Here is a 57,671-nt window from a genome sequence, read left to right as displayed (position 1 = left end):
TAGGAAGCTCAAAATTCACCACATAAGGAAGCTGTTCAATATCGAGACCACGGGCTGCGATATCCGTTGCCACTAACACACGAATATCTCCAGATTTAAAGTCAGCTAGTGCACGAGTACGAGCCCCTTGGCTTTTGTTGCCATGGATAGCAGCAGCTTTGACACCATCTTTATTTAAATGCTCAGCCAGACGGTTTGCACCATGCTTTGTACGTGTAAAAACAAGGACTTGTTGCCAGTTTTCACGGCCAATCATAAACGAAAGTAATTCCGCTTTTCGTTTTTTATCAACCAAATGCACATATTGAGTCACTTGCTCAGAAGCTGAGTTTCGCGGAGCAACCTCAATAGTCACAGGGTTATTGAGTAATTTATTTGCCAGTTGTTTGATTTCATCTGAAAACGTTGCTGAGAATAATAAGTTTTGGCGCTTTTTGGGTAACTTATTAATCACCCTACGAATATCATGAATGAACCCCATATCTAACATACGGTCAGCTTCATCCAGTACAAAAACTTCGACTTGAGAAAGGTCTACCGCATTCTGGTGTTCTAAATCTAATAAACGCCCCGGAGTCGCAATTAAGATATCAACCCCACCACGCAACTTCATCATTTGTGGGTTAATACTCACCCCACCAAAGACCACAAAAGAACGAATACGTAAATGACGGCTATATTCTTTTACATTTTCAGCAACTTGCGCTGCAAGCTCCCTTGTTGGCGTCAAAATTAACGCACGAATAGGCTTGCGATCCTTTCCTGCACGAGGAGTTGTAATAAGCTTTTGTAAAATTGGTAATGTAAAACCTGCTGTTTTACCCGTACCAGTTTGAGCGCTAGCTAAAAGGTCGTTTCCTGCAAGCACAGCTGGGATAGCCTGTTGTTGAATAGGCGTAGGGCTTTCATAACCTAATTCATTAATGGCAAGCAAAATTTCCTCGTTTAACGCGAGGTCTGAAAAAGTAGTCAAATTAAATTACTCCGGGCTTCACCGCTTCAAATTGAATGTGGCAGTTATGGGGGAAGTGAGTCAGAAGAAAAAGCGCAAACTGCCGTGCGACACTGTGTAAAATTCTAACATTATTTGCAGATGATAAATATATTAATTTAGTTTGCTTAATAAATTAATATAAAATCTCATTCGTATAGTATATATACTTATATGGTACTATGAGATGTCGTTTTTTACTTTTTATTAACATGAAAAGCCATTAAGAGCTAGTTAGGTGTTATTTAATTCTGAATTTTTAAAGGAATGGTTATGAATACAAGTTCATCGTCAACGTTGCGAGGAGAAAATGCGAAAATGCAATTGCTTCTCACTGCTGCTGATGTATATGGAGAACAAGGGCTTGATGGCGCTACTACACGCAAAATCGCACAGGCATCAGGGCAAAATATTGCCGCAATTTCTTATTATTTTGGATCAAAAGAAGGGCTTTACTTAGCTGTTGCTCAGCTTATTGCAAAAACAATCAGGGATGATTTCCATGATGTTTTTCAAGCAATTGACAACTTTCTAAATCAACCTTTGTCAGTACAGGTAACTGATGATGCGCTTGATTTACTACAAAAAACAGTCATTGCTTATAATCATTTTCAGTTGGAAAAGAAAAATTTAAGCTTTTCTCGCATATTAGCACGTGAACAACTCAACCCCACCGAAGCCTATACGATAATTCATGAACAGGCTTTAGGCCCAATACATTCGCGCCTAAACCGTTTGATAGCGATTTATATTGGTGCTGACCCCAATCATTTAACAACGTTAATTCATACACACGCAATCCTTGGCGAAACCCTTTCATTTCGTATTGCTCGAGAAACGTTATTACGCCAAACTGGTTGGAAACATATTAATGAAAATGAATTTAAAATTATTAATCAAGTTCTTATTGAACATACAAATATATTATTAGCAGGCTTACGCCATCGCAAACAATATGAAAAGTGATATGATAAAAATATTAAAGTGATTCATTCACATTGATAATAACTAGAGGCTGATGATTTTATTGCAACTTGAGCCACATTTTCCCATTAAAAACAGCGGCCTCTAACAACATAATTTGTTTTCATATCATGGATTCTTTAAGTAAGGTTAGCTATGAGCAATAAAAACCGTTCTGTTGTTGTTTTCATTATTCTCATATTAATCAGTGCTGCAATTGGCGGTTATTACTACTATCAATCACAGCAAGACAAAATATTAACACTCTACGGCAATGTAGATGTTCGGACAGTGAATCTTGGTTTCCGAGTATCAGGTAAGCTCAAATCCCTAAACGTTGATGAAGGCGCAAAAATTATTGCAGGCGAGCAACTTGGTCAACTGGATGATCGCCCCTACATTAACGCCTTAAATAAAGCCAAAGGGGTACGTGATAGCGCCAAAGCTCAACTTGCTTTGAAAGAAAGTGGTTACCGAACTCAAGAGATTGCACAGGTTGAAGCTGAAGTAGCGCAAAAACAAGCCGCTTGGCAGTATGCCGATAACTTTTATAAACGTCAGCAAGGGCTTGCTGCGTCTCGCGTTATTTCAGCTAATGACTTAGACAACGCGAAGAACAATCGAAACCAAGCATTTGCCGCCCTTCAAGCAGCACAAGATAAGCTGAACCAATACCAAAGTGGCTTTCGCCAAGAGGAGATAGCGGCTGCGCGAGGCGAATGGCTACAAGCCGAGGCAGCTGTCGCTCAAGCTGAACTTGACTTACAAGATACCGTTTTAACGGCGCCTTCCCCTGGAACTGTTTTAACCCGAGCAATAGAGCCAGGCACGATCATCGGTGCAGGTAATACCGTTTTTAGCGTCACTTTAACAAATCCAGTTTGGGTTCGAGCCTATGTAAGTGAACCGCACCTCGGTGATGCCATCCCCGGTAAAGAAGTCTTACTGTATACGGATAGCCGCCCAAACCAGCCTTACCATGGCACCATCGGTTTTGTTTCCCCTACTGCCGAATTTACCCCTAAAAGCGTACAAACACCGGATTTAAGAACCGACTTAGTCTATCGACTACGTATCGTCGTCAATGATGCTGATGATGCTTTACGTCAAGGAATGCCAGTGACTATTCAATTTGCTGATAATAAACAGTAAGAGTTTGCTATGAGTGATGATTACAGTATCCGCCTATCCAAAGTCGAGAAAACATTTGTTGGCTTGGATACTCCAGCCGTTGAAAGTTTAACAATCGAAATTCATGGGGGTTCTGTAACAGGCCTTGTCGGCCCTGATGGTGCAGGAAAGACAACCTTAATGCGTATGATTGCAGGACTATTAAAGCCAGATGCAGGGAAAATTAGCGTGATGGGGCTCGACCCTATCGACGACAGCATTGCTATGCGAGCCAGCCTAGGCTATATGCCCCAAAAATTTGGTTTATATGAAGACCTGACCGTACAAGAAAATTTAAATTTGTATGCAGATTTGCGTGGGGTACTCGGCGAAGAGCGGCAAAAAACCTACCAACAACTGCTTTCTTTCACCAGCCTAGCTCCTTTTACCGATAGGCTAGCCGGTAAGTTATCGGGAGGAATGAAGCAAAAACTCGGATTAGCCTGTACATTATTAGGAAAACCCAAAGTTCTTTTACTCGACGAACCCGGTGTTGGTGTTGATCCCATCGCTCGACGCGAATTATGGCAAATGGTTCATACACTTGCCGATGATGGAATGCTAATTCTTTGGAGTACCTCCTATTTAGATGAAGCTCAGCAATGTAAAAATGTGCTGCTGTTAAATAAAGGCAAACAGCTTTATGCAGGAAAACCCGAATTATTGACTCAAAAAATGGCGGGACGTTCGTTTTTACTTGATGTACCTGCCTCACAAAAACGCACGGTATTGCAAAATGCACTCGTATTACCTGAAACCACCGATGGCGTGATCCAAGGCCGCTATATTCGCTTAATTTTGAAACCTAATGCGTCACAAGCGAATTTATTAACTGCATTAAATATGGCAGATGGAAAACTCATTGAGGCGCAGCCGCGTTTTGAAGATGCGTTTATTGACTTATTAGGTGGGGGTCCATCTCATCGTTCAGAATTAGCCGCTATCGTACCGCAAATTCCGCCTAATCCTGAAGAAACCGTCATAGAAGCGCGTAACTTAACCAAAAAATTTGGCCAATTTGCGGCAACTGATACCGTAAATTTCCAAGTTAAACGTGGAGAAATTTTTGGTTTATTGGGGCCAAATGGCGCAGGGAAATCGACGACTTTTAAAATGATGTGTGCGTTAATGAAGCCAACAGATGGGCAAGCACTCGTTCTTGGAATGGATTTAAAAACAAGTTCAAACAAAGTCAGACAGCACCTTGGTTATATGGCACAAAAGTTCTCGCTGTACGGCAACCTAAAAGTAGGGCAAAACCTGAAATTTTTTTCAGGTGTTTATGGTTTGCATCATCAACAGCAAGCAAAAAAAATCCAAGAAATGGTTGAGGCTTTTAACTTCAAACCAATTATCAATCAGGTTACTGAATCCCTCCCTTTGGGTTATAAACAACGTTTAGCCCTCGCCTGCTCATTGATGCATGAGCCTGATATCTTATTTTTAGATGAGCCGACCTCAGGAGTTGACCCACTAACTCGTAGGGAATTTTGGTTACATATCAATGGGATGGTTGATAAAGGCGTTACCGTTATGGTTACGACCCACTTTATGGATGAGGCAGAGTATTGTGACCGTATCGGGTTGGTTTACCATGGAAAAATTATTGCAGCAGGAACCCCTGATGAACTGAAACAGCAAATCGCCAGTACTGAAAACCCTGATCCTTCCATGGAAGATGCATTTATTGAGCTTATCATGAATTATGATAAGCAACAGGAGGCTCAATGACTCACACCGCTTCCCATTTTTCATGGCGTAGGCTTAAAGCGCTATGCTGGAAAGAAAGTAAACAAATTGTGCGGGATCCTAGCAGCGCTCTTATAGCTGTACTTATCCCATTGATGTTATTATTTATTTTTGGTTACGGTATCAATTTAGACTCAAGTAAATTACGTGTCGGTATTTTACTTGAGCAACAAAGTTCGCAAGCACGTGAATTGGTTGATACCTTCACGGGCTCACCATTTATTGATGCCACCATTAGTAATAACCGCCATTTATTAATCGATAAAATGCAAGCAGGAGAAATTCGCGGCATTATCGTCATCCCAGTGAATTTCGCAGCCGAATTGTTGAAAAAACAAGGCAATGCTGCAATTCAAGTCATTACTGATGGTAGCGAACCAAATACCGCTAACTTTGTACAAGCTTATACTCAAGGCGTGTGGCAAACGTGGCTAATTCAACAAGGGGAAAATAAAGGCTACCCAACAGAACCCTTAATTGAGCTCAATATGCGCTATTGGTTTAATGAAGCTGCAATTAGTCAGCATTTTATTATTCCAGGGGCAATTAGTATCATTATTACCGTAGTTGGTGCCATTTTGACCTCTTTAGTTATTGCAAGAGAATGGGAACGTGGCACGATGGAAGCATTACTTTCAACTCAGATTACTAAAACTGAATTATTGCTTTCAAAATTATTGCCTTACCAAGTTCTCGGTACTTTTGTGATGGTGTTATGCATGTTTGTCACCACATTTATCTTAGGGGTACCCTATCGCGGTTCTCTATTGGTCTTATTTGTCATTACCAGTCTTTATTTGGCAACCGCACTGGGGATGGGGTTATTGATTTCAACAATTACTCGTAACCAATTTAATGCAGCAATGGTCGCTCTGAATGCCGCCTTCTTACCTGCCATCATGTTATCTGGGTTTATTTTTGAAATTGATAGTATGCCAGCCATTATTCAGGCTGTAACTTATTTTATCCCTGCCCGGTATTTTGTCAGTAGCTTACAAACACTCTTTCTTGCCGGTGATATCTATATCGTTTTATTGATAGATTTCCTGCTATTAATCGCTTCTGCAATACTATTTATTGGACTAACGGCGCTAAAAACTCGCCGTCGTTTGGATTGAGGTGAAGTTATGTTTTATCGTCTATACACCTTAATTATGAAAGAACTTCAATCATTACTTCAAGAACCGCAAACACGGGTTATCCTCATTTTACCCGTAATATTTCAGATGATTTTATTTCCTCTGGCCGCCACACTTGAGGTAACTAACACAACTATTGCTATCTTTGACCAAGACAATGGTGAGCATTCTATCGAGCTGACGCAACGTCTCGCTAAAGCCAGTGCGTTTTCTCAAGTTTTATTATTGAAGAATGAACACGATATTCGTGAAACACTTGATAACCGCAAGGCGCTGCTGGTTGTCCGTTTTGGGCAAAATTTTAGTGCTGATATTGCAAGTCACCATAATGCTAATATGCTGTTACTCCTTGATGGACGTAATTCAAATAGTGCGCAAATTGCAGCAAACTATGTTGCACAAATTGTCACTCAATACCAACATGAGCTAACTCAATCACAACCCGTACCAAACAACAGTAAATTAATCGTTCGTAATTGGTACAACCCAAATTTAGATTATAAATGGTTTATTGTACCTTCATTGGTAGCTTTAATAACGACGATTGGGGTATTGATTGTGACATCTCTTTCTATCGCGAGGGAAAGAGAACAAGGCACCCTTGACCAATTACTCGTTTCTCCCCTGACCACTTGGCAAATATTTATTGGTAAGGCGGTGCCTGCATTGATCGTTGCGACTGCACAGGCGAGCTTAGTCCTAGTTATTGGGATCTTTTGCTATCAAATTCCTTTTGCTGGCTCCCTGCTCCTGTTTTATGCCACCATGTTATTTTACGGATTGTCATTGGTGGGATTTGGTTTACTTATTTCAGCACTGTGTTCAACTCAGCAACAAGCGTTCATTGGGGTATTTGTATTTATGATGCCAGCGGTGTTGTTATCAGGTTATATTTCCCCAGTCGAGAACATGCCAGTTTGGCTGCAACAAATTACTTGGATTAACCCAATTCGCCACTTTACTGAAATCACTAAGCAGATATACCTAAAAAATGCTGATTTTTCAGTTATCTTCCATAGTTTATGGCCATTATTTATCATTGCGATAATCACCAGTTCAGTGGCTTATTATTTATTTAGGAAGAAAATAGCGTGATCATAAAGAAACAACATTACGCTTTGAAAGTACAACTAAAAGTGCTGGAACTACCATTAACATCTTGAATTACAAATGAGCTAATAATATTCAAATCATATTTTACGATAGTATTTAGATCAAAAAACCCTTGTTACCAAAGTAACAAGGGTTTTCAATTTTAACGACTGCTATCCCCTCATTTCACTGAGTAATGAGGAATGCCAACCAAATTAGCGACGGTCGCCAAAGATACGCAGTAACATTAAGAACAGGTTAATGAAGTCTAAATACAGAGATAATGCACCCATGATAGAGTATTTACGCATTGTTTCTCTGTCGTTTTCATCAATTTGTGAACCCATTTCTTTCAGTTTTTGTGTGTCATACGCGGTTAAAGCAGCAAACAGTAAAACACCACCGTATGTGATCACCCAATACATCATGGTGCTTTGCAGCCAGATGTTAACCAAAGAAGCAACAACAATACCAATCAGCGCCATAAACAGGAAGTTACCCATACCTGTTAAGCTACGTTTAGTGGTATAGCCGTAGAAGCTTAATGCACCAAACATTACCGCGGTAATGACAAATGTACCCGCAACAGACTCACCTGTATACGCAGCAAGAATAACTGAAATCGTTAAGCCTGTGAGCAATGAATAGAGCATAAACATGCCCGTTGCTGCCATGCCACTAATTTTTTGCAGTAGGAATGAAATTCCCATCACTAAACCGAGCTCAGCAATAATCATTCCAAAAAAGAGAATTTTATTGGTTGCAATGGTGTAGTACAAACCGCTGCTAACTGAATACCATGCAACAAAAGCTGTCAGCAGTAGACCGACTGTCATCCAGCCGTATACTTGCGACATAAATGCCTGAACGCCAGTATTGGCACCCTGGACAAGAGAATCATTACGTTGATCAAACTGACCCATGATGGTTACCCTTTCGCTAAAAGAAAAATCGACCCAGTAAAAATACTGTAATCGGAGAAATTAACCAAAGTCTAACACATTCTTTTGACAATACCATTCAGCAAATTCGTATTTTTCAGAGGAAAAAGTGCGATTACCAGCGGTTTGCAGACGCCTCGTCGGTTTCTTTCGCTTCCACCCATCGCTCATTTTCAGGTAATGTTTCTTTTTTCCAAAATGGTGCTTTAGTTTTTAAGTAATCCATAATAAATTCAGCAGCTTGAAATGCTGCATTTCGATGGGCACTCGTCACCCCAACAAAAACAATTTCTTCGCCAGGTTGTAAGGTACCAATACGGTGGATCACACTGACTCGCTGCAATGGCCAACGTTCTTTTGCTTCTACAACTATATTTGTTAACGCTTTTTCTGTCATTCCCGGGTAGTGTTCGAGTGTTAATGCCGCAACACTGTCACCTAAATTATGGTTACGCACTTTCCCCGTAAAAGTCACGACTGCACCATCACTATCGCATTGAGCAAGCCATTGATATTGCTCGCCAACACTAAAATTTTCTGTTTGTACTGCAATATGGGTGTTTTCCATATCACCCCCCAGTGACTGGTGGGAAAAAGGCCACTTCGTCCCCTTCTGAGAGTGGGTGGTCTAGTGAAACAAATGATTGATTAACAGCGGCAAGTAATTTGCCATCTTCAAGTGCCAACGCCCAGCGATCGCCTTTTTGTGAAAGCGCTTGACGTAAATCTTCAACTTTTTGGTAAGTGTCAGTGAGTTCTAAGCGTTCTGTTCCGACTAGCTCACGTACTTGAGCAAAAAATAATACTGTGATCATTATTCCACCTTAAAATGTCCAGACTTACCGCCTGTTTTTTCTAATAAACGAACAGGGCCAATCACCATATCTTTTTGCACTGCTTTACACATGTCATAAATCGTCAAAGCAGCAACGGATGCAGCAGTTAATGCTTCCATTTCAACCCCTGTTTTCCCTGTTAATCGGCAACAAGTTTCAATACGAACTCGGTTATGCTCAGGTTCCGCTTTGAGTATCACTTCAACTTTGGTTAACAGCAGTGGGTGGCATAATGGGATAAGCTGCCAGGTATTTTTTGCCGCTTGAATACCCGCAATACGCGCCGTGGCAAACACATCGCCTTTATGATGGCTACCGTCAACAATCATCGTTAGAGTTGCTGGATTCATAGTGACATAAGCTTCTGCGCGAGCTTCACGAACAGTTTCAGCTTTGGCTGAAACATCAACCATATGCGCCTCGCCCGACGCATTGAGGTGAGTCAGTTGGGACATATCTTCTCCTGAAATAAAAAAGAGTTAACCGCCGATTACAGATAAATTAGGTGTAATTCCGCTATCACCCATATGCAGAAAATGGGTTTCTCGTTTATGGTGTAAGCCTCGCTGAATGCGGGCTTTTAACGCTTCGTTTTGGTCATCTGCACCCAATAAATCACGCAGCGGAATGCCATTTTCACCAAATAAACATAAATGTAGGTTTCCTAGTGAGGAAACACGTAAGCGGTTACAGCTTTGGCAAAAATCTTTTTCGTACGGCATGATAAGCCCGATTTCGCCTTGGTAATCTGGGTGACTAAAGACTTGAGCAGGGCCGTCGCTTCGGGAACGTGGAAGCATATACCAGCCTTCTTCAATTAAACGCTCGCGAATAGTTTCACCCGAAATATGAAAACGTTGGAAAATATCGCTGCCGTCGCCGGTTTCCATTAACTCAATAAAGCGTAATTGAATAGGACGATGTTTGATCCAGTTTAGGAATGACTTCAAAGCGATATCGTTGACATTTTTCATTAATACCGCGTTCACTTTGACTTTTTCAAAGCCAGCTTCAAAAGCAGCATCAATACCTTTCATCACCTGAAAGAATTTGTCTTGTCCCGTGATCGCCGCAAATTGACGTGGATCGAGGCTATCAACACTCACGTTGATCGCGTTCAGTCCAGCATCTTTCCACTCTTTCACGTCTCTGGCCATACGATAGCCATTCGTGGTCACGGCGATTTTTTTGATCGATTCATTTTCATTGATGGCAGCAATAATATCACTGAAATCTTTGCGCATGGTCGGTTCACCGCCCGTAATACGCACTTTTTCTGTGCCTAATTCTGCGAATGCCGTACTGATACGACGAATTTCATCTAATGTTAAGAATTCATGACGACCGCTTGGCTTGTAGCCATCGGGTAGGCAGTATGTGCAACGAAAGTTGCAAACATCTGTTATAGAAAGCCGGAGATAGTAAAATTTCCGGTCAAATTGATCGACAAGTTGCTGCATAATCACACCTTTCCAAGTACGGGAGATGCAGACATTTCTATCTTGCACCCTGGTGGCTCTAGGCCACGGCCAGTGCATCATATTCAGTCATTCAAACTTAGACGCAAAGGCTAGGAGTTTTATTTGGAACCGAGTCACTGATTTTAAACTGTAAAATGCGTCACTCTGTTCACTTAATTTATGTAAGGATTCTAGCCGATAGAAATTGAAAAAGCGAATTGCAATTCGATATATACTATTATATACAACGACTTACAAAAGATATTATAGAATCACCGAAGCTATTATTATCACTGATAATTTTCCATTTTAGATGGTTTTAAAAAGCATAATTTCATACTAATTGATTAACATCTCTAACTATTTAATTAAACATTTATTGATATAGATCTAAAATGGGGAGCAAGCTCCCCATCTAATTGTTTACGTTATAAATATCAACACTCAACGCTTATCAAAACCGATATTTCAAATTGAATAATTGGCATATCAATTAAAAATAAATAGTAAGGTGCAAAATTTATTAACCAATAACACGACAGCGTAAAGTATGACGTATATTTAGAAACGGTATTCTATCCCGCCCGACACCGTTCGCCCTCTACCTAATGTATTGGCCAAGCTTTCCCCATAACTAACCACGTACGCCCGATTGGTCAAGTTTTCGACATTTCCTCGAATAGTTAAATTATCGGTTAAAGCATAACTTGCATATAAATCAATCAATGTATATTTAGGCCAGTCAGCTAAGTAAGGGGAATTTGATTGTACTGAGTAGTCTTGAAAACCTGGCGTGAAGCGAACGACTACACCACCATCGAGTTTTCTATCAAACGCTCGCCCACCTAATGTAAAGGAACCACGGTCACCGGGTAAGTTCGCTGCACTGCTGAAAATGGCGCTGCTGTCACAATCCACATGGTTATTTGATGCCTCATTTGGCTCAACATACCAGTTACCTGGGCCAACGTCTTCGCCATACTTCAATACACCACCTAGCCATGCAGGATGTGAACAAAATTTATTTTTGCCAATCATATGGGTAAAGGTCAGGTCTGCATACACAAAACCTGCGTCGTAATTTAGTTGATATTCAACCCCTCTAAAACGGGTCGCAACCAAGTTGTTGCTATAAGCAGCATTTCCAATATTAGGGCTAACCATCCCTGGTTTCTTACGGTCAATCGCTAAGTTAATGTAGTTATCTACACGTGTATCAAAATAGGCAACTTTTGCCACAAATCGGTCTTCTTCGATAAACAATTGCGGATAATTGATGTTCATCCCCACTTCCCAAGCTTTTGAACGCTCAGGTTTTAAATACGGATTGGGAAATTGAGTCGAACTACTGTGAGCACTTCCTGTGGTTAACGTTTCTGTAATCGCTGGCGGGCGCCATGACCGCCCATAACTGGTAAACAATTCCATCCATTCAAGATTAGGACGTACCGCTAAACGAATATGGGGTGAAAATGCCCCTTCTGAGTTATCAACATCCCAATTTTCCGTCGTCATAACAACCTTGCAATCACGTAACCTTCTTCCTGTACATGGATTGTCTTTGGTATAAGGAAGTACTGCATAACTCATACTCGTTTGGCCTTTGAGAGAATAATAGTCATAACGCATTCCCCCTTCTAATGTTAACCAATCATCGTATTCATAAGTCAAATTAGTGAAAAGTGAGCTCAATGAACGTTTTCCGTCCGGTGTCACTCCACTCGCCGCTTCACGTGTCGAACTACTACTCGCTTTGTCTTGGAAAGTTTCCAAACCATAATGCGCTTTTAATACATTGTTATGGTTAAATTCAATTTCTGAATGATTTTCAAGCTGTATCCCTACCGTTTTGACTCGAGTGTCCATCTGGTAGCCATTATTATAAATTTGGCTAGTGGAATAGGTGTCTGTATTGTCTTTGGTATCAACAAAATACACTTTTCCTTTTAGCTCGGTGCTCCATGGTTTATCGCTAAATTGAGTGTAATCAAGGGAATAATTCTTGGCTGTTACATCACTGAAACCGCTACTTTTCCACCCTAGCTTATAAGGCCACGAGCTACCTAAATTCGTTAGCGTTCCTGCATTTGGCGTTGCCACTTTGGTTTCTAAGTAATTAAATTGTAAACGCTGTTCGTCACTTATATTCCAACCGGCTTTTGCCAAATAAGAGGTCATTCGGTAATTACTGTCATTAATACGAGTGTGTTTTAATTGGTGCGCAAGTTCATCATAATGCCCTGTCCCATTATTGACTCGAATATTACCGATATTACCGTGAGTTCCTGGTTTATAATCCCCAAGACGTCGTTCACTGGCCGCAAATAACAAATCCGCGTTTTCATTCCCTAATGCCAGCACACTACTGCCAATAAAATGAGTATTATTTGACCCCATACTCGCATGTAATTTTCCACCAAAAGTTTTATCTTTTGATAAAAAATCAGACGCATTGACTGTATTGAAGGTCGCCACACCACCTAAGGTTCCACCGCTTCCCATTCCACTTGTATTGCCCTTTTGTATTTCCACCCCAGAAAGCAGTTCTGAGTCGATATACATAGAACCATTGCGCTGCCCATGTCCGCTTTTTTGAAAGTTTTGCCGCATACCATCGATATTCATATTCACACGACCATAATCCTGTATCCCACGGATATTCACAGATAAAGAAGGGTCTTGTTGGCTAACACTCGAATAGACACCTGTCGTTAGCTCTAACACATCAGCTATGTGCTTTGGTGGGCGGTCATCAATTTGTTTTTTACTAATTACACTGACAGATGATGGACTGTTATATACCCAATCCCCTTGTTGGATCTGGCTTGCTGTGACGGTAATGTTATCTAGCTTAATCACCGAATCACCGGTAATAGGCGCGATACGCTCTATTGTTATTCGGTTATTTTGTAATTGATATTGCACAGGGTTTGAACCAATTAATCGACGTAATCCCTCCTGTAGCGTAAAGCTTCCTTTCAAGCCTTGACTTTGTAAGTCATTAATTTCTCGGCTCTGAATGATTATTTCTACCTTTGCTTGCCTAGCGAATTGCAGCAAAGCATTTTCAAGTGAACCTGCAGCAACAGAAAATGTTATTTCCTGCTGTGCGGATGCTACCGCTGAGTTAGCCTGTGCTAGATTGAAAAATGAAAATGCAGGTAACGTAAATAATGCAAGGTGAACACAGAGTGTTGCTTTTTTATAGTGGTGCTTTTTTTGAGTCATTTCCCATCCCTAAAATGATAATGGTAATAAAAATCATAATCACTTAGATTAAGACGCGGGAATTAGGAAAACCCGTAAATAAATTTTAAAAAAATAATTTATTATTATTCGATATCTATATTAATTATTAATAATCAATATATTAAAGTGAAAAATGGGATTTCATAAACGGATAAGCCATATGATGACACCAAATGCGTTAGCCCACTATCAAGTGTGTTAATTTGTAATACACCACTAATGTGCCCTACTCGCTCCTCAGTCAATAAAATAATTTGCTTGTCACGGTATCGATTTATTTCAGCAATAACCTCCGGAAAGGTTTGCTGCTGAAAAATAATTTGTCCTTCTCGCCATACCGTAGAATGTGAGTTGACCATTGAAGTCATAGGCGTTATATCTGATTGATATTGAGTGAAATTTCCTGCTGGAATGACCATTTCTTGCCCTGAGAATAGTGACACCTTTACACTGTGTTGATAAACACTGACTGCCACTTTGCTATTTTCATTATCAACTGAAAATTCAGTGCCAAGTGCCTGAGTTATCCCATTTTTCGCCATAACCTGAAAAGGCCTTGGTTCCGTATCCGTTTTTGGTGCAACAGTAAAATAAGCACGCCCTCGTAATAAATTAACTTGCCGATACTGCGGGCTAAACGCTAATTGCAATTGCGCACCACTGTCGAGGTCAACACGGCTACCATCAGGTAAGGTAATATGCTGTATTTCACCGGTTTTCGCATAGTAATCCACTGGCTGTGTATATTGAAAATACCAAATTGACATGGATAACACACTCACTAGCACAACCGCCGCTATTGATAAACCAATATAGCGAGGCCGCCTCTTTTTATTCATTCCCTGTTGGTTATCTACTGTTTGTTGTCGCGGTTTATTGGCTGTTAATGCCCATAATTGCCGTGCACGATAGTATGTAGACTTATGTAACTCTGACGCATTGAGCCAAGACTGGAAATCTTCATTTTCTTGCGACGTCAGCTCTCGTTGCGTGGTTTTAACAACCCACATTGCGGCTTTGTTTTCAATTTCAGATGGACTATCAGATGGCTTCATGACTAGTCTCTCCATTTATGAATTAGCATTGCCAATGCATTGGCTAAATGTTTTTCGACTGTGCTTAATGAAATATTTAAGCGCTGCGCTACTTCCGTTTGAGCTAATCCTTCTTCTCGATGCAAGCGAAATATCTCCTGAGTCCTGGGCGGCAAAGATTGAATAATTTTCTGAATTTGTGCAAGTTGTTGATCATGAATAACCGTGGCTTCAATACCTTTTACCCGCGATGGGATCTCTTGCCATTGTTGGTCACTGATCGCCATTAATTGTTGTTTTTTCTGTAGCCGGAAGTGGTCAACCATCAGGTTTTTCGCAATTCGATACAAATACGCATCAAAATCTTGAATAGTTGATGTTTTCATTAACTCTGCCATTCGAGCAAAGCTTTCCTGTGTGATATCCATACTTAAATTATGGTCTTTAAGGTACATATTCAGATAACGGCATAACGACGATGAATGGCGAGCAAACAGGCGCTGTAATTCTGAATCAGACATATTGATCCATAAAATAAATAATGAAAATGAGAATTATTTACATGATATAGATAATAATTTAAAATGAAAACTCCCTAGCGCATTTTTCCTTCTAAGACTCACATCAATACAGAATCGTCTCTTTTATTGTTTTTTGTCACAGTACTTAAGCTAAGAATGATGTTTTATGATAGATTAACGCCCAATTTATTTTAGTCGCCATAAAACGGGCTTAGCGTAAAAAACGCATTTCGTAACTCGCTGGTTTACTTGCTTTTATAAGTACTGAAAATTAACTGATATAGGAACACTATGCCGAATTGCAGTCTGGCGGATCTCAGGCATGTTGTCGCTCTAGGTGGCGGGCATGGACTTGGTCGCGTGATGTCTTCACTTTCTTCTTTAGGTTCTCGTTTAACGGGTATTGTTACCACAACCGATAATGGGGGCTCAACAGGCCGTATTCGTCGCTCTGAAGGCGGGATCGCTTGGGGAGATATGCGTAACTGTTTAAATCAGCTAATTACTGAACCATCCATTGCTTCTGCGATGTTTGAATACCGTTTCAGCGGTAATGGTGAACTTTCAGGCCATAATTTAGGTAATTTAATGTTAAAATCATTAGACCACCTAAGTGTTCGTCCGTTAGAAGCCATAAATCTTATCCGTAATATGCTAAAAGTTGATGCGCAGTTGATCCCGATGTCGGAATCCCCTGTTGATTTAATGGCTATCGATGAAATGGGCAATGAAGTATACGGTGAGGTGAATGTTGATGCCTTACATGAAATCCCGCAAGAATTACGCTTATACCCGACAGTAAAGGCAACGAAAGAAGCCTTACAGGCTATCCACCAAGCAGACTTAATTATTATCGGCCCCGGCAGCTTTTTTACCAGTTTAATGCCATTATTGCTTTTGGATGAAATTGCAGCTGCACTGCGCGAATGTAAAGCCCCGATGATTTATATTGGTAACTTAGCGAAAGAAATTAGCTCCCCAGCAGCAAACCTGTCTTTGCCTGACAAGCTAAAAATGATGGAGCATTATATTGGTTGCCAAAAAATTGATGCGTTAATCCTTGGCCCTCGCACACAAACAAGCAATATCAGCCCTGAACGCAAAATAATTCAACGGGTACTCGAAGCTGACGATATTCCCTATCGCCATGATAGAAAGCTGTTACTGCAAGCCATCGAAGAAACCATCAACTTGTTATAACCCCCTAACCGCCATTCCGCTGCTAAATACCCGCAGCGGAAAACCTTCCCTAAAATTAGCCCTTTGTTTCCTGTATTTCCACAAAATCTATTTTCAAAATACTTTGCGTTGTGGGTAGGCGGCAAGTGAAGGCAGCTCGGGGAGCATACATAAATATGTGACCCGAGTGACTAAACGTAGCCAACACCCCCCACAGCGTGAGGTATGAGGAAAATTACGAATTAGCGATAAACTGAGAGCGTATCTCCTGCAATTCGTCTCGGACTCGCGCAGCCGCTTCAAATTCAAGATCTTGAGCATGCTTATACATTTGCGCTTCAAGTTGCGAAATCCGTTGCTCCAACTCTTTTGTCGACATCGATTGGATATCAACCGAATTATTATTTTTACCATTGTCTTTCGTACGGTTTTTTCCTTTACCACCCACTTTGTGGCCAATTTGCAGGATATCACCGATTTTCTTATTCAAACCTTGTGGTACGATTCCATGTTCTTCGTTGAACGCCATTTGTTTAGCACGGCGACGCTCTGTTTCTGCAATCGCTTTTTGCATGGAGTTGGTGATCCTGTCTCCGTAAAGGATTGCCTTACCATTTAAGTTACGAGCCGCACGCCCTATGGTTTGAATAAGTGAACGCTCTGAGCGCAAGAAACCTTCTTTGTCCGCGTCCAAAATAGCCACCAGAGAGACCTCTGGCATATCCAAGCCTTCTCTTAATAAGTTGATCCCAACCAGTACATCAAACTCACCAAGTCGCAGGTCGCGAATAATTTCCACACGCTCGACTGTATCGATATCTGAGTGAAGATAACGCACTCGCTCACCGTGCTCTTCGAGATATTCCGTTAAATCCTCTGCCATACGTTTTGTTAAAGTAGTGACTAATACACGTTCATTTTTCTGTACACGGATACGGATTTCAGACAGTAAATCATCCACTTGGGTAGTAACTGGGCGGACTTCTATAATCGGGTCAAGTAGGCCAGTAGGCCTAACAACTTGCTCAATCACTTCATTGCCTGATTTATCAAGCTCGTAGTTACCCGGCGTTGCCGACACATAAATAGTTTGAGGAGCTAAGGCTTCAAATTCTTCAAAGCGCATTGGGCGGTTATCTAATGCAGAAGGAAGACGAAACCCATATTCAACTAAGGTTTCTTTTCTTGAGCGATCCCCTTTATACATCGCGCCTATTTGCGGGATAGTAACGTGAGATTCATCCACCACCAGCAAGCCATCTGCGGGTAAGTAATCAAATAGTGTCGGCGGTGGCTCACCAGGAGCACGACCCGATAAGTAGCGTGAATAGTTTTCAATACCTGAACAATAACCGAGCTCATTCATCATCTCTAAGTCGAATTGCGTTCGTTGAGTAATACGTTGCTCTTCCAGTAATTTATTGTTTTCTAGTAATACTTTTCGTCTATCCGCCAATTCAACCTTAATTTGTTCCATTGCCTCAAGAATGCGTTCTCTCGGTGTGACATAGTGCGTTTTTGGATAAACGGTGAAACGAGGAACACGATGTTGTATTTGCCCTGTCAATGGGTCAAATAATGACAACCGTTCAACTTCATCATCAAATAGCTCAACACGTAAGGCATACTCGTCTGATTCCGCAGGAAAAATATCGATAACCTCACCACGGACACGGAAAGTCCCCCGCGTAAAAGCTTGGTCATTCCGCGTATATTGCAAGTCCGCTAAACGCCTTAAAATTGAGCGTTGGTCGATGATCATGCCATCCGTTAGGTGCAACATCATTTTTAAGTAGCTGTCAGGGTCACCCAAACCGTAAATAGCCGACACAGAAGCCACCACAATCACATCGCGACGTTCGAGTAAGGCCTTGGTCGCAGATAACCGCATTTGCTCAATGTGTTCGTTTACAGACGCATCTTTTTCAATGAAAGTATCGGAGCTTGGGACGTAAGCTTCAGGCTGATAATAGTCATAGTAAGAAACGAAATATTCCACAGCGTTGTCTGGGAAGAAGGCTTTCATTTCGCTATAAAGCTGTGCCGCTAAGGTTTTATTATGCGCCATTAACATGGTAGGCCGGTTCTCTTGCGCAATAACGTTGGCAATAGTGAACGTCTTACCAGACCCCGTTACCCCTAATAGGGTTTGATGAGCAAGTCCATCTTGTAGCCCTTCCCTTAACTTATGGATGGCTTCGGGTTGGTCCCCTCCCGGCTGAAAATCAGAATACAGCTTAAAATCCTTACTCATATTAACGCCCCTTAACTAGTTTCTCCCATTATGATACTGGATAAAAAACCAGCTTCAAGTATTGAAGCTAAATTTTCTGTTATTCTCCGTTCTAATATGTTTATAAAAATGTTATCCCCAAAAAAGTGCTTGACCTTTTTGAAACTTTATATTTTATGCTATTGCATTTTTATGCCGTATCTCAAATGCAAATTGAAGGCTTGATTTTATTTAACCATTTGTATTTATTAAAAATTAATTTAAAGTCCAGAATCACATCAAATAAAGTCAAAGCCGCTTGTCGCCTAGCGTAGAACTTGTTTTATAACGTTAATACACAAGGTTATCCACAGAAATGGTGGATAACTCTTGAAGCCCTTTAGGCTCATGGATTCACAAGATCCCTAAGATTTGTTCAATGGAGGCTAAATGACAAAAAGATGGCAGTTTAATGAAAAAATTTTTACGTAGTAACTGCGATGAAAAACAGATTTTATCTTTTTTATTAAGATCTGAGTGGTATTTTTACTGAAATACTTGACAGTATTTCAGTTGAGAACGTTAAAAAAGATCGGATCTCTATTTAACAATTGATCAGCCCCAAGCACTTGACTTACTTGGGGTAAAATATTTATAAATTTTATATAATCAAAGAGTTAATAAAGAAAGATCTAAATAGCTGCCTAATTCACCGTTAAGAGTGTCTTGATGTGGGATCACACCTAAACAAGGTGCCTTAATCATTCGATTAAGTGTCAGCAAATATTGTGCTTGGAAACGACCAGCAGGTTCAACTTCATTGGCGACCCAGCCAGCCACAGGCAAACCTGAAGCCTCGATAGATTCCATGGTTAACAATGCATGGTTTATACAACCTAACTTAACACCAACCACTAAAATAACGGGTAACTGCTGTTCAATCACCCAATCTGCATACGTTTTTTCTACGGATAACGGGGTATACCAGCCACCAGCACCTTCCACTAATAACCAATCAGCTTGAGATTTCAAATAAGCCAACCCTTGATTGATTATTGAAAATTCAATAGGTTGATTTAATTCTTCACTGATAATATGTGGCGAAGTGGGTGCTTCAAACACAATCGGGTTAATCACCTGATAGGGTAATTTTACTCGGCTATTGGCTTGTAATAATAACGCATCGCTATTACGCAACCCGTCTACCGTGAGTTCACTTCCAGATGCAACGGGCTTAAAGCCCACCGTGTTCAAACCTTGATAACCTGCGGCTTGCAGTAAAGCACAACTTACAACGGTTTTCCCTACTTCTGTATCCGTTCCTGTTACAAAATACACTTTAGTCACGGTAAATCACTCCAAACACCGTATGGTAAGTTAAAGGTAGGCCTTGCTCTGTCATTGGATAGAGCAAAGCAAGTTGCTGCAAATGCTGACGAGTCACTAGCCCAGCTTTACGCCCAGTGGTCAAATGTGTCGCGCCAATCCCTTTCAATGAATGGAGCAACGCTATTAACTCAGGAAAATAGAGTGTATCCTTCTGAAAAATAAGTTTATGTCTCCATGACTGACAACTATTTCGTATCTGTTGAACACTGAGAAAGGAATTCACATGCGAATAGCCATCAAGTGAATGCCAAGCTGAAGATAATTCTGTGAGAGAATGCTCTGCAAGCGTAGTGAACACCACAACTCCACCCGGTTTTGTCACCCGATACAATTCGCTTAATGCTTTACTCAGATCTTGGCACCATTGAACCGATAAATTTGAAAAAACCACATCAAAGGTTTGTGAATCTAATGGAATGGATTCTATATCAGCACATAAATAGTGATCGGCCACGGCTTTCGTTTGTGCCATTTCAAGCATTCCCACAGAAAGGTCTAATGCAGTGACGCGATGCCCTTGGTTTTTCAATTTATAGCTAAAATAGCCCGTACCGCACCCTGCATCTAAAATATGCAATGGCGCCGTTGATTGTGAGTGATTTAAGGCTGAAGTCAGATGATCAAGGAGTTGTGTTCCTGTTGATCGTTGATAACTTGCCACTGCATCATAACTTTTAGCTGCACGGCCAAATGCCGCTGCAATTTTATGCTTTTCACGACTGAGCGATAAAGTCATGTAAAGCCTCCAATAATTGATCGATATCTTGACGTTGGTGTGCAGCACTTAACGTGATCCGTAGCCTAGCACTCCCGGGCGGAACCGTTGGCGGCCTAATCGCTTGCACCCAAATATTTTTGTTGCGTAAAAAATTGGCTAACTGTTGGCTAGCTTGGTTTTCGCCAACAATTAATGGCTGAATAGCCGTCGTTGAATCAGTCAGTTGCATGCCATGAAAATCAGCATTATGTCTAAAATATTCAATATGTTGCTTAAGATTTTCTCGTGCCTGATCCGCAAGCTGAATTTGCTCAACGGCCGCTAGAAGAGCAACGGCCTGAGCCGGAGGCATCGAAGTGCTATAAATTAAATGGCGTGCAGATTGGATGAAAAATTCAGCCGTTGGCTCATCACACAGCACCGCTGCGCCACTTAAACCAAATGCTTTACCAAATGTCACGACTAAAATTTCAGGTTTAACCCCACTCGCAAAGCAGCTACCACGACCTTGTTCTCCGATAACGCCGATACCATGTGCATCATCAACCATCAACCAAGCATGCTGATTTCTTGCGATTTCCTGTAATTGTTGAAGGGGAGCATTATCACCATCCATACTAAAAACGCCTTCCGTCACAACAAGCGTTTTTCCCGAAATAGGCTTGTGGATTAAGTTTTCGAGTGATAATGGATTATTATGCTGAAAGCGCCTTAATTGAGCCCCCGAATGAATCGAGGCTTCCATGATCGATGCATGGCTGAGCTTATCCGCTAAGATACGATCTTTTTCCGTCATTAATGCGGTGATCACCGCATGGTTCGCAGCAAATCCAGAAATAAACAATAAGGCTTTTGGGTAGCCTAGCCAACCAGCGAGCGCTTGCTCTAATTTATCATGCGCTTTGGTGAACCCTGTGATATGTCCCGATCCCCCACTCCCCACGCCATATTCATCGGCACCACGTTGCCAAGCGGCAACCACTTGGGGATGGTGAGATAACCCCAAATAGTCATTGGATGAAAAGTTGAGATATTCTTTTCCGGAAAAATAAAGAGACCTACCATTCGCATGATCAATGCACTGACGTTGACGCCAGATAGACGCCTGCTTACGCTGCGCTATCTGGTTTTGTATAAATGATTGCCAAGTCATTATACTGCAGCGTTATAAAATTGAGCGTTATCAGCAGTTAACAACGTTTCGGCTAACTTAGCAGCTTGATGGTTATCCCCTTCGTCGGTTTCAATACGCTCAGGGTTAATATTCAGTTTTCTAAATAGCGCCAAGTCTTTGTTTTCGTCAGGGTTTGGCGTCGTTAATAATTTACACCCATAGAATACGGAGTTTGCACCGGCCATAAAACATAATGCTTGGGTTTGCTCATTCATGTATTCACGGCCTGCAGACAGCCTAACGTATGACGTTGGCATCATGATGCGTGCAACGGCAATAGTACGAATAAAATCAAATGCATCGACATCTTCGTTATCTGCCATTGGGGTGCCTTCAACTTTCATCAACATGTTGATCGGCACACTTTCTGGCGGTTTCGGTAAATTGGCTAATTGGACTAATAAGGCCGCTCGGTCACTAACTTTTTCACCTAAGCCTAAAATCCCACCCGAGCAGACTTTGATCCCTGCATCTCGTACATTTTCGAGTGTATTTAAGCGATCTTGATAACTGCGAGTCGTAATAATATTGCCGTAGTATTCTGGAGAGGTATCAAGGTTATGGTTATAATAATCTAATCCTGCTTCTGCTAAGCGTTGAGCTTGGGCGTTATCAATCATCCCTAAAGTCATACAGGTTTCCATGCCGAGTGACTTCACTTCTTTTACCATCATTTCAAGGTATGGCATATCGCGTTCTTTCGGGTTACGCCATGCCGCGCCCATACAAAAACGGGTTGAACCTGCTTGTTTTGCTTTTTTCGCCGATTCCAGAACTTGCTGAACTTCCATTAATTTTTCAGTTTCTAGCCCTGTTTTATAGCGGGCGCTTTGCGCGCAATACTTACAATCTTCAGGGCAAGCTCCAGTTTTAATTGATAACAAAGTGCTGACTTGCACTTGCTGGGGGTCGAAATGTTGGCGATGAATTTGCTGTGCCTGAAATAATAGTTCAAAAAAAGGCATTGAAAACAGTTCATTAGCTTGTTTTATTGTCCACTGTTTTAATTGGCTCACGGAAACGCTCCAGTTGAAAAAGTTGTTGCCAGTTTAAATATTGTGATTATCATGTCAACTAAAATGAGATAAAAAAGTTGACGATGATAGCAAATGGATAACGTAGATATTCAATTTGATGCCAAACATATTTGGCACCCTTATACCTCGATGAGCCAGCCAATTCCGGCTTATCCGATTGTTGAAGCCCATGGAGCTGAGCTAATCATGGCCGATGGGAAAAAATTAATTGATGGGATGTCTTCATGGTGGGCAGCCATTCATGGTTATAATCATCCTGTATTAAACCAAGCGGTCACAACGCAATTAGCGAAAATGTCCCATGTGATGTTTGGCGGAATTACACACCCACCCGCAGTGAACCTATGCAAACAGTTGGTAGCAATCACGCCAGAGCCGCTAGAATGCGTCTTTCTTGCCGATTCCGGGTCAGTGGCGGTTGAAGTTGCTCTGAAAATGGCATTGCAATATTGGCAAGCCAAAGGGGAAAAGCGTCAACGGATCCTCACATTACGTCATGGATATCATGGTGATACCTTCGGTGCGATGGCCGTTTGTGACCCTGATAATTCAATGCATGGCCTGTATAAGGGGTATTTACCTCCGCATATTTTTGTGGAAGCCCCACAATGCGGTTTTTACGATGAATGGGATAGTGCAGATTTGCACCCTCTTGAGGTACAACTTGCCGAAAATAGCCATGAAATTGCAGCGATCATCCTTGAACCGATTGTTCAAGGCGCTGGTGGAATGCGCATCTATCACCCTGAATATTTAAAGGGAGTTCGCCATTTATGCGATCAATATGGTCTATTATTAATTGCCGATGAAATCGCTACGGGGTTTGGTCGTACGGGCAAATTGTTTGCTTGCCATCATGCAAATATATCACCGGATATTATGTGTTTAGGAAAGGCATTAACCGGTGGTTATATGACCCTTTCGGCAACGATCACAACCCGCCACGTTGCAGAAACTATTAGCAATGGGGAAGCGGGTTGTTTTATGCATGGCCCAACCTTTATGGGCAACCCACTTGCCTGTGCCGTTGCAGATGCTAGCCTGACTTTGCTGCTCAATAGCCCTTGGCAAACAACAATTACCACTATTGAACAACAACTTAAGACTGAGCTAACACCATTAGCATCCCATCCTAGCGTAGCAGATGTGAGAGTTCTAGGTGCAATTGGCGTGATTGAAATGAAGAAACCTGTAAACACAGCGGCTTTGCAAAAAGTATTTGTGGAAAATGGTGTTTGGGTTCGCCCATTCGGCAAACTGATTTATGTAATGCCACCGTACATCATCACCCCAGAGCAACTGAGCAACGTGACGAATACGATGGCAAAAGTGTTGGGATAACTCAATAAATTCAATCTTAATCTAAGTCGATTTTTTAACTAGATTTTTAACTCGATTTTTAACTCGATTTTTAACTCGATTTTTAACTCGATTTTTAACTCGATTTTTAACTCGATTTTTAACTCGATTTTTAACTCGATTTTTAACTAGATTTTTAACTAGAGAATCTTCTAAATAATTCGAGTTATAGCAAGGCGGCAATCGAGGATATCTTGGGGAGCATACACCAGTATGTGACCCAAGTAGCCGAGTGAAGCCAACACCGCTATAGCTCGAAGTATGACGAAGATTAAAGGATAGTGACCCACATAGGTCCTTTCCCTACCCCATAGCGTGCTAATAAACGCAATTTTCCCGTAATCGGGTCAATTTCAGAAACTGAAACGTGGTCTGATTTTTGCCCGCTGGAAATTAAAAAACGACCTGTCGCATCAATATTAAAGCCCCTTGGGTGCGTCTCTGTTGGGTAACGTGCTTCTAATGTTAGCTCGCAACCGTCATCAGAAACCAGATAGTGGCTGAGGTAGCTTTCAGAACGTTCACTAACATATAAATGGCGGCCATCTGGCGTAATATGGATATCGGCAGCCCAGCGCTGGCTTTCGTTACCTAATGGGTAATTTGCCAAAGTTTGCATGTTACGATAGCGAGTGAATTTACGATATACGCCTACCGTTGAATCTAACTCATTCACACAATAAATGACCTTTTCAGTCGGATGGAAGGCCAGATGACGAGGGCCAGATTTTTCAGCCGTAGTAATTTGGTCTGCAGTTGCTTCGGTTAAATAACCATTTTCATGTAAATCGAATAAACGGATATGGTCTTCACCTAAGCAAGGCACCCAAAGCTGTTGATTATCAACATCAACATGAGACGAATGTGGATTTTGCAATCCTTCAATCACTTGAACGACTTGATTTGGTACACCTTCATCATTGATAGTCAGAACTGATAGATTATGTTGATGATATGAAGGAACAAATAAATATTTGCCCGTGTTATCCAATGATAAGTGAACTGGCGTTCCCGGAACGGATGTTTCTGCTTTTAAACGCAGTGTCCCTTTGCCTTCAATTTCATAGGTTACGACACGAAAATTCGGGCGCACACCAATATAAAGGTATTTTTTATCATGGCTTAATACCATAGGTTGCACTTGGCCTGGTGTTTTTACTGTTTGTAAAAGAGTAAGTTCCCCAACCTCATTCATCGACCACACGTGAATTTGCTGACTCTCGGGGCTCGCAATATAAACAACCTGATTCATCCTGACTCCTTAATTCATGATAAAAATACAAAACCGCATCTATAGTCCACTACATTGGCTTCACTATACCCTATATTATGCAAATCACAGTGAGTAAATAGCGCCAAAGTTCAGCGTCATGAATTTAAAGCTACAATTAATTCATCCAATAACTCAGAGGAGGATGCTGACACCAAACTTCCCCCATTGATCACGTTTGTTTTATTACCATTAATGTTTGCATAATAAACTCCAGCTTCAGTAAGGCAAGGTAAAATAGCCGCGATATCCCATGGTTTCATTAACGTATCAATAGCACAATCGATCCTTCCTGCTGCTACCATTAAATGCTGATAACAATCATTTATAAAAACCATATCTTGAGCAGAATTAACGACATTTGATAGATTGTAAGCTTTGTTACCTTCTCTGTTATCAAAATTGGTACTGTGTATACCTGATATCGAAACAACAGCTTCGCCTAATTTTTTCGTTTTTTTTATCTGAGTGCATATCCGTTTTGGTGCAAGATCACCTTTTTTAGACCAACACCCGTTCCCTAACGATGCATAATATATAGAATCAATAGCGGAAAATGATATAACTCCGACAAGGGGAATGCCACTTTCAACATAAGCAATTAACGTACTAAATAATGGAACGCCATACAAAAATGCTCGTGTTCCATCAATAGGATCTATTATCCATCCGGTAGAAAATTCACCTTCAATATTTGTTCCGAACTCCTCCCCTAAAATAGGAATATGTGGAGTTCTCGCCTGAAGTACTTCTCTTATCACATTTTCTACTTTAAGATCTGTAGCGGTAACAATGGTGTTATCTATTTTTCTGGTAAATGTACCAGCTTCGTAAAAACCTTTTAGTAAATATTTACTAGCAGTATTCGCGGCTTCTAAAGCAATATTTAACACTGTAGAACTCCTTAACTAGCTTTTTGGTAACTCATTGCAACCCTAACGTTCTCAACATAAAACGATCAAGATTTCCCTTGAATGATTCAACAGTAGACCATGCAAAATCTGAGTGCTCAGAGCTTAAACAAACATGACCAGAGCATGAAACATTAAAGTTTAATTGGATACAACGTTGGCCCATTGCTTGGTACTCAACCGCACCGGAAAACCCAGAAATTTCAATAATTATCATTCCGGTTTCTTCTGCGATTTCACGACTAAGCGCTGTCTGCATATCTTCATCACACTCCATGCCACCAGAAGGAATTTCCCATACATTTGGCATGAACTCGCCTTCTGAACGCTTCAAAAAAAGAATTTTTGAATCATGTCCAGCTTTGATTAAACCGCCTACAACAACACGATCATAGTTTTTAAGTTTGGACATGACTGAATGAGGGATATATTTTTCTATCATCTTCGATACTTCTCTGCAACAGATGAAATGATTGATAAATAATTATCAATAAAATTGAAACGCTCTTCTCCGTACCAAATATCCAACTTAAACATACTATTGTGAAATTTTATAGCATTTCCGAAATAAGCTTTATTAATTCGAATTTTCTCACCATAGTCACGAGAGATTTTATTTGGTGAGTGAAAGAGAGAATATTCATTGATAGGGCACGTTGAGCCAGGTATATCAGCCTCAAGTGCACCAGCTTGGTTTAATATATCTACGAATTCATGCAGACCAATTGAAAATTTAGACTGATCAAACATAACTGGCATGGCATACCAAGCTGGGTTCGCTTTTTTAGGAATGCGAACTATCTTTAAACCATCGATCTGCTCAATTCCAGTTTTCAATAAATGAGCAGTTTCCCTTTTTTCTTGCATCATCTGCTCAAAGTTTAGCATCTGAGGCATAACAACCGAAGCACCAAGTGGGTGCATTCGTAAATTAAGGCCAGTCCCTGTAATAGCAAAATCTCTTAAACTATCAGTGTTCACTTCCTTTTTTGCACGCTTATTAAAATGCCCGACTAACACAGCTCGTTCGTAGAATTCACGATGCTTAGTGGCAAAGAAGCCACCTTCGCCTGAAGTTAGTATTTTCTTACCCTGAAAACTCCAAGCAGAACCATCAGAAAAACTCCCAATCATTTTGCCATCCCAAGTTGCTCCATGTGCATGAGAACTATCTTCTAATAAAAGAATTTCGTGTCGTTCGCATATATCTATCAGTTCATCCATATCACACGGTATCCCCCACATATGTGTAATAATCACCGCTTTTGTTTTATCGCTAATCAGGGCTTCTACGGATTTTGGATCTACATTGCCATTATCCCCACAGTCTGCAAATTTTAGCTCAGCGCCTAGCTGGTGGAGTGGAGAGCATGTAGCAAAGAATGTATAGCTAGGGACTATTACTTCATCCCCTCGGCCTATACCAGCACCATAAAACATGGAAAATAATGCTGTAGTACCAGAATTAACAGCAATTGCATTTTCTACATCAAAAATTTCTTTAAATGTACTTTCTAGGTGCTCGTAAATTCCACCATTATCATAAATTGAGATATCTTCAAAAAGTTGCCTATTAACACTATCTTTAATTTCATCTGTAATAATTGGATGACTAAACTTACAGTATTTTGATTTCATCATACTTCCATTCCTTTTTATTTTATCGCTTTATAACCACTTTCTTTGAAAGCAATTTCTAAAATATCGGTCACGGCAAGTGAACTGACTAAGTTACTATTGAAACTGTCTTGAGAATCACTGAAAAAAAGCTCTCGATACATACGAACAAATGGTGACTCAAGTGCATTAATAAAATTAAATTCATTTATTATTTTTTGTTTCTTTGACTTAACCTGAACTATATTTTCATTTCCATAAATAATACAATTATTACTTATTAACGTTACATCTTCATGTTTCTTATATCCTACGCATGATATATATATAAAAATAATTGTATCTCTGCATTGTAACTCTACAAAAGCAACATCATCAACATCATATTCACCAGAAGAAGTATTTATTAACCTAGAGTAATTAACATTAATTTCATCTCCATCAAATAAATAGTTTACTAAATTTACAATGTGATAGCCCATATCCAACCAAACACCACCACCAGAACTCGCATGACTGCTTCTCCAGTCACTATTTGGATTTTTACTAGGAAAGTGTATCTTATTTCTATTTGGGAGACTTTTTCTTCTGTTGAGATTAAATATTCTTTCAGTTTTTCATAAGCTAACGTATATCTCTTTTGACAAACAGTAAAAAATCTCATATCATTTTTAATTATTAAATTCTTTAATTTTTTCGCCTGCATGACATTTAAAGCAAATGGCTTCTCTTTTATTATTGTTATATTATTTTTACAGCAATAAAAAATTACATTTTCATATAACTCATGAGGAAGAGCAATAATAATTGTATCTGGCTCAATTTCATCGAACATTTTACGATAACATAAATAAATAGGAGGACTGTAATTTAATAATAATTTTGTTTTATAAATATTACTTATCGATATATCACACAGCGCACTAATACTCACCCCCAAACTACATAATGCAGGTATGTGTTCCTTTCTTACAATATTCCCACATCCAATTATCGCCAACCTCATATAATTAAATCCCCATATTAATGGCCCAACTATTTCGCATGAAATTTATTTTCAATTTAAAACGACATGCATATTAGTTAATATTTTACAAAGAAAACAATCTAAGAAAATTACTTTTTATATTATGCTTGTTTATTTTTAATAAATAACGAAGTATATTATTTCAACTTGATTTTTTAATGTAACATCAAAGTTTTATTGGCTACCACAATAAACCCTTTATTCTTACTAGCAAGATGCTAAATACTATCTAAATAACCTTCGCCACAAATCACTTCAATGTAGTATGAGTCCATGCTAACAACTTTTTGAGCGTTCGAAATTTCAATTCTGCAATTTACTAAAAAAACGCCTCATTATCTTAAAATTTTAAAATCATAGTCGATATTGAGCTTTTCACATCAAAAGTATCTACCTAAACAATATGGAATATCTGTCTCTGACAGACAACCTCAACAACAGCTAGATTTAACAATGCCAATTAATATTATCTACAATTTATCGCAGCTATTAGTTTAATTTCGCTTTAACTGTAAAAAATGACACCAACACCACTATATATATCGTGCCAAGAACAAATAATAGTGATACTAAAACGGTTCAGTTCGTTACTATTATCCGCTATGATGATAAAACAACCTTAGCTTACTAACATGAATATGATAGTTTATAGCTGTGCTCAATATATCCTCATCTCCTATACTGATGCTGCCAATCATCGTATAGATAACTCTAAAATCACGTGGAGCCGTTTATGTCATACCGCGTTATTGCGCTCGATCTTGATGGAACACTACTTGATCACCAAAAGAAAATTCTACCGGAATCTCTAGCTGTCTTACAGGAAGCCCGTCGCCAAGGCGTTAAGGTCATCATTGTGACAGGTCGTCATCATGTCGCTATTCATCCGTTTTACCAAACCTTAGACCTTGATACACCAGCGATCTGCTGTAACGGAACTTATCTATACGATTATTTAGGCAAAAAAGTCCTAAAATCTAATCCGATGACCCTCGATTCAGTCACGCAAATGATCGATAAACTGCGTGGTACTGATATTCAACATTTAATGTATGTTGATAATGCGATGCTCTATAACGCGCAAACAGAAGGCATTAAACGTACATTAAATTGGGCTGAATCCTTACCTGTTGCACAGCGTCCAACCATTGAATTTGTTGAAGATTACGCTGATGTGATGCATAACTATGATTCTATTTGGAAATTTGCTGTTAGCTCACCAAATACAGATCAACTTCATCAAGTCGTTAGTGAAATTGAAAATGACTTTGGTTTAGATTGTGAATGGTCTTGGATGGATCAGGTGGATGTCGGCCGTAAAGGTAATAGTAAAGGCCAACGCTTAAAGGAATGGGTTGAATCCCAAGGGATGACAATGAATGATGTTGTCGCTTTTGGTGATAATTTCAATGATTTAAGTATGCTGACAACCGCAGGTTTAGGTGTCGCGATGGGTAATGCGGTTGATGAAATCAAGCAACAAGCTAAGCTCGTGACTCGAGTTAATACTGAACCGGGTATTGCTGAAGTTATCCGTAAGTACGTTCTGTAACGTCCAATTATTTTATTAATTCAAGGAAAGCTCAGCTTTCCTTTTCTTATTTTCTATTGTCACAACGCCAAGAACGACGAGTGATTATAGATGACGAGATAGCGATACAGCCTTCACTTGCGCATACACTTTTCTACCTTTACGAATAGACAGCTCATCCCTTGCCCAGCGGGTAATACGTGCCCATAAATAATGTTCTTCGCCTAAATCTAGCTTCACATCCACTTGTTCGCCATCTTCAATCCATTCAACCACTTCTGCGGCCAAAATATTTCGAATACTGCTCACTTGTGGTTTTTCAAGCACCAAAGATACATCCGATGCATCAATACGTATCCGAACGTTAGTGCCTTGTGGTGCGTTAACACGTGGGATCCACAGTTTTTGACTCCCCACAATCACCGCTGTCATTTCATAATCAGGGTGTTGACTATGTACAGTTGCACTGACCACACTGCTTAACGTTTCTTGCTGTAGCCAAGGACGCAAAGCACTGCTTGCCCAAACATCTTCCAAGGCGCCAAAGGCTTTAACTTTACCTTGTGCCATCACGATGACTTTATCTGCTAAACGCAAAATTTCATCCAAACTATGGCTGACATATAAAATCGGAATTTTAACGTCTTGAGAAAGCTTTTCTAAATACGGCAGCAATTCCCGTTTTCGGGGCAAATCCAAAGAAGCTAACGGCTCATCCATCAGGAGAATTTCAGGGGCTGTAAGCAATGCACGACCTATGGCAACTCGTTGTTTTTCACCACCAGAAAGGGTTATCGGGTAGCGATTGAGTAATTTTTCAATACCAAGCAGCCCGACAATATCGTCGAAGCGGGCTTTCATTTCAGGCGCCATGCCATAACGCAAATTGCTTTTCACCCGATAATGAGGAAACAACCGTGCATCTTGAAATACATAACCGATATGGCGTTGTTCGGGCGGTAAGCAAATCCCTTTTTCTACATCCACCAATGTACGACGATTGAGTACAACACGCCCTTTACTGGGTTTAGTTAGCCCACCTATCACATTGATAAGCGAGGTTTTTCCTGCGCCAGAAAGCCCAAAAACCGCGGTAATACTTTCCGTTGGCAATTGCGTTTTAACTTCTAACTGTAAGTCGCCTAATTTTTGTGAAAAATCGAGTTCTAACATATTAGGCCACTCCCAAACGCTTTTTACCCCAGCGGGTTAGCCACTCTGAGATCAATAATGAAATCAAGGCTAAAATAATCGCAATGACACATAAGCGCGCAGCGTCTACTTCTGCCCCCGGCGTTTCAATTAAGGTGTACATCGCTAATGGGATGGTTTGTGTTTCACCTGGTATATTCGAAACAAAAGTAATTGTGGCGCCAAATTCACCAAGCGAACGTGCAAAGGCTAACACTGTTCCGACAATAATGCCGGGAAGAGATAGCGGAATGGTTATCGTGAAAAATACACGTAATGGTGTCGCACCTAATGTCCTCGCTGCTAGCTCCAATTTTTGGTCAACCGCTTCAAGCGCTAAACGAATTGCACGCACCATTAGTGGAAATGCAACCACGGCAGACGCAAGCGCAGCGCCCCGCCAACTAAAGGTAAAACTAAAGCCAAACCAGTTATATAACCATTCACCGATAAAACCGCGTTTACCCATACTGATCAACAGTAAGTACCCCACTACCACTGGCGGCAATACCAGTGGTAGGTGGATAATACTATCAAGCAGTGTTTTTCCAGGAAAATTACAGCGAACCAATACCCACGCAATTAAAATACCTAATGGTAAACTGAAAATTACAGCTACACTGGATACTTTTAGGCTTAGGTAAATCGCTTCCCATTCATAAGGACTTAACATCTGCAAAAAAATGCTCTCTTAACGTTTATTTAGTTCGAGGTTCAAAACCGTAACGTTTGAATACTTCTGAAGCCGCAGGGGTTTTCAAGTATTCATAGTAATCACGCGTTGCTTGGTTATCTTGATCTTTAACAATTGCCATTGGGTATTCAACAGGTTTATGTGTATCTGCTGGGAACACACCGACCACTTTGACTTTTTGGCTAGCGACAGCATCAGAACCATAAACAATCCCTAAAGGGGCTTCTTGGCGTTCAACTAATGCCATACCACTACGCACATTATTCGTACGCGCTAATAGTGGATTAACCGTTTCCCATGCGCCTAAATTGCTTAACGCTTCTTTGGCATAAATACCAACAGGGACATGGTCAGGATCACCAACGGCTAAACGGCCACCATCTAGCAATTTTTTCCAATCCGTTTGTTTATTGATTTCGACTTTATCAATTTTTGCATCTTTCGGTGCGATTAACACCAATTCATTACCTAATAATGTATAGCGTGTATCTTCGACCATCAACTTTTTATCAATAGCGTAATCCATCCACTGTTGGTCAGCAGAAATGAATAAATTAGCGGGAGCACCTTGCTCAATTTGACGAGCTAGAGTCGAAGAAGATGCATAAGAAGCAACAACTTCAACTTGGGTGTCTTTCTTATATTGTTCTGAGATTTCATTTAATGCATTAGTCAGTGATGCAGCGGCAAAAACCGTAATTTTATCAGCTGCAAAACTGTGGCTAGCCATCGTTAATGTCAATGTTGCGCCCGCGAGAAGTGATACCAAACCTTTTTTCATTTTTATCTACCCTAGTATTAATCGACACGTTATATATAACAGGACACAGCGATAACTTAAAGTCAAACTCGCGATAAAAGTGTGCTGGCGCAAGAAATGATGCAATTTTGTTGCATGTTTTCCCTAAAGGATAAATTAGCTGATGAAAAAACACACAAGTACCCAAATCGTTTTTCTATAGAAAACTTTCTATTGCCCTTATAACTTTATCGGCACAAGTTGTGCACATTTCAGTATTCCATTCCACTTTTACAAATGACATAGCAAAGGTAATTATATGGTGGCCTTTCCGACAAAGCTTAGTACGCACTTTATGGCAGAATTAACAGTCGAACAGTTTAATGGACTGTTTGATAAAGAAATAGCATCTGAAACCTTAGCTTCTTTAGCAAAATCGGCTAGTAATGGGAACTTAGAGAGTATCGATTTATTACACAATATCGCTCTACGGCAAGACAGTGAGGGAAGAAAAGCAGAAAATATTCTGTTTGATTTATTTAGCGGAAAGCTGCCTGCAAAGAAAGGTATAGATAAAGAAATACAAGAAACTAGCAAAAAATTATATCAATTACACCTTAATACAAAAACCAAAAAACACCTAAAAGACTCGAAACTAACGACCCCTTCTAAGCTGCTTTATATTGTCGGATCTGCAATAGAAAAAGTTATTGATAGACTTGGTTTAACAAAACTATTGATGAAAAATGAACCTACGGAATCCACTCTTTGGGATAATAACAGGATGACAACAAGTGATGAGATTGATGCAAGCAATAAAAATAACCCAACTTTGCCATCAAATATGACGGTCAATGACTCAATAGGCCTCACCCAAAGCGGATACAATTTATTAGCAGAAATAATTGAACAAAAAGTCTTGAATAGCAACACATTAAACCAATTCGAATTATTCCCTATCAATGTTAATGATAACCATTGGATCTTATTTGTGCTCTATCAGGCAGATCCAATACATCAATCAGCGAATAATAAAAGAAAATGCATTCTATTTAATTCATACGATAACGTGAGTACCGATATTCGAAAAGAAATAACAGTGGCAGCCAAAAAGGGCGGTGTTACTGAAGAAGATATCACTTACATAGAAGGAAACATCCAACAGAACGTACCTAATGGCTGTGGATTATTTGTTATTGCAGCAATAAAGCAATTAACTGAAAATATTCAGCAAGATCCTGATAAAACGCTCAAACAATTCCACCAAGATTTCTTAAATAAAACAATTTATGAACAAGAGCAATTTAATCTTCATGAACGTCGGCAATTATTTTCTACTTACTACGATAACGAATACCGACCATCATGAAATTCCTCTCCAATATGAAAAACCCCCTGACTGCATTTACAGTCAGGGGGTCTATAATCAGCCACATAAGAAATTTTGTTAAAAATTACTTGTTTTCAGTGTTGTGATGATGAGGTACATGTGCTTTAGACAGTAAGTTAAAGAATGCACCCAAGCCATAGATCAAACCCATGATCAAAAACATAACGACTGGAACCATCATCAGGGCAAAACCCAAACTTTTAATTAGTTCAAACATAGGAAAAAACCTCTTCAGTGATACTGTGCCCACCAGCCTACAAGATACGCCGACGAGGGAAAACTTGACTCTCAGTACATTGAGTATAAATCAAATCAGAATAATAACGCACAATTACGTTATAATGGAGACTATTTTAGACAAAATATTATACTAACGACATACTAAACGTGCTTTTTACGTCTGTCATCACCAGCCACGCCGGAAGGGAGAAATTTATGCAGGCCGAAATTTTACTCACACTGAAACTACAGGGCAGTTTATTTGCTGATCCTCGCCGTATCGCGCTACTAAAACAAATTAAAGCGACAGGGTCAATCAGCCAAGGCGCTAAACTCGCAGGGATCAGCTATAAAAGTGCTTGGGATGCCATCAATGAAATGAATCAACTCACTGATGATATCCTTGTTGATAGAGCAACAGGTGGCAAAGGCGGTGGCGGCACAACACTCACCCACTATGGTGAAAGATTACTTCAACTTTATGATTTACTGGCGCAAATTCAACAAAAAGCCTTTGATGTACTCAAAGAAGATAATCTCCCTTTAGACAGCTTATTAGCGGCTATTTCACGGTTTTCATTGCAAACCAGTGCCCGTAACCAATTTTTTGGTACTTTAATTTCCCGTGACCATATGCAAGTTCAACAACATGTACAAATTCGCTTAGCCGATAACAGCACTGTGATTAATGCCGCACTAACAGAGCAAAGTGCTAACCGTTTAGGGTTAACCGAAGGTAAAGAAGTTCTCGCATTGATTAAAGCACCTTGGGTAAAAATAACTAAACAACCTAACCCAACAGGCTTTGATAACTACCTTGCAGGGAAAATTACCACTTTAGAGAGAGGTGATGAGAACAGCGAAGTGATAGTGACACTCACAGGCGGTGAAACTTTATGTTCAACCATGCCAAACAGTGAAATTGATAGCCAATCTTTGAAAATTAATAATAGCGTTACTGCACTATTCAATGCTGACCAAGTGATTATTGCCACCCTGTGTTAATTTGTCCTGCTTACTTACTATAAAAGTAAGTAAGCATTCACCTTTTTTTTCCTGCCATGCCGTTCAGTTGTTGACTTTATCTTCAATCCTGATTATTTGTGATAGATGACAAGGTAAATAATCATGATAAGGAAGCTTGATGAGCACAATAACAATACAACATGGCAACTTTAAGCTCAGCGAAATCCAGACTTTAGACATTCAACAACTTAACATCGAAAAAGGGGAAAGTTGGGCTTTTATTGGTGCTAATGGCAGCGGTAAATCTTCACTCGCTCGAGTGCTTTCCAATGAGCTCCCTCCACTTTCGGGTGTCGTAAAAAATACATTCACCTCTCCAGTTCGTTTATCATTTGAACAATTACAAAAAATCATCAATGAAGAATGGCAGCGCAACAATACGGATATGCTCAGTGATGATGAAGATGACACAGGGTATACCGCTGCTGAAATCATTCAATTTAACCATAAAGACAATGAATTTTGTCTCGAACTGGCCGCTCGCTTTGGTATCAGTGACTTACTTTCGCGTCGCTTTAAATACCTTTCCACCGGTGAAACTCGTAAGGTTTTATTATGCCAAACATTAATGGGCAACCCTGACTTGCTAATCCTTGATGAGCCATTTGATGGCTTAGATGTTTACTCAAGAAATCATCTTAGTGAACTACTCTCTAGTTTGTCTGAAAAAGGCCTCACCTTGGTGTTAGTGCTAAATCGCTTTGATGAACTCCCTGAATTTATTGAAAATATGGGTGTTGTCGCAGACTGTAAGCTAACGATGGCGGGAAATAGAGAGTCAGTACTCGCTAACACGCTAATCACACAATTACAGCACAGCGAGAAAATTAAACATCTTTTCATCCCTGAAACCGAAGACCCAACCGCAGACGAAAAACTGGATGATACAACGCCTCGTATTATTTTGAGAAATGGGACCGTTAGCTACAATGACAAACCGATACTGCACGGTTTAAATTGGCAGGTAAATCCAAACGAACACTGGCAAATTATCGGCGAAAATGGAGCAGGAAAATCAACGTTACTGAGCTTGATTACAGGAGATCACCCTCAAGGGTACAGTAATGACTTAACCTTATTTGGCCTCCGTCGTGGGTCAGGAGAAACCATATGGGATATTAAGCGCCATATTGGGTATGTCAGCAATAGCATTCACCAAGAATACCGAGTCGCAACCAGTGTACTCAATGTCATTATTTCCGGTTTTCATGATTCTATTGGCTTGTACCAAGCACCTTCTGACCGTCAAATACAATTAGCGCATGAATGGTTAGCTTTGTTAGGTTTTTCAACACAAACAGCTCAGCAACCTTTCCATAGTCTTTCGTGGGGGCAGCAGCGCTTAGTTTTGATTGCCCGAGCGCTAGTTAAACACCCTGCCATGCTGATTTTAGATGAGCCATTACAAGGCTTAGATGGTCTTAACCGATTATTAGTACTGCGGTTTATTGATGTAATGCTAAGCCAAGGTAACACACAACTCCTGTTCGTTACCCATCATCATGAAGATGCCCCTGCTTGTATTACGCATCGGCTCACTTTTGTCCCTGATAATGGAAAATACCGTTACGATATTGAAGCGCTCTAATTTTTGACTTATTTGCCAATAGATACGATGAAACTATTGGCAAATTTAATCTAATGTTTAATAGATGATAACTAAATTATCTAATTACAACCATTTGATTTTGTTTAATTTATTATTATTCAGTTATTTTCAATTAGAAAAATCACACAAAATCATTACACTTCGCCTCTTCTAATAATTTAGACATTATAATGGATATTCTTTATGGCTTGGTTAATGTTAGCCTCTTCACTTGCTACACTTGCAACACATCGTTTAATTGCTCTTTTTTTACTCATCTGCACAATCATTACTGCTGCATACACACACATTATTGATTGGCAAGCGATTCTACTCTTAGCTTGTATTACGTTAATTGCCATTATTCGTTTGCGTTTCCAACACTACCTACCCATAAAAATTATCAGTGAAATCACCTTACTAATCTGTGCGATCGGGTTATTCATTCACTTATTTCCTGGTTTTAATAACCTGAAATATCTAGATAAAGTCACAGTAGGAACACATAGCGCTCCTTTCACAATGTATTTTAATTTTGATAAGGCACTCGTCCCTTTTATTTTACTTGCCTGCTTACCAACATTATTTATTTGCCGTCCAGCCAAACATGCAACTAAAGTTCAATGGGCACTATTAGTTAGTTTTGTTCCACTTTTATTGCTAATTGCGACTGCTGCTGGTGGGTTAGCCTTTGAATGGCATTTTCCTAGTTGGTTACCTGCTTTTATGCTCTGTAATCTATTTTTTGTTTCATTAGCAGAAGAAGCGCTATTTCGTGGCTATTTACAGCAACGCCTAACCCTTTGGTTAAAATCACCTTACCTCGCATTAGTTATTACTTCACTGTTATTTGGTGCAGTGCATTTTGCTGGTGGGCCGTTGTTAATTCTCTTTGCTACGTTAGCTGGTTTGATTTATGGCTTAGCTTGGATGTGGAGTGGTAAATTATGGCTGGCGGTATCAATTCATTTCGGGTTGAATTTAGGGCATCTATTATTTTTTACTTACCCATTTAAGTTGGTTACTAGTTAATATTAGCGAATTGAAAATTCATAATCCCCCATAAACTGGATGATTTTTATCATAAAAAATCACTAACACAAGTGATGTTAGTGATTTTTCATTATTATAGCCATGTTATCTATCGTTAATCTAATTACTAGCTTGATTAACATTCATTGGTTTAATTTCACCAGACTCAATATTAAGATAAAAATCTCGACTCGGATTTCCTTGTAGATATTTATCAATTACAGTGAAAATACTGCCAAAACGTAATTTAAAAATATTTTCAAATGAACTACCCGCATTAATTTTGTCAGTCTCAGTTGGTAATGACGATAACAAGGTTCCTGTGAGGAATCGATACTGATTTAATCTTTCTACAGGTATATCTTGTAACGCAAGCTCGTCTGCATTACGTAAACGATAAAAATCCACAGCAAGATCAAAACCATTCCATTTTGCAAAGTCCTTTAACTGATACCCTGTATTTTTAGCAAGAATAGCGGCTTTATCACTGGCTTTTTTCCATGCATCAGAGTCTTTCTTCAAATAGATTTCGGTGACATTAACAGTCCCAGGGTCGTTTGCACAGATTTCATGATTTTGGCTCAATGGTGCCGTTAATACTTCATTATAAGCTTTCTTTGTATCTAATTGGCTTAAAATAAGCATCTCTTCACCATTCAAACTAAATAACATTTGACGAATTTCACATGGCCATTCCTCTGGAATAAAACGTAAACGTGTCAGTTCAGTAATATGCCAATTAGTGAAGTCATAATAATTATTTGCGCTTAAGATATCTTTATTCCAAAGATGCGACGAGTTGGTATTTTTGAGGTGATCCCATTCTTGCTGATAGTGCTCAAATAACTCATCAAACCGAGGTACATCTTCTATTATAATAGTTTGCACATCAATTTCATTGGCATTTCTAAAATTCAATATTTTATAAGCAGGGACATATGCTGCCATTGAGGGAGCTTGAATATTAAAAAGTAAGCTGCCATCCGAATACTTACGTACACCTGTATCATTAAAATGCATATGACCGCCAACATGAACACCGATGCCTGTTTTTGCCATTGCATGGCTCGTGTCTTCTTTTGGAGCCCTTTCTAACTGAAATTTACCTTTACCAAAAATGGTTTCAAGGTCATCCGCTGCGCCATTATCAAATTCAACCATCGGAAAATGGCTAAACGTGATTAATGTTTTATTTTGTTCTTTCGCGCGCTTTGCAACATCCGCCATCCACTCAACAGTCTGTTGTTTGTATGTCAACATTTTGTTGTAACCCGCATTCCCCGACCCCGCAAAGTTTTTAGCCGCCTTAGGGTAGTTAATATCTGCTTTTTCAGAAGGAACATAGACATTGGCATCAACGGCCATTAACCACAAACCAGGAGTAGGCTCAACAAGGTAACTACTGTCTGCAACATTAAAACAAGGCCCATATCCCTCCTGCTTATATTTACCGCCTGTTCCTTGAGTACAAATTTCATACTGTCTTTGGTTAAAATCACTGGATTTTAAAGCTGCTTCATAGCTGTAACCTTGAGAATCATAGTTTGAGTATGGCGTTTCCCAATAAATATCTTCTGGTAGTGGATTAATACCAAACGATTTCATTGCATCCATCACTCGACCATAACCACTATATACCATTTCTTCGGTACAAATTGTCGGTAACTCAGCGCCCGTTTCTATAACGGCCGTTTTTCCTTTATATCCCGTACACTCATTAGCCCCTAAACTAAAGATACGTTGAGTTTTACCATCAATTCCAAGAAAATCTTCCTTTCCTGCTGGCATATCAAATGGGCGGTTCGGATCATGATTTCCTGGCGTTGCAAAGAAACGCATACCATATTTTTGCTCGTACTCTTGCAAGACTTTCACTAGCCCACGTAAATGAATAGGTTGGCCGTCATCGGTAAAATCGCCAGGTAATGCAATGAGTTTAATACCTTTCTTACCTGCATCATCAAGTGCAGCACGTAGAGCAAAATAATTTTCATTAAATAAACGCGTAGAAGTTAATTGCGCATACATAGAACGAATAACGGCATTTTGACCACTTTTACTATTTTTTAATCCTTCAAATGCATTATCAGCAAACTGCCCATAAACATCATGAAAATGGATGTCGGGCATAAACGCGACGCGATAATTATAAGATTGAGCCGTAGGGTCATTTGCCATTGCGACAGTTCCAACGGACATTAATGCAAGGGCAAAACCATATTTTAATTTATTGTTCATATTTGTTCCCTTTAGATAATGAACTATTTCTATCAGAAGTTATATGCAATGCCAACACGATAACGCCACTGCCATGCATCACGGTAAGTTTGTCCATTTTTGACGTATGAACTGTCATCATAGGAAACATAGCCTAATTCAATATAAGGAACCCATGTCTTATTACCAATCCAAGACACATTCAGATTATGTGCATAATCCTTTTCTTTACCTTTATATGCGGGATAATCAGTATCAAATTTATATTCAAAGTCATAACTTAATGAGAAATCTTGCAACTTATAACCTAAATAAAAATTACTCTGCCAATAATGTTGATTATCTTTTTTAGGCTTATTAGAGTTATCATAATGCCTTACGCCATAACGTAAACGAGTTCCAATATTAAAATCATCCGTTAAATTATAAGCAGCTTTGACACTGAATTTATAAGCTGTATCTTTATCTCCTGAATCTAGCGCAAAAGAAGGAGTTAAAACAAAATCTTTTGTGGCTTTATATTTATAACCGACTTCAACCTCATTTCCTTTTGATGATAGGTTTTCACCGAAACCGCCATCTCGGCTTCTCCATTTTCCTTCAAGGCTAAAATAAGTTCCATTTTGCATGCTATGGCCAATTTTGACACGATCTTCATGACGATGCTCATCCCCTAACCATTCATGACGATAGTCAATATATGTCGCATTCGCTGCTGTGCAAAATAATAACGTAGAGATACCTAGAGTTAAGTTTTTCATAAACTGATTCCTATAATTAATATTTATTTTTTATTTAACGATTAAAACAATGAGTTATTAGTTATCTTTTATGTATATACACTCCTTATTTTTTTGAAAAAACCATCCCATCCCTTTAAGTAACTTAAAAGAAAATTAACCTTATTAAAATTTTAAAATTATTTTATATTCTTATCTCACATCCCTAATTCCAACTTTAATAAATCAACAATATATTTTGATTTTTTCGCATTTAATATTTCATTTCTAAAAGACTCATGCATTAATTTACGTGCGAGAACAGAAAAGATTCGCATATGCTGATTTTCATCTGAATCATTAATTGTTAGCATAATTACCAATTTAACATCAACATTGTCTCCCCACGCTAGCTCATTCGGTAAACGCAATACTGAAATACTACTATGTTTAACAAAAGGTGATTTACAGTGCGGTATTGCAATTGAGAAACCTAATGCCGTACTAAAAATTTCTTCCCTCTGCCATATTGCTTGTTCAACTTGTGCCCCTGAATCAGCTCGATGATTAATCTCTAAATTATCAGTTAATCGTTTAATGACTTCCTCTTTACTTTCCATTTTTTCATCAAGAAAAATTAAAGACGGATCCAATACTGAATAATTAATTTTTGGTTTATTCGTAGAAATAGCCAAATGAGATAATTTATATTTTTCAAGCTTGAACCAATTATCTGCATATACATCAGGTTCAATAATTAATAAATCGTATTGCGTGTCTACCAATAAAACATGAGCAGATTGGATTGATTCAATCATAGAGGATGAAAGGCATATTAAAGGAAGAGAGAAAGATTGCGCTAAAATAACGGTATGTGATATTTCTGCGCCTGTAGCCATCACAATACCTTGCAAATATTCACCTCTCAATGCCAATAATTCGCTTGGAGTTAGTAATCCTTGACAAATAATAATCGAATCTTCTGTTAATTTAGGAAGTTGTATTTTAGATTGAATACCAAGATGCCTCGCTATACGCAATCCCAAATCCTTAATATCTAACTCACGTTGGCGTAAATATTCATTACTACTGCTTCGAAATGGCAAGCTGAGTTCCTCAATTGCCATTGATAACGCCGCAATCGCATTACGTGCCTCTCTTGGTTCAAGCAAGCAGGCTTCAATATCCTCATCATCCAATAATTGGCTTTGTGCCTCTAGAATATCAACCGCTGCTTTATCAGCTTGCTGAATGTCTAGACTAAATTGCTGACGAGCTCTTTGTAACGCAAGTTTTAGTATTTCACATTGCTCTGATTGTGAACTCGATGGCTCTGATAATGAAATTTTTTGTAAATCAAAAGATTCCATATAAATAGACCTACCTTTTGCAATACCTTTGCTAACACCGTCACCCTGAATAATTTGGGATAGTGTCCGGCTCAGATATATCGGGATCATTCCTTGTTCTGGTTTATCTTTTTTCGGCATTAATCCATCACAATGAATAAACTCTTGCTCAATAAATATTTTTAGTTTTTCATAAGCTAGATTTTCATCATTTCCACTGATTGTAAAATAACATTCGTCACCAACAGTGACATCTGCACCAACAAGAGCCAGCACACTTTTCGCATTGGCTTGGCGTTGTTTACTTTTATTAAAAAGTAAAATATCTGATTGAAAACAAGCTATTTTTTGCTCAATTGCACTCGCTGGTCTTGCATGAATACCATTTGGTAACTCACAACGAAATGTAAGTACTTTCATTACTTTTCCTTATTAATTAATCAACCAAGACACAGGCGTACAAGGGGCTGCTTTATCTGTATTTATGCATGGAGACTCCGATAAAGTAACTTGGTGTATCTGTGTATTCGACTTAGGCTCTGAATAAGTTTTGGTTTCACTACTTGGGTTCCACCCTCGTAAAATAAGTGATTCTTGGTTCTGTGCTTTTTTCAAAGTGCTGAAATGCAGCTCGCTATCCCACGTCAGTAAACTATAAATATCAGGAAAAACAATATAATGAGGGTTAGTTTTAAATTGAGACCAACCAGAATCTAGGTAACCAAACGCAGGTAAACGCCAATGCTCAATATCACGCCAAAGTTGGGCACTTTGACCATTATCTATCGGCAGTACAGCAAAATGGAAATGATGGAGCCCCTGAATTTGTGACTCTGGTGATGGAAGAACCATACCCGATGCACGTCCTGGCCGCCAAGTGAGATTGGCTTGGCCTAACCAACCCACACTGCGCAGTAGGGTTACGCGAATAATATCGGTTTGGTTTGCTGGTATCTCATACTCTCTGAGCCCTTTAGTAACAACACACATACCTTTTTTATCATCATATTGCATTACCAAACTTTGCATTGGATAGAGTGTCGTTGGTGCTTCCGTCCAGTTTTCGTCTCGCCATATTTTCATGGCAGCTGGCTGATTTTCTCGTTGGATCAAACCAAAAGGTTGGTCTGCGAAATGAAACACCTGTTGAACTACCGTAGGGATCTCTACCTGGATTCGATGGTCTTCGACTGTATTATTGATCGTGATTTCGACATCTAACCATGCCTTATCATGAGGCAAAGAAAGTTTCATGGTGGCAGTTAAATGCGCATTAGCTTGCTTTTCTTGGCGGGCCATCGCATTTTGAGGAACGGGTATCAGCCAATTAAGCATAAGCGAATCCATTAAAAGCGCCCTGATACAATCAAATTGCTCTAAATGGCCATCACTACTGATTAACCAATCATTTTCAGGTGGCGAATAGTTATAATTATCCCCTGCGTCCCCACCATCAATTAACCGAAGAATGTTCGGATAATGCTGTTGACTGCGTTTATCGGTTAGCGTCAACTGCCCTTGATGTATTTCGAGCTTCAACCATTCATTTTCTAATATATTCTCAGCCTGAATATGGGTAGGAGTGTCAAAGCCCGCATTTTCACCTTCAAGTAAATAAAAAGTCCGATAACCACAAGAAGGCAGGTCTTTCGCTTCAAGTAATATTTCACACTTCCGATACCATGTCGTTGTCGTACTATTTGCCAGTTCCTGTACGATCAATGACATATCTTGTTTTTCTTCGCGAATAAGTTGCCAGCGGCAAGGTCTTCCTGCATCGTCCTTAATACAAAATTGTTTTTCAGGTGTATAAAGTGTAATGCGAACCTGCGCATCTCTTTTATGTGGTAATGAATTGAAGATAATCACTTTTTTACCTTCTTGGGTCGCCTCTATCCCACGAGCAAGCATTTTCATATTCAGATCAAACAGTTGATTCGCACTTTCTAAGCCGTCTTTTAAGCGCGCTTTTACCATGCTATTAACACGATCAGAGTTACACCCACCAATACTGTCGTGGGCATGCGACTGCATCGCTTTGCGCCAAATATTATCAATCGCGGTTTGTGGGTAAGGCAAACCAAGCCGCCAATTAATCGCTAAAAGTGGCTCGAGTTGTTGGCTAACAAATTGCTCTAACTGCGCATTTAATAATTTGATATCCACCCGTGTGGAAAAAATACCGCGGTGGACACGCATATATTTCGAGCTCAGTAATTCACCTTCGAATTCAGGTAATCCCGAACTATTAGCTTGAAGCGCATCAAAAAATGCACTAAAGCTACTTTTGACAAAATAATAGTCATTTTGTACTTTATTTAGCTGCTCAAGCATTCTAGGAACGGCATACTCAAATGGCGACTGGTCATTACCATTAGGTAACAATATCTGGTCCGAATGAGCAAACCGAGCCTGTTTTTCTAGGATTGCAGGCAAAACAGCTGACGCTTTTTCCGGGTTATCAGGCAACCATTTCGCACAACCATACCCCCAAGGTAATACCGCCGTAGTGACTCGATGGCCTGACTGCGATTTCCAAATAAATTCACTACTGGCAACATCATGTTCACACCAGCCGCGCCATACCACCGCATGGTTAATGCCAAACTCTTGTAAAAACATTGGAAGTTGCGAACTTTGTCCAAATGAATCAGGCACATAACCTATTGGCATATAATTTTCCCATTGATCACAATCGGCTTTGCCCAATAATAAATTACGCGTAATGGATTCAGCTCCCACCACTAAAAAATCCGTTTGTGTATACCAAGGCCCAATAAGAATTCGACCTTGTTTAATTAATTTCTGTAAACAATCACGCCTTTCTGGTGCAACCTGTAAATAATCTTCCAACACTACAGTCTGTCCATCTAAGACAAATGGGCCAAGAGAAGGGTCTTCTTCTAAATGTTTTATTAAATCATTCATGAAATAATAAAGAACAATTTTTGAATCATTCTCAGTGAAATACCATTCACGATCCCAGTGCGTATGTTGAATTAAATGTACCGTTTTCATTTTATGACCTTAAAATATTTTTAGCAGAACAAACCCGTCACGTTATTCACGCTAATTAACACAGCATAAGATTATTAAGATAAAGTTCTAATTAACGTCCGACTTTAAATTTAGGAATCGCCGTTTCTATTTTTTTAGTTTCTATCGTTTTATTTCCACGAAATATTAATAAAGAACCAACAGTGATAATTCCAGATCCTACAGCAACCGATAATATATATATCGGCCATTTATCTACGGCCAACCAGCCATAAAACCCTGAAATAGGCGCATGGTTTATCGCACCTAAACCAACTGCCATCGCCGCACCTGTTGCTGCACCAACTATATTAATAATAATAATTTTTGGATTTGCCAGCGCAAATGGAATTGCACCCTCTGAAACACCAATTAACCCCATTAATGTCGACGCTTTGCCAGCCTCTCGTAATGACTCAGGAAAACGTTTTGCCCAAATTAACGTTGCTAAGCCAATGCCAATTGGGGGAATAATAATAGCCACTTGAGCCGCAGTATTTGGCTCATAAATTTCCGATGCTAATAATGCCATTGCAGTAGTTACAGCCGCTTTATTAACTGGCCCCCCAAGGTCAAATCCAACCATGGCACCAATAACGGCAGCAAGAATAATTTTGTTAGATCCCGACATTGATAAAAGCCATTGTTCCATACCATGATTAAGTGCCGCTAAAGGTGCACCAATCACAAATGCCATAATAATACAGGTGAGTAATGTACCCCCGACTGGTAAAATAAAAATAGGTCCTGCTGATGCAAGTGATTTGGGTAATTTCGTATATTTCGCTAATAAACGAACAATGTAACCCGCAATAAATCCTGCCGCTAATGCACCTAAAAACCCCGTCCCTAAATTGCTAGCCAATAGGCCGCCAACCATGCCTGGCGCTAGTCCGGGTTTATTCGCAATCGCAAAACTGATATAACCCGCAACAATGGGTAACATGAGTGATAACGCTAACCCACCAAAACCATCAAATTTATGAAGCATTTGCACCACAAAATTTGTCGCATCCTGATGGCTTGCATCCCAAATATTATCAATGCCATATAAAGATGCACCAATACGCGCTATCCCCATAATTACCGCACCAGCAATAACAAATGGCAGCATCCATGACACACCAGTCATAATGGCATTTTTAATTTCCGTACCAATACCTAATTTAGACGCACCATTAAACTGCCCCATTCTTCATTTCCTCCTCGATGGCATCAATAATTGCATCGCCATACTTAATTGGATCAGCAACGCTACATTCAAGCTTAATCATTCCATCAAATCGTTCCTTATTAATAACAGCGACATCAGCAGCCAAAATGACCGCATCTGCTCTTGCTAAGTCGTCACTGGTAATTTCATTTTCAATTCCCATACTCCCTTGGGTCTCAACTTTGATTTCGTGACCACGTTTTTTCCCTACGATATCCAATGCTTCCGCTGCCATATAAGTATGAGCAACACCAGTAGGACAAGCAGCGACACAGATAATAAACATAACAACTCCTTAAAAATTTAATTCAGGTAATAAAAAAAGCACAATGGCGAAAACGCGCATTGTGCTTTTGAAAGACAATTAAAGTTAAATTAGCCAAATTTCCAGGCGCACCACTAGAATGACGGCAAGTCATCATGTGACGTAAACTAGAAACAAGGAACAAAAATAGCAATTCGTAACGCTTACGAATATTCAGTGATATTAATGGCTTTACGTAATACTTTCTTTCTACTTTAACCACACCGCTAGCAAATAATTCGGTATAAAGCGTCTGTGCACTCAGCCATAATTGCGACCAATTAACTGAAAAATCATTTTCTAATTGGTTAGGGTATTCGGATTCGTCTTTTTCTAAAGAGGTAACGGGAACAAACCAGCAAATTTTGCTCAATAAAGCCTTCATTTTGCTATCAAGTGACAGCAAAAATAAAATGCAGGTCTTAAAAAATGAAGCAAAATGTAAAGACATCGTGTTTCCCCTTTAGAAATTGGCATCATTCTAAACGTATAAAATAGAAAATTACTGTGATTCCACACTCATTTATTAAAATAGATATAAATTAAAACCGTCAAAACCTTATTAACGACCTTCGTTAATTAATAATAAATTGATTATTAATGACTTAGATTAAATTATAAAAATATTTTTATTTTAAAAATATATTTTAGTAAAAAAAGCAAAAGAATAAAAAACTGGAAATTCCACAATAATATAAATTATTAATCTGGCTTCTTTATATTAATTCAAAAAAAGTATTTTTATGCATTTTTATATAGAATGCGATTCAACCCACAAGCTTAATTAAACGGAATTTAATGAAATAAAAAATTTGAAAAATAACAAATTTAAGATAGGTCAGAATAATGAAGTATTGATTAATGCTTAACTCATTAAATTTATATTGCTCAATAAGTGAGACAATGTAATTCATCAAAAGCTGATAACATTTTCAATGTTATCAGTTCATTGGACCATTACAAACTCACGACTTCAAGCACAATGTTCAAACGAGTCAGTGTACCTCAATCACCGAACAAAAAACTTATGGTGAAAAAACAAACTTGGTTTAAACAGCAATCATCAGTAATTTGTAAAAAAACAACCAACTGCCTGTTCTTTGCCTTAAAGTTATTAGGCACTTTGCTTGATATCCATCATAAGAATGTACAAACCGTCATTTTATCGCTTGCTGTATCGATTCAATTCGAGTTAAATTTAGAGTATCCACAGGATCTACAAACTTAGAAAACAAGTCATTACCCTCATGTAAAATTTGTTTTTCACATAGATAGGGAGAAAACGCAAGTTGCTACTGGCGTTCGAGTTGACTATCCCTATAATGTAGGTCAGCAACAATTCATTTCTAATTAGAATGTACTGATAGGAGTTTTAGCTATGGCTGTAACTAAACTGGTTTTAGTAAGACACGGTGAAAGTGAGTGGAACAAAGAGAACCGCTTCACAGGTTGGACTGACGTAGAACTGTCTGATAAAGGCCGCGAAGAAGCAAAAATTGCAGGCCAACTGCTAAAAGACGAAGGTTTTGTTTTTGATTTTGCTTACACTTCCGTTCTGAAACGCGCTATCCATACTTTATGGAACATCCTTGATCAAGTTGAACAATCATGGTTACCAGTCGAAAAAAGCTGGAAATTAAATGAACGTCATTACGGTGCTCTGCAAGGTTTAGACAAATCAGAAACCGCAGCAAAATACGGTGACGAACAAGTTAAATTATGGCGTCGTGGCTTTGCCATCACACCACCTGACCTGACTAAAGATGATGAACGCTTCCCTGGCCACGACCCTCGCTATGCGAAACTGTCAGAAAACGAATTACCAGTCACTGAAAGCTTAGCAACAACAATTGAACGTGTTGTCCCTTATTGGGAAGAAGTGATCAAACCACGTGTCACCAGTGGTGAGAAAGTGATCATTGCCGCTCACGGTAACTCACTGCGTGCTTTAGTTAAACACTTAGACAACTTAAGTGAAGATGAAATTCTTGAATTAAATATCCCAACTGCGGTACCAATGGTTTATGAATTCGATGAAAACATGAAACCAATCAAACGTTACTACCTAGGTAACCAAGATGAAATCGCTGCTAAACAAGCTGCAGTTGCAAACCAAGGTAAAGCGAAGTAATTACTTACTTTATCTTTAATACAGAAGGGTTAAGCCATTTGCTTAGCCCTTTTTTATTATCTGAAATATGACCTTATTCCCTCTATAACAAAAAACACTAACTGTTAGTTTTAGAAAGAGGAATAAGCGGCTATCATAGGGAAAACACATTGAAAGGTTGATAAAACAACAAAATGAACAAATTTAATATGTATGTTTGGGTTGGTCTTGTATTGAGCGCCAGTATCTTAGGCTCTCTGCTGTATATGATCCAAGGTGGCGAATTAGTCGTTGATGGTTCAAATGGTGCAGCTAATGCTGAGCTGATGAAAACCTTAATGATCATTGCCTGTGTCAGCTTTCCAGTACAAATTATTAGTATGATGGTGATGGCTTATAAACCTCGGTTATCCATTGTTCTTACGATATTAAGTAGCCTAGCATTGATGCCAATCACCATTGTATTTACTATGGGAATGATTTTCTCTGCGATCCGCTGGCGCTATCATCAACTAAACCAATTTGATACATCTTTAAATGTTCAATTTGACCAACGTGTTGAGTTCAACAAACGTAATAACCGTATTTTAGTCGGCGCACTTGGTTTAATCAGTATCACTTTCATTATATTAAGCCAAAGTTTAGGGATGTTCCTGTTTGTTTTTACCATTTTTCTTGGTTACTTCGGCAAAAAAGCGGGAGATGGCGTTTATTTAGCCGTCAAAGATGCTCATTTATATATTCGCCCCAATATTTTTGCTCATTGTTACCGTATTCCCTTAAAAGATGTCACTTACGTGAAAGGTGAAAAAGGAAAAGTGCATTTCGATGTTCAGACCGACAATGAAGTATTGCAATTAACGGCAACGCCAGCTAATGCAACATCTGAAGAGAAAGCTAAGCTAATGGAGTTATTGAGTAAAATACAAAAATAGCTAGAGGATAATATTCTCTGCCAATAAATATATTGACAGAGAATTTTATTAATTAAATTTTACTATTAGTTGTATATAGCTGGGTGAATAATCTGTGTATGGCTGAGTGAATTAATTTGATGATCATTCCTCACCCCAAAACTCATATCTGCTGGAGCAAAACCTGCCATAACAGAAACAAAGTTTTGAGTTCCAGCTTCTTGTTTTCTAATCGCCTCTTTGTACGCTTTCATCGTTGATTTAGTATGAGTTATATGAGACTCGAAAATATCTCGGTTACTTATAGTATCGTTATATTTGGTTTCTATTTCTCTTGCTTCCGTTAGAGATCCCTGAAGACACTTATCAAATATTTGTTTCTGATAATTTTTTGCCATTGAATCATACAAATCAACCATTTTCTGATTACTGTTTAGTTCGCCAATATAATCCGAATAAAAAGCTTCTTTATCCGCAAGAAATTCCTTAACATTATTAACTAAAGAATGTACACTATTACTTCCATACCTAGAGTTTTTAGCTAGTTCTGAAAATTCATTGTCAATTGACTTCAATTCATGAAATAGTTTATCATTCATTCCATCAGTATCAATAACATCGAATACATACTTTAAATAAGGCTCTTCTTTAACTAATTTACTTCCATGTTCACTTAATTCTTTAAGTAATGACTCTCTTTCATCAAGGCTTTCAGAATTAAAATATTTGATAATCATTTCCTTGAAATCAATTATACTACTTATCTGCTTTAGTGTTCCAATAGCATAATTATTAACTTCTAGAATATAATCTTTAATCTGCTGTAATTTTTTTTCACTAATCTCCCCCATATCTTTCTTATCAGAAAAAATTTTAATGTATTTTTCTGTACTGTTACTCATTATATGATAAATTTTCTCTCCAGAATCAATATACACACCTAAATCATGTGAATTTATTCTCATATATATATTACGATTCAATTCAATTTTGATATTTTTTTCCATTTTATTTCCTTTACTTTCCATATTTATTTAATCATAACTAAATTTAACAAAATAACTTTCACTAAATTACACTTAATAAATTGATAAAATTAACCATAGATTCTAGAAAAGCATATTTGCTAGTAAAATTAAAAAATCATTCCATTAAATAAGCCTCTAAGAGCCAAATAAAATCTAACAACTAAGATAGTGAATAAAAAATATCACACTTCAATAATTAGGTTTAAAATCAATTTAACCCAACCTAATAAAATAAACAAATTTTTATTTAATATTTAATAACACACAAACATTAAAAATGAAAATAATATATTTCATATGGATTGAAACTAGAGAGCTTAATATTTATAATTATATAAATATTAAAAAAGCCAATTCAATTATAGAATTAGCTTTTTATTTTAAAAAGAAGATATTTATTTCGTACGACGTGTAATCACTGCATCAGATAATTGACGTAAAACTTTTTCAGTATCATCCCAACCAATACATGCATCAGTGACACTTTTACCATAAACTAATGGCTCGCCCGATTCTAAGTTTTGGTTACCTTCAACAAGATTACTTTCAATCATAATCCCTGTAATAGAACGGTCACCATTACGGATTTGCTCGCTCACATCGGTCGCCACTTCCATTTGTTTCTCGAATTTTTTACAGCTATTCGCATGGCTAAAGTCAATCATAATACTCGGTACAAGCCCTGCTTTTTCTAGCCCTTCACGTACTTCTTGTACATGTTTAGCACTGTAATTTGGTTCTTTACCGCCGCGTAAAATAATATGACAATCAGGGTTTCCGCTAGTGTTCACAATGGCAGAATGCCCCCATTTAGTGACCGATAAGAAACAATGAGCTGAGCGCGCTGAATTAATTGCATCAATGGCAATTTTAATCGTGCCATCGGTACCATTTTTAAAACCGACAGGACAAGATAAACCTGACGCTAATTCACGGTGAATTTGTGATTCCGTCGTACGAGCACCGATTGCTCCCCAACTCATCAAATCTGCAACATATTGCGGGCTAATAACATCTAAGAATTCACCTGCAGTCGGTAAACCTTGGTTATTGATTGTTAACAGCAATTCACGTGCAATACGCAAACCTTCGTTAATATCAAAGCTACAATCCATTTTAGGGTCGTTGATCAACCCTTTCCAACCCACTGTGGTGCGCGGCTTTTCAAAATATACACGCATGACAATTTCTAAAGAACCTTTAAGTTCTTCACGCAATTTACCTAAACGCTCTGCGTACTCTAAAGCCGCTTTAGTATCATGGATTGAGCAAGGCCCAATGACGACAACCAAACGGTCGTCCTTGCCTGCTAAAATATTGTGGATAGCGAGGCGTGCTTCATGAACGGTAAACGCAGCTTTATCGGTTGCTGGAAATTTTTCAAGCAGAGCAATTGGTGGTAATAATTCTTTTATTTGTTTTATTCTGACGTCATCGTTCTGATAATTCATACCCGTATATCCAATGTTTATTATTTTTTACTGTAGTTGATTTGCATGCTAGGTTTCTCCCAAGTTACTGCGCTTGAGTAAAGCGTTGAGCGGAACGGTGAATGACTTCACTGGACTTAAAAAACTTACAAGATAATTAGCATCGAATTTTTAATCTAACCGTTCAACCGAAGTCTGTAAACAGGCAAACGCACGATAAAACCATGGTTTTATTAATCGCTAATTATAAAATGAGGTGAAAGGCTGATATTTAGCACAATAAACAAGCTAAAAACCCATTTAGCAGAGCAAAGAATAACTAAAACAGCTAAACAACGATGATGTCACTTTAGCCGTTTTATCGGATTTTTTCTGGCTAAATACGCGAAATTGGTGAGGAGCCATTCTCTTTAGCTGATTTTATCCAAAGTCTGGAGCCATTGACCGCGATACCTAACAAAATTAAGTATTCTAAAGACATCGCATAAACACCTTGAATAAAGAAAATAACAATACTAATCACATTAATAATGACCCACAGTAGCCAGTTTTCTACATACTTACGCGTCATCAAGATCATTGCGACGACAGAAAGTATGGTCATTGCAGAATCCCAGAATGGGAATGCATCCGGTTCTATCGTAGGCATCGCAAGGTTGGCACCAAACAGATTTAACAACTCGACTGCCCATCTTGCTAGTACGCCAAATACTGCATCAATATTAAATGTGAGATAAATAATAGCAACGACTGAAATAACCAGTGTTATAGCCGCTTTTGGTAAGCTCAACCAACGAATTTTTAACTCTGCTTGCTGCGAACTGGTGACCCTACTCCATGCATACCAGCCATAAATATTGGCGACAAAGAAAAATATCTGTAGCAATAAATTTGCATATAGCTGAATTTGAAAGAAAATAACTGCAAACAGAGAAACGTTAATTAGCCCAAACAGATAATTAATCGTTTTTTCTAAGCTGGCAAGCAAGATACAAAGTAAGCCGGCAATGGTCCCCACGGCTTCAATGTAAGATAAATCATAAACTGAACCCCATAGCGGGATCTGCACTAACGTATTGGCTGTACTAAAGAAATCCATCCCAAAATCCTTTATAAGTGATCGTTAATGTTGTATTGCTCAGTACTTCATTAAAATTGTATTTATTATTTTAGACTCTCTGCAAAATCTAGCATCTTATTTAATGGTCGTAATGCTTTTTCTCGTAATATCTCACTGACATGAATTTGATGATCTTGCGTATTCCCTTCTAAGGCGTCAGCAATCGCTTTTAAGCCATTCATTGCCATCCAAGGGCAATGTGCACAAGTACGGCATGTAGCGCCCTCACCCGCTGTTGGAGCGATGTAAAGCGTCTTCTCGGGGCAAGCTTGCTGCATTTTGTAAAAAATACCTTTATCCGTCGCCACTATCATCGATGGGTTAGGTAAATTTTGTGCTGCTTTAATTAATTGACTTGTAGAACCAACCGCATCCGCTAGGTCGACAATCGCTTGGGGTGATTCAGGGTGCACCAATACCGCTGCTTCAGGGTATAGTGCTTTCATTTTTTCTAATGATTGCGTTTTAAATTCATCATGAACAATACAAGCCCCCTGCCAACACAGAATATCTGCCCCAGTTTGCTGTTGAACATAACGTCCGAGATGGCGGTCAGGAGCCCAAATAATTTTTTCACCTAAGCTGTCTAAGTGTTCAATCAATTCCACTGCGATACTTGAGGTCACAACCCAATCAGCCCGAGCTTTAACTGCTGCAGAGGTATTGGCATACACCACTACGGTTCTATCTGGGTGCTCATCACAAAAACGGATAAACTCCGCTTCAGGACAACCAATATCAAGGGAACATTGGGCTTCTAATGTCGGCATTAAGACTTGCTTTTCTGGGCTGAGAATTTTTGCAGTTTCGCCCATAAATTTCACCCCAGCAACAACCAAAGTTGATGCCGAATGCTTTGCACCAAAACGCGCCATTTCAAGAGAGTCTGCGACACAACCCCCCGTTTCTTCAGCCAATGCTTGAATTTCAGGGTCAGTATAGTAATGTGCAACGATCACCGCATTTTTTTCGAACAAAAGCGATTTGATCCGCTGCCGATAAAATGATTTTTCATCCGAGCTTAATCGTGCGGGTTTTGCTGGGAATGGATAAACTGACTGGTCAAAATCGATAAACACGCTCATTGGTTGCCTCTGTTTAGCAAAAAGCGATTTTAATAGTTAAACCAAGCTAAAAACCGCCTAAATTCACAATTTTTGTTTTATATACTAAACACGATACGCTAATTTGCTCAATAAGTCTTCACTATTTTTACTTATCTAGCATCATTTCCTCCCCATTAGCGATTCTCCTCAAAGGATATACCCTGCATGAAAGCAAAAGTTGATTCCTCTTTGATTTATCAATAGATGGTGTTTAATTAAGAGGCTAACTTGTATATGTAATAGGGATCGTACACGTTAATTTTATATCCCCCAATAATTCGGGTTGCGGGCAGGCGACAAGGAAAATAGACGGAGTGCATAGATAAACTCTGTGGCTCGACGAGCGTAGTCACTTATACCTCAACGAAATGCCCTGCAACTTGAAGAGTCACGGGTATAAATGTCATGAAATAAAAAAGTTACAACCTGCCGACTTGTACTGTAGACAGGTATGATAAATCAAAGGAAGATATGCAACTAATATATTGGTACAGGTAGAAAAATGGATTCTATAATATTATTATGACTTACTATATTAGATAGAATTTTCTCTCTACTGTAAAACCCTGCAATATTCTCGGTCAAATTTCCACTCTCAATATGTAATTCAGATTTTATTTTGTTTTCGTAACTAATAGCATCACCCTCTTTAGTACTATCTTGTATTAATTTATCACTCGACATATCCATTTTTTGCCTATACTCAGTAATAATTTCAAGTTCATCATTCTCAGCATTATTAATCTCTAATTCCTCATCCGATTGTTTATATTGCTGTAAACTTCCTATCGAATAAGATATATCACTTGCAGTGTATCTTAAATTAGCCAAGGAAGAGTGAAAAGTTAAAGTATATTCTTTAGTATCAGTGATCAACTGGCTAACCTTCGAGTCAAACGTGGATAACAATCTGTGTAATCTAGAACTAATGGATGGATAATTACGAATGCTTTCTGTCACATTGTCATAACACTCAGCGATATTTGGTGTAATGTTTTTTATCTCTTCTGGGTTTTTAATATAAAAGCGCAATTCATCTTGCAGTTGCTTATATTTATCTAGAGCATTCTTAACGGTATGAATATAAACTTTAACTCTATCAATATATATTTTAGATTGAATATATTCAACATATGTTAGTTTACTTTCCAACTTATAACTTTCGGCAAGGAATATACTCTCGTGTTCAGCTTCTATTTTTAATGTTTGTTCAGTTAATGTATCTAGTTCTACATGAAGTTCTTTTATATTTCCACTTATGGATTCATGATAATCTTTTAATTCAAAAAGATTATCATCTCGTTTTAATATACTTATTTTCATTTTATTCCCTTTAAAAAATAAATGATAATTTGATAAGAAATAAAATTCTATTTTAATATATAATAAGGGAAACAATAATTTATAAATATAGCTACAGATAATAAAAAACAGCGTAAGTTCAGGAGACTTTCCAAAAAGTAAAATTTAAATTAAGTTTACATTAGCGATATCACCACGGTACTTTTTCCGTCCCCATGTTTAACACAATGTGCTTTTCGCAATTAAGGCAATTTTGGTACTAACACAGCTTAAATTCTGTCACATCACCTATAAACGCTAACAATTTTCCCTCACTTCGAAAAAAACTTGGGCATTTAAGTAGTTTTTTGCGTCTGAAGCTTCGCTTTTCTGCTTCTTTATCGGTATCTTAGCCATCCTTACTTAATTCATTAGGTCAGTTATGGAATCACCTGCATTATTAATAAATAAAATTATTTCAGTTTCATTGCTCGATCCAAGAATTGAAGCCGTGGTATTAACTGGCTCTCGAGGGCGAGATCAACATGTTGATAGTTATTCCGATATTGATATCGAGCTGATCGGCCACGGTACATCTGAAATATTCAATCAGAAGTCTTGGATAAATCAGTTTGGTGGACCTATGGTTGCCCTTCATTTGCTAAATCTTGAAGAGGATGCCCCTGATTGGCCAACTTGCTTGGTGATCTTTGAAGAAGGCCGCAAAGTGGATTTCACTTTTGCTGAGCCTGAGCGCTTATCTAAGATGAAGCAGCAAGGTTTAGATACGACATTTTCCCGTGGTTTTACTGTATTACTCGATAAAACAGGGATCACTGAAGGCTTACCTGAAAGTGCTAACCAACAAGTATTTGCTCCTCCTCAATTAACAATATCGCAATTCGCTGACGTTGTATCTGATTTTTGGCATGAAGCACATCAAGTTACCATTGCTTTAACACGAGATGAGTTGTGGGTCGCATGGTCAAGAAGTGCGGATATGAAACAGTATTTTTTAACGCTGCTAGAACGCCTTGTTTCTTTACAAGGTGGACATGTTTGGTATAAAGGACGCAACTACCATGAGTGGATGCCTAAACCTTATATCGAGGCATTGGAGGTTATTTTTAATTGTGGAACGGCTCAAAGCGCCGCATTGTCTCTTCAGTGTTTAATGCGCTGCTTTAAAGATGTAACTATTGAGCTCGCTAGCCTTCAAGGATTTGATAATATGCAGATTATGGCTGAGAAAATGCAAGAACTACTTATTGGTATTTTACAGGATAACGCCTTACTTCCAGAAACTGGTGAAATAAGATAAATAAAGTACAGCAAAGGAATGCAGTGCTTTCATGTCGAGATATGGCTCGGCAGCTGAACATTTACTGGATTGGTA

General features: G+C 38.9%; 51 protein-coding genes and 1 riboswitch (1 of these 52 running past the window's edge). Of the genes, 15 read left to right on the top strand and 36 right to left on the bottom strand.

From position 1 onward, the window contains the following. Positions 1-973, bottom strand: the 5' portion of a protein-coding gene (gene rhlE / locus PR683_RS00255; protein ID WP_109910979.1) for an ATP-dependent RNA helicase RhlE. It extends 365 nt beyond the left edge of the window; 973 of the gene's 1,338 nt are visible here — the first part of the coding sequence; the start codon lies at positions 971-973; its stop codon lies off the left edge, out of view. A 285-nt stretch (positions 974-1,258) separates the two neighbouring features. Between rhlE and cecR the strand changes: the two genes are divergently transcribed. The 5 genes from cecR (at position 1,259) to PR683_RS00230 (ending at position 7,107) form a co-directional block, all read left to right on the top strand. Next, positions 1,259-1,957: a transcriptional regulator CecR gene (cecR, locus tag PR683_RS00250; protein ID WP_109910978.1), complete on the top strand. Its 699-nt coding sequence runs from the start codon at positions 1,259-1,261 to the stop codon at positions 1,955-1,957. A 153-nt stretch (positions 1,958-2,110) separates the two neighbouring features. Beyond that, entirely contained in the window at positions 2,111-3,106 is a 996-nt protein-coding gene (gene hlyD, locus PR683_RS00245) for a secretion protein HlyD (protein ID WP_004909179.1), read from the top strand. Between the two features lie 9 nt (positions 3,107-3,115). Continuing rightward, entirely contained in the window at positions 3,116-4,855 is a 1,740-nt protein-coding gene (locus PR683_RS00240; RefSeq protein WP_110731800.1) for an ATP-binding cassette domain-containing protein, read from the top strand. Further along, on the top strand, positions 4,852-5,991 hold the full coding sequence (locus PR683_RS00235; RefSeq protein ID WP_110731799.1) for an ABC transporter permease: 1,140 nt from the start codon (positions 4,852-4,854) through the stop codon (positions 5,989-5,991). Before PR683_RS00240 ends, PR683_RS00235 begins: the two co-directional genes overlap by 4 nt. A gap of 9 nt (positions 5,992-6,000) precedes the next feature. Then, positions 6,001-7,107 carry an ABC transporter permease gene (locus tag PR683_RS00230; protein WP_109910976.1) on the top strand — a complete coding sequence of 369 codons (1,107 nt, stop codon included), beginning with the start codon at positions 6,001-6,003 and terminating at the stop codon, positions 7,105-7,107. A gap of 212 nt (positions 7,108-7,319) precedes the next feature. On the opposite strand, the gene PR683_RS00225 is transcribed toward PR683_RS00230, so the two are convergent. From PR683_RS00225 to PR683_RS00190, 8 genes are all read right to left on the bottom strand, one after another. After that, the gene (locus PR683_RS00225; RefSeq protein WP_109910975.1) at positions 7,320-8,027 is read right to left on the bottom strand and encodes a Bax inhibitor-1/YccA family protein; all 708 of its coding nucleotides are present in this window, start codon (positions 8,025-8,027) and stop codon (positions 7,320-7,322) included. Between the two features lie 133 nt (positions 8,028-8,160). Beyond that, positions 8,161-8,613, bottom strand: a complete 453-nt coding sequence (moaE, locus tag PR683_RS00220; protein WP_004909169.1) for a molybdopterin synthase catalytic subunit MoaE — start codon at positions 8,611-8,613, stop codon at positions 8,161-8,163. Between the two features lies 1 nt (position 8,614). After that, positions 8,615-8,860, bottom strand: a complete 246-nt coding sequence (gene moaD / locus PR683_RS00215) for a molybdopterin synthase sulfur carrier subunit (RefSeq protein ID WP_004909166.1) — start codon at positions 8,858-8,860, stop codon at positions 8,615-8,617. Further along, complete coding sequence (moaC, locus tag PR683_RS00210) at positions 8,860-9,336, bottom strand: cyclic pyranopterin monophosphate synthase MoaC (protein ID WP_109910974.1); 477 nt, start codon at positions 9,334-9,336, stop codon at positions 8,860-8,862. Before moaC ends, moaD begins: the two co-directional genes overlap by 1 nt. 24 nt (positions 9,337-9,360) lie before the next feature. Beyond that, a complete protein-coding gene (moaA, locus tag PR683_RS00205) occupies positions 9,361-10,341 on the bottom strand; it encodes a GTP 3',8-cyclase MoaA (protein ID WP_109910973.1) in 981 nt (326 codons plus the stop codon). Further along, positions 10,331-10,470: riboswitch (molybdenum cofactor riboswitch) on the bottom strand. It overlaps the preceding gene by 11 nt. Before the next feature lie 432 nt (positions 10,471-10,902). Further along, entirely contained in the window at positions 10,903-13,569 is a 2,667-nt protein-coding gene (locus tag PR683_RS00200) for a TonB-dependent hemoglobin/transferrin/lactoferrin family receptor (RefSeq protein ID WP_248445335.1), read from the bottom strand. A gap of 134 nt (positions 13,570-13,703) precedes the next feature. Continuing rightward, positions 13,704-14,645: a FecR family protein gene (locus PR683_RS00195; RefSeq protein ID WP_162598816.1), complete on the bottom strand. Its 942-nt coding sequence runs from the start codon at positions 14,643-14,645 to the stop codon at positions 13,704-13,706. Between the two features lie 2 nt (positions 14,646-14,647). Further along, entirely contained in the window at positions 14,648-15,145 is a 498-nt protein-coding gene (locus PR683_RS00190; RefSeq protein ID WP_004909157.1) for an RNA polymerase sigma factor, read from the bottom strand. A gap of 291 nt (positions 15,146-15,436) precedes the next feature. Here PR683_RS00190 and PR683_RS00185 point away from each other — a divergent pair, with 291 nt between their 5' ends. Then, positions 15,437-16,345 carry a gluconeogenesis factor YvcK family protein gene (locus tag PR683_RS00185; RefSeq protein WP_004909155.1) on the top strand — a complete coding sequence of 303 codons (909 nt, stop codon included), beginning with the start codon at positions 15,437-15,439 and terminating at the stop codon, positions 16,343-16,345. A gap of 214 nt (positions 16,346-16,559) precedes the next feature. Here the strand turns inward: PR683_RS00185 and uvrB are convergent, their stop codons facing one another. From uvrB to bioB, 5 genes are all read right to left on the bottom strand, one after another. Then, positions 16,560-18,578, bottom strand: a complete 2,019-nt coding sequence (gene uvrB, locus PR683_RS00180; protein WP_115167709.1) for an excinuclease ABC subunit UvrB — start codon at positions 18,576-18,578, stop codon at positions 16,560-16,562. Between the two features lie 627 nt (positions 18,579-19,205). After that, complete coding sequence (bioD, locus tag PR683_RS00175) at positions 19,206-19,883, bottom strand: dethiobiotin synthase (protein ID WP_109910969.1); 678 nt, start codon at positions 19,881-19,883, stop codon at positions 19,206-19,208. After that, positions 19,876-20,661, bottom strand: coding sequence for a malonyl-ACP O-methyltransferase BioC (gene bioC, locus PR683_RS00170; RefSeq protein WP_117162175.1), 786 nt, complete (start codon positions 20,659-20,661; stop codon positions 19,876-19,878). Before bioC ends, bioD begins: the two co-directional genes overlap by 8 nt. Then, positions 20,639-21,796 (bottom strand): 8-amino-7-oxononanoate synthase, encoded by a 1,158-nt coding sequence (bioF, locus tag PR683_RS00165; protein ID WP_248445336.1) that lies wholly within the window; start codon positions 21,794-21,796, stop codon positions 20,639-20,641. The genes bioC and bioF overlap by 23 nt, the downstream gene beginning before the upstream one ends. Further along, on the bottom strand, positions 21,796-22,833 hold the full coding sequence (gene bioB, locus PR683_RS00160) for a biotin synthase BioB (protein WP_248445337.1): 1,038 nt from the start codon (positions 22,831-22,833) through the stop codon (positions 21,796-21,798). Before bioB ends, bioF begins: the two co-directional genes overlap by 1 nt. Before the next feature lie 93 nt (positions 22,834-22,926). Between bioB and bioA the strand changes: the two genes are divergently transcribed. Further along, on the top strand, positions 22,927-24,195 hold the full coding sequence (bioA, locus tag PR683_RS00155) for an adenosylmethionine--8-amino-7-oxononanoate transaminase (protein WP_196719762.1): 1,269 nt from the start codon (positions 22,927-22,929) through the stop codon (positions 24,193-24,195). 289 nt (positions 24,196-24,484) lie between these two features. Here the strand turns inward: bioA and pgl are convergent, their stop codons facing one another. From pgl to PR683_RS00125, 6 genes are all read right to left on the bottom strand, one after another. Continuing rightward, positions 24,485-25,465 carry a 6-phosphogluconolactonase gene (pgl, locus tag PR683_RS00150; RefSeq protein ID WP_109910964.1) on the bottom strand — a complete coding sequence of 327 codons (981 nt, stop codon included), beginning with the start codon at positions 25,463-25,465 and terminating at the stop codon, positions 24,485-24,487. A gap of 116 nt (positions 25,466-25,581) precedes the next feature. Beyond that, on the bottom strand, positions 25,582-26,376 hold the full coding sequence (locus PR683_RS00145) for an inositol monophosphatase family protein (protein ID WP_109910963.1): 795 nt from the start codon (positions 26,374-26,376) through the stop codon (positions 25,582-25,584). Between the two features lie 31 nt (positions 26,377-26,407). Next, positions 26,408-26,806: an NUDIX domain-containing protein gene (locus PR683_RS00140; protein WP_226537876.1), complete on the bottom strand. Its 399-nt coding sequence runs from the start codon at positions 26,804-26,806 to the stop codon at positions 26,408-26,410. Positions 26,807-26,832: 26 nt separating this feature from the next. After that, positions 26,833-28,035 carry a DegT/DnrJ/EryC1/StrS family aminotransferase gene (locus PR683_RS00135; RefSeq protein ID WP_272581606.1) on the bottom strand — a complete coding sequence of 401 codons (1,203 nt, stop codon included), beginning with the start codon at positions 28,033-28,035 and terminating at the stop codon, positions 26,833-26,835. A gap of 14 nt (positions 28,036-28,049) precedes the next feature. Next, the gene (locus PR683_RS00130) at positions 28,050-28,571 is read right to left on the bottom strand and encodes a Gfo/Idh/MocA family protein (RefSeq protein WP_414602306.1); all 522 of its coding nucleotides are present in this window, start codon (positions 28,569-28,571) and stop codon (positions 28,050-28,052) included. After that, on the bottom strand, positions 28,475-29,017 hold the full coding sequence (locus PR683_RS00125) for a Gfo/Idh/MocA family protein (protein WP_272581605.1): 543 nt from the start codon (positions 29,015-29,017) through the stop codon (positions 28,475-28,477). Before PR683_RS00125 ends, PR683_RS00130 begins: the two co-directional genes overlap by 97 nt. Before the next feature lie 754 nt (positions 29,018-29,771). Between PR683_RS00125 and PR683_RS00120 the strand changes: the two genes are divergently transcribed. Then, the gene (locus PR683_RS00120; protein WP_109910960.1) at positions 29,772-30,590 is read left to right on the top strand and encodes a pyridoxal phosphatase; all 819 of its coding nucleotides are present in this window, start codon (positions 29,772-29,774) and stop codon (positions 30,588-30,590) included. Between the two features lie 84 nt (positions 30,591-30,674). Here PR683_RS00120 and modC read toward each other — a convergent pair whose 3' ends face one another. From modC to modA, 3 genes are read right to left on the bottom strand one after another with little or no spacing between them, the layout of a single operon-like run. Continuing rightward, the gene (modC, locus tag PR683_RS00115) at positions 30,675-31,742 is read right to left on the bottom strand and encodes a molybdenum ABC transporter ATP-binding protein ModC (RefSeq protein WP_004909131.1); all 1,068 of its coding nucleotides are present in this window, start codon (positions 31,740-31,742) and stop codon (positions 30,675-30,677) included. 1 nt (position 31,743) lies between these two features. Next, entirely contained in the window at positions 31,744-32,433 is a 690-nt protein-coding gene (gene modB, locus PR683_RS00110) for a molybdate ABC transporter permease subunit (protein WP_109910959.1), read from the bottom strand. A gap of 25 nt (positions 32,434-32,458) precedes the next feature. After that, positions 32,459-33,235: a molybdate ABC transporter substrate-binding protein gene (gene modA, locus PR683_RS00105; RefSeq protein WP_109910958.1), complete on the bottom strand. Its 777-nt coding sequence runs from the start codon at positions 33,233-33,235 to the stop codon at positions 32,459-32,461. A 277-nt stretch (positions 33,236-33,512) separates the two neighbouring features. On the opposite strand from modA, the gene PR683_RS00100 reads away from it, so the two are divergent. Beyond that, complete coding sequence (locus PR683_RS00100) at positions 33,513-34,562, top strand: ElaD/SseL family deubiquitinase (RefSeq protein WP_004909126.1); 1,050 nt, start codon at positions 33,513-33,515, stop codon at positions 34,560-34,562. Between the two features lie 85 nt (positions 34,563-34,647). On the opposite strand, the gene PR683_RS00095 is transcribed toward PR683_RS00100, so the two are convergent. Then, positions 34,648-34,800 (bottom strand): AcrZ family multidrug efflux pump-associated protein, encoded by a 153-nt coding sequence (locus PR683_RS00095; RefSeq protein ID WP_004909125.1) that lies wholly within the window; start codon positions 34,798-34,800, stop codon positions 34,648-34,650. Between the two features lie 218 nt (positions 34,801-35,018). On the opposite strand from PR683_RS00095, the gene modE reads away from it, so the two are divergent. The 3 genes from modE to PR683_RS00080 all read left to right on the top strand — a co-directional run bounded on the left by modE (position 35,019) and on the right by PR683_RS00080 (position 38,448). Next, positions 35,019-35,807: a molybdenum-dependent transcriptional regulator gene (gene modE, locus PR683_RS00090; protein WP_004909124.1), complete on the top strand. Its 789-nt coding sequence runs from the start codon at positions 35,019-35,021 to the stop codon at positions 35,805-35,807. A gap of 139 nt (positions 35,808-35,946) precedes the next feature. Further along, positions 35,947-37,416 carry a molybdate ABC transporter ATP-binding protein ModF gene (gene modF / locus PR683_RS00085; RefSeq protein ID WP_109910956.1) on the top strand — a complete coding sequence of 490 codons (1,470 nt, stop codon included), beginning with the start codon at positions 35,947-35,949 and terminating at the stop codon, positions 37,414-37,416. A 204-nt stretch (positions 37,417-37,620) separates the two neighbouring features. Then, positions 37,621-38,448: a CPBP family intramembrane glutamic endopeptidase gene (locus PR683_RS00080; RefSeq protein ID WP_109910955.1), complete on the top strand. Its 828-nt coding sequence runs from the start codon at positions 37,621-37,623 to the stop codon at positions 38,446-38,448. Between the two features lie 120 nt (positions 38,449-38,568). On the opposite strand, the gene PR683_RS00075 is transcribed toward PR683_RS00080, so the two are convergent. The 7 genes from PR683_RS00075 to PR683_RS00045 all read right to left on the bottom strand — a co-directional run bounded on the left by PR683_RS00075 (position 38,569) and on the right by PR683_RS00045 (position 47,737). Next, positions 38,569-40,686 (bottom strand): metallophosphoesterase family protein, encoded by a 2,118-nt coding sequence (locus tag PR683_RS00075; protein ID WP_272581604.1) that lies wholly within the window; start codon positions 40,684-40,686, stop codon positions 38,569-38,571. Positions 40,687-40,718: 32 nt separating this feature from the next. Next, entirely contained in the window at positions 40,719-41,426 is a 708-nt protein-coding gene (locus PR683_RS00070; protein ID WP_117162186.1) for an oligogalacturonate-specific porin KdgM family protein, read from the bottom strand. Positions 41,427-41,602: 176 nt separating this feature from the next. Then, positions 41,603-43,153 carry a fructose PTS transporter subunit IIA gene (locus tag PR683_RS00065; protein WP_267751046.1) on the bottom strand — a complete coding sequence of 517 codons (1,551 nt, stop codon included), beginning with the start codon at positions 43,151-43,153 and terminating at the stop codon, positions 41,603-41,605. A 12-nt stretch (positions 43,154-43,165) separates the two neighbouring features. After that, positions 43,166-45,751, bottom strand: a complete 2,586-nt coding sequence (locus PR683_RS00060) for a glycoside hydrolase family 38 C-terminal domain-containing protein (protein WP_272581603.1) — start codon at positions 45,749-45,751, stop codon at positions 43,166-43,168. Positions 45,752-45,842: 91 nt separating this feature from the next. Then, positions 45,843-46,961 (bottom strand): PTS fructose transporter subunit IIC, encoded by a 1,119-nt coding sequence (locus PR683_RS00055; protein ID WP_110731791.1) that lies wholly within the window; start codon positions 46,959-46,961, stop codon positions 45,843-45,845. Continuing rightward, positions 46,948-47,268: a PTS fructose transporter subunit IIB gene (locus PR683_RS00050; protein WP_004909112.1), complete on the bottom strand. Its 321-nt coding sequence runs from the start codon at positions 47,266-47,268 to the stop codon at positions 46,948-46,950. The genes PR683_RS00055 and PR683_RS00050 overlap by 14 nt, the downstream gene beginning before the upstream one ends. Positions 47,269-47,290: 22 nt before the next feature. Continuing rightward, entirely contained in the window at positions 47,291-47,737 is a 447-nt protein-coding gene (locus tag PR683_RS00045; protein WP_109910949.1) for a hypothetical protein, read from the bottom strand. Positions 47,738-48,664: 927 nt separating this feature from the next. On the opposite strand from PR683_RS00045, the gene gpmA reads away from it, so the two are divergent. Beyond that, a complete protein-coding gene (gpmA, locus tag PR683_RS00040) occupies positions 48,665-49,417 on the top strand; it encodes a 2,3-diphosphoglycerate-dependent phosphoglycerate mutase (protein ID WP_004909107.1) in 753 nt (250 codons plus the stop codon). Between the two features lie 173 nt (positions 49,418-49,590). After that, positions 49,591-50,331, top strand: a complete 741-nt coding sequence (locus PR683_RS00035) for a hypothetical protein (protein ID WP_109910947.1) — start codon at positions 49,591-49,593, stop codon at positions 50,329-50,331. 65 nt (positions 50,332-50,396) lie between these two features. On the opposite strand, the gene PR683_RS00030 is transcribed toward PR683_RS00035, so the two are convergent. The 5 genes from PR683_RS00030 to PR683_RS00010 form a co-directional block, all read right to left on the bottom strand. Next, complete coding sequence (locus PR683_RS00030; protein ID WP_117162190.1) at positions 50,397-51,317, bottom strand: hypothetical protein; 921 nt, start codon at positions 51,315-51,317, stop codon at positions 50,397-50,399. Between the two features lie 416 nt (positions 51,318-51,733). Then, entirely contained in the window at positions 51,734-52,789 is a 1,056-nt protein-coding gene (aroG, locus tag PR683_RS00025) for a 3-deoxy-7-phosphoheptulonate synthase AroG (protein WP_109912822.1), read from the bottom strand. Positions 52,790-53,144: 355 nt separating this feature from the next. Further along, a complete protein-coding gene (gene pnuC / locus PR683_RS00020; protein WP_109912823.1) occupies positions 53,145-53,867 on the bottom strand; it encodes a nicotinamide riboside transporter PnuC in 723 nt (240 codons plus the stop codon). A gap of 65 nt (positions 53,868-53,932) precedes the next feature. Next, positions 53,933-54,973, bottom strand: coding sequence for a quinolinate synthase NadA (gene nadA, locus PR683_RS00015; protein WP_004909097.1), 1,041 nt, complete (start codon positions 54,971-54,973; stop codon positions 53,933-53,935). Positions 54,974-55,471: 498 nt separating this feature from the next. Then, positions 55,472-56,317, bottom strand: a complete 846-nt coding sequence (locus tag PR683_RS00010; RefSeq protein WP_272581602.1) for a hypothetical protein — start codon at positions 56,315-56,317, stop codon at positions 55,472-55,474. A 400-nt stretch (positions 56,318-56,717) separates the two neighbouring features. Here PR683_RS00010 and PR683_RS00005 point away from each other — a divergent pair, with 400 nt between their 5' ends. After that, positions 56,718-57,596: an aminoglycoside 6-adenylyltransferase gene (locus PR683_RS00005; RefSeq protein ID WP_123382151.1), complete on the top strand. Its 879-nt coding sequence runs from the start codon at positions 56,718-56,720 to the stop codon at positions 57,594-57,596. Positions 57,597-57,671: the final 75 nt, after the last annotated feature.

Origin of the sequence: Providencia sp. PROV269 (genome assembly GCF_028477785.1) — a bacterium.
Classification (GTDB): domain Bacteria; phylum Pseudomonadota; class Gammaproteobacteria; order Enterobacterales; family Enterobacteriaceae; genus Providencia; species Providencia rettgeri.
Note: the sequence above shows the minus strand (reverse complement) of the source record. Positions and strands in the feature narration are given on the sequence as shown.

What these genes read in the sequence shown, in the direction of transcription:
- cecR (WP_109910978.1), top strand. Translation starts at nt 1,259, where the DNA reads ATGGTTATGAATACAAGTTCATCGTCAACGTTGCGAGGAGAAAATGCG.
- hlyD (WP_004909179.1), top strand. Translation starts at nt 2,111, where the DNA reads ATGAGCAATAAAAACCGTTCTGTTGTTGTTTTCATTATTCTCATATTA.
- PR683_RS00240 (WP_110731800.1), top strand. Translation starts at nt 3,116, where the DNA reads ATGAGTGATGATTACAGTATCCGCCTATCCAAAGTCGAGAAAACATTT.
- PR683_RS00235 (WP_110731799.1), top strand. Translation starts at nt 4,852, where the DNA reads ATGACTCACACCGCTTCCCATTTTTCATGGCGTAGGCTTAAAGCGCTA.
- PR683_RS00230 (WP_109910976.1), top strand. Translation starts at nt 6,001, where the DNA reads ATGTTTTATCGTCTATACACCTTAATTATGAAAGAACTTCAATCATTA.
- PR683_RS00225 (WP_109910975.1), bottom strand. Translation starts at nt 8,027, where the DNA reads ATGGGTCAGTTTGATCAACGTAATGATTCTCTTGTCCAGGGTGCCAAT.
- moaE (WP_004909169.1), bottom strand. Translation starts at nt 8,613, where the DNA reads ATGGAAAACACCCATATTGCAGTACAAACAGAAAATTTTAGTGTTGGC.
- moaD (WP_004909166.1), bottom strand. Translation starts at nt 8,860, where the DNA reads ATGATCACAGTATTATTTTTTGCTCAAGTACGTGAGCTAGTCGGAACA.
- moaC (WP_109910974.1), bottom strand. Translation starts at nt 9,336, where the DNA reads ATGTCCCAACTGACTCACCTCAATGCGTCGGGCGAGGCGCATATGGTT.
- moaA (WP_109910973.1), bottom strand. Translation starts at nt 10,341, where the DNA reads ATGCAGCAACTTGTCGATCAATTTGACCGGAAATTTTACTATCTCCGG.
- PR683_RS00200 (WP_248445335.1), bottom strand. Translation starts at nt 13,569, where the DNA reads ATGACTCAAAAAAAGCACCACTATAAAAAAGCAACACTCTGTGTTCAC.
- PR683_RS00195 (WP_162598816.1), bottom strand. Translation starts at nt 14,645, where the DNA reads ATGAAGCCATCTGATAGTCCATCTGAAATTGAAAACAAAGCCGCAATG.
- PR683_RS00190 (WP_004909157.1), bottom strand. Translation starts at nt 15,145, where the DNA reads ATGTCTGATTCAGAATTACAGCGCCTGTTTGCTCGCCATTCATCGTCG.
- PR683_RS00185 (WP_004909155.1), top strand. Translation starts at nt 15,437, where the DNA reads ATGCCGAATTGCAGTCTGGCGGATCTCAGGCATGTTGTCGCTCTAGGT.
- uvrB (WP_115167709.1), bottom strand. Translation starts at nt 18,578, where the DNA reads ATGAGTAAGGATTTTAAGCTGTATTCTGATTTTCAGCCGGGAGGGGAC.
- bioC (WP_117162175.1), bottom strand. Translation starts at nt 20,661, where the DNA reads ATGACTTTATCGCTCAGTCGTGAAAAGCATAAAATTGCAGCGGCATTT.
- bioF (WP_248445336.1), bottom strand. Translation starts at nt 21,796, where the DNA reads ATGACTTGGCAATCATTTATACAAAACCAGATAGCGCAGCGTAAGCAG.
- bioA (WP_196719762.1), top strand. Translation starts at nt 22,927, where the DNA reads ATGGATAACGTAGATATTCAATTTGATGCCAAACATATTTGGCACCCT.
- pgl (WP_109910964.1), bottom strand. Translation starts at nt 25,465, where the DNA reads ATGAATCAGGTTGTTTATATTGCGAGCCCCGAGAGTCAGCAAATTCAC.
- PR683_RS00140 (WP_226537876.1), bottom strand. Translation starts at nt 26,806, where the DNA reads ATGTCCAAACTTAAAAACTATGATCGTGTTGTTGTAGGCGGTTTAATC.
- PR683_RS00135 (WP_272581606.1), bottom strand. Translation starts at nt 28,035, where the DNA reads ATGATGAAATCAAAATACTGTAAGTTTAGTCATCCAATTATTACAGAT.
- PR683_RS00125 (WP_272581605.1), bottom strand. Translation starts at nt 29,017, where the DNA reads ATGAGGTTGGCGATAATTGGATGTGGGAATATTGTAAGAAAGGAACAC.
- PR683_RS00120 (WP_109910960.1), top strand. Translation starts at nt 29,772, where the DNA reads ATGTCATACCGCGTTATTGCGCTCGATCTTGATGGAACACTACTTGAT.
- modC (WP_004909131.1), bottom strand. Translation starts at nt 31,742, where the DNA reads ATGTTAGAACTCGATTTTTCACAAAAATTAGGCGACTTACAGTTAGAA.
- modB (WP_109910959.1), bottom strand. Translation starts at nt 32,433, where the DNA reads ATGTTAAGTCCTTATGAATGGGAAGCGATTTACCTAAGCCTAAAAGTA.
- modA (WP_109910958.1), bottom strand. Translation starts at nt 33,235, where the DNA reads ATGAAAAAAGGTTTGGTATCACTTCTCGCGGGCGCAACATTGACATTA.
- PR683_RS00100 (WP_004909126.1), top strand. Translation starts at nt 33,513, where the DNA reads ATGGTGGCCTTTCCGACAAAGCTTAGTACGCACTTTATGGCAGAATTA.
- PR683_RS00095 (WP_004909125.1), bottom strand. Translation starts at nt 34,800, where the DNA reads ATGTTTGAACTAATTAAAAGTTTGGGTTTTGCCCTGATGATGGTTCCA.
- modE (WP_004909124.1), top strand. Translation starts at nt 35,019, where the DNA reads ATGCAGGCCGAAATTTTACTCACACTGAAACTACAGGGCAGTTTATTT.
- modF (WP_109910956.1), top strand. Translation starts at nt 35,947, where the DNA reads ATGAGCACAATAACAATACAACATGGCAACTTTAAGCTCAGCGAAATC.
- PR683_RS00080 (WP_109910955.1), top strand. Translation starts at nt 37,621, where the DNA reads ATGGCTTGGTTAATGTTAGCCTCTTCACTTGCTACACTTGCAACACAT.
- PR683_RS00075 (WP_272581604.1), bottom strand. Translation starts at nt 40,686, where the DNA reads ATGAACAATAAATTAAAATATGGTTTTGCCCTTGCATTAATGTCCGTT.
- PR683_RS00070 (WP_117162186.1), bottom strand. Translation starts at nt 41,426, where the DNA reads ATGAAAAACTTAACTCTAGGTATCTCTACGTTATTATTTTGCACAGCA.
- PR683_RS00065 (WP_267751046.1), bottom strand. Translation starts at nt 43,153, where the DNA reads ATGAAAGTACTTACATTTCGTTGTGAGTTACCAAATGGTATTCATGCA.
- PR683_RS00060 (WP_272581603.1), bottom strand. Translation starts at nt 45,751, where the DNA reads ATGAAAACGGTACATTTAATTCAACATACGCACTGGGATCGTGAATGG.
- PR683_RS00055 (WP_110731791.1), bottom strand. Translation starts at nt 46,961, where the DNA reads ATGGGGCAGTTTAATGGTGCGTCTAAATTAGGTATTGGTACGGAAATT.
- PR683_RS00050 (WP_004909112.1), bottom strand. Translation starts at nt 47,268, where the DNA reads ATGTTTATTATCTGTGTCGCTGCTTGTCCTACTGGTGTTGCTCATACT.
- PR683_RS00045 (WP_109910949.1), bottom strand. Translation starts at nt 47,737, where the DNA reads ATGTCTTTACATTTTGCTTCATTTTTTAAGACCTGCATTTTATTTTTG.
- gpmA (WP_004909107.1), top strand. Translation starts at nt 48,665, where the DNA reads ATGGCTGTAACTAAACTGGTTTTAGTAAGACACGGTGAAAGTGAGTGG.
- PR683_RS00035 (WP_109910947.1), top strand. Translation starts at nt 49,591, where the DNA reads ATGAACAAATTTAATATGTATGTTTGGGTTGGTCTTGTATTGAGCGCC.
- PR683_RS00030 (WP_117162190.1), bottom strand. Translation starts at nt 51,317, where the DNA reads ATGGAAAAAAATATCAAAATTGAATTGAATCGTAATATATATATGAGA.
- aroG (WP_109912822.1), bottom strand. Translation starts at nt 52,789, where the DNA reads ATGAATTATCAGAACGATGACGTCAGAATAAAACAAATAAAAGAATTA.
- pnuC (WP_109912823.1), bottom strand. Translation starts at nt 53,867, where the DNA reads ATGGATTTCTTTAGTACAGCCAATACGTTAGTGCAGATCCCGCTATGG.
- nadA (WP_004909097.1), bottom strand. Translation starts at nt 54,973, where the DNA reads ATGAGCGTGTTTATCGATTTTGACCAGTCAGTTTATCCATTCCCAGCA.
- PR683_RS00010 (WP_272581602.1), bottom strand. Translation starts at nt 56,317, where the DNA reads ATGAAAATAAGTATATTAAAACGAGATGATAATCTTTTTGAATTAAAA.
- PR683_RS00005 (WP_123382151.1), top strand. Translation starts at nt 56,718, where the DNA reads ATGGAATCACCTGCATTATTAATAAATAAAATTATTTCAGTTTCATTG.